The 55953-nt window shown below is 72.4% G+C and carries 49 protein-coding genes and 1 pseudogene (1 of these 50 only partly in view); 28 read left to right on the top strand and 22 right to left on the bottom strand.

Annotated features, from left to right (window positions below; all coding sequences use genetic code 11):
* The first annotated feature begins 239 nt into the window (after window positions 1-239).
* Window positions 240-1832 carry a Na+/H+ antiporter gene (locus ABZ934_RS18040; protein ID WP_361313821.1) on the top strand — a complete coding sequence of 531 codons (1593 nt, stop codon included), beginning with the start codon at window positions 240-242 and terminating at the stop codon, window positions 1830-1832.
* Here ABZ934_RS18040 and ABZ934_RS18035 read toward each other — a convergent pair.
* Window positions 1829-2881, bottom strand: coding sequence for a mechanosensitive ion channel domain-containing protein (locus tag ABZ934_RS18035; RefSeq protein WP_361313867.1), 1053 nt, complete (start codon window positions 2879-2881; stop codon window positions 1829-1831). The two genes, ABZ934_RS18040 and ABZ934_RS18035, sit on opposite strands and share 4 nt — an antisense overlap.
* Window positions 2882-2936: 55 nt before the next feature.
* Here ABZ934_RS18035 and ABZ934_RS18030 point away from each other — a divergent pair, with 55 nt between their 5' ends.
* A complete protein-coding gene (locus ABZ934_RS18030) occupies window positions 2937-3506 on the top strand; it encodes a dienelactone hydrolase family protein (RefSeq protein WP_361313819.1) in 570 nt (189 codons plus the stop codon).
* Between the two features lie 117 nt (window positions 3507-3623).
* On the opposite strand, the gene ABZ934_RS18025 is transcribed toward ABZ934_RS18030, so the two are convergent.
* The 5 genes and pseudogenes from ABZ934_RS18025 to ABZ934_RS18005 form a co-directional block, all read right to left on the bottom strand.
* A complete protein-coding gene (locus tag ABZ934_RS18025; protein ID WP_361313864.1) occupies window positions 3624-4571 on the bottom strand; it encodes a zinc metalloprotease in 948 nt (315 codons plus the stop codon).
* 223 nt (window positions 4572-4794) lie between these two features.
* Window positions 4795-6355: pseudogene (locus tag ABZ934_RS18020) on the bottom strand (alkaline phosphatase D family protein).
* Between the two features lie 119 nt (window positions 6356-6474).
* On the bottom strand, window positions 6475-7269 hold the full coding sequence (locus ABZ934_RS18015) for a DsbA family protein (protein ID WP_361313816.1): 795 nt from the start codon (window positions 7267-7269) through the stop codon (window positions 6475-6477).
* Window positions 7270-7325: 56 nt separating this feature from the next.
* Window positions 7326-8018, bottom strand: coding sequence for a hypothetical protein (locus tag ABZ934_RS18010; protein ID WP_361313813.1), 693 nt, complete (start codon window positions 8016-8018; stop codon window positions 7326-7328).
* A gap of 163 nt (window positions 8019-8181) precedes the next feature.
* A complete protein-coding gene (locus ABZ934_RS18005; RefSeq protein WP_361313810.1) occupies window positions 8182-9507 on the bottom strand; it encodes a DUF2252 domain-containing protein in 1326 nt (441 codons plus the stop codon).
* Between the two features lie 159 nt (window positions 9508-9666).
* On the opposite strand from ABZ934_RS18005, the gene dnaE reads away from it, so the two are divergent.
* Entirely contained in the window at window positions 9667-13209 is a 3543-nt protein-coding gene (gene dnaE, locus ABZ934_RS18000; RefSeq protein WP_361313808.1) for a DNA polymerase III subunit alpha, read from the top strand.
* Between the two features lie 91 nt (window positions 13210-13300).
* Here dnaE and ABZ934_RS17995 read toward each other — a convergent pair whose 3' ends face one another.
* The gene (locus ABZ934_RS17995; RefSeq protein ID WP_361313805.1) at window positions 13301-13462 is read right to left on the bottom strand and encodes a hypothetical protein; all 162 of its coding nucleotides are present in this window, start codon (window positions 13460-13462) and stop codon (window positions 13301-13303) included.
* A 213-nt stretch (window positions 13463-13675) separates the two neighbouring features.
* On the opposite strand from ABZ934_RS17995, the gene ABZ934_RS17990 reads away from it, so the two are divergent.
* From ABZ934_RS17990 to ABZ934_RS17975, 4 genes are all read left to right on the top strand, one after another.
* Window positions 13676-14989: an NYN domain-containing protein gene (locus ABZ934_RS17990; RefSeq protein WP_361313802.1), complete on the top strand. Its 1314-nt coding sequence runs from the start codon at window positions 13676-13678 to the stop codon at window positions 14987-14989.
* Window positions 14990-15062: 73 nt separating this feature from the next.
* Entirely contained in the window at window positions 15063-16067 is a 1005-nt protein-coding gene (locus ABZ934_RS17985; protein ID WP_361313862.1) for an ABC transporter ATP-binding protein, read from the top strand.
* Window positions 16064-16852 (top strand): ABC transporter permease, encoded by a 789-nt coding sequence (locus tag ABZ934_RS17980; protein ID WP_361313800.1) that lies wholly within the window; start codon window positions 16064-16066, stop codon window positions 16850-16852. Before ABZ934_RS17985 ends, ABZ934_RS17980 begins: the two co-directional genes overlap by 4 nt.
* A 34-nt stretch (window positions 16853-16886) precedes the next feature.
* A complete protein-coding gene (locus tag ABZ934_RS17975; protein WP_361313797.1) occupies window positions 16887-17513 on the top strand; it encodes a hypothetical protein in 627 nt (208 codons plus the stop codon).
* A 271-nt stretch (window positions 17514-17784) separates the two neighbouring features.
* Here the strand turns inward: ABZ934_RS17975 and ybaK are convergent, their stop codons facing one another.
* Genes ybaK through ABZ934_RS17960 form a run of 3 tightly spaced genes read right to left on the bottom strand, consistent with a single transcriptional unit; the run spans window position 17785 to window position 20655 of the window.
* A complete protein-coding gene (gene ybaK / locus ABZ934_RS17970) occupies window positions 17785-18282 on the bottom strand; it encodes a Cys-tRNA(Pro) deacylase (protein WP_361313795.1) in 498 nt (165 codons plus the stop codon).
* The gene (locus ABZ934_RS17965; protein WP_361313792.1) at window positions 18282-19022 is read right to left on the bottom strand and encodes an LON peptidase substrate-binding domain-containing protein; all 741 of its coding nucleotides are present in this window, start codon (window positions 19020-19022) and stop codon (window positions 18282-18284) included. Before ABZ934_RS17965 ends, ybaK begins: the two co-directional genes overlap by 1 nt.
* A gap of 34 nt (window positions 19023-19056) precedes the next feature.
* Window positions 19057-20655, bottom strand: a complete 1599-nt coding sequence (locus ABZ934_RS17960; RefSeq protein ID WP_361313790.1) for an oxidoreductase — start codon at window positions 20653-20655, stop codon at window positions 19057-19059.
* 140 nt (window positions 20656-20795) lie between these two features.
* On the opposite strand from ABZ934_RS17960, the gene hisD reads away from it, so the two are divergent.
* The 8 genes from hisD to hisF are packed head-to-tail and all read left to right on the top strand — an operon-like array spanning window position 20796 to window position 26536.
* The gene (gene hisD / locus ABZ934_RS17955; protein WP_361313787.1) at window positions 20796-22118 is read left to right on the top strand and encodes a histidinol dehydrogenase; all 1323 of its coding nucleotides are present in this window, start codon (window positions 20796-20798) and stop codon (window positions 22116-22118) included.
* A complete protein-coding gene (locus ABZ934_RS17950; protein ID WP_361313784.1) occupies window positions 22115-23242 on the top strand; it encodes a histidinol-phosphate transaminase in 1128 nt (375 codons plus the stop codon). Before hisD ends, ABZ934_RS17950 begins: the two co-directional genes overlap by 4 nt.
* The gene (hisB, locus tag ABZ934_RS17945) at window positions 23239-23832 is read left to right on the top strand and encodes an imidazoleglycerol-phosphate dehydratase HisB (protein ID WP_136215256.1); all 594 of its coding nucleotides are present in this window, start codon (window positions 23239-23241) and stop codon (window positions 23830-23832) included. The genes ABZ934_RS17950 and hisB overlap by 4 nt, the downstream gene beginning before the upstream one ends.
* A gap of 2 nt (window positions 23833-23834) precedes the next feature.
* On the top strand, window positions 23835-24002 hold the full coding sequence (locus ABZ934_RS17940; RefSeq protein ID WP_361313782.1) for a hypothetical protein: 168 nt from the start codon (window positions 23835-23837) through the stop codon (window positions 24000-24002).
* Window positions 23999-24649 carry an imidazole glycerol phosphate synthase subunit HisH gene (hisH, locus tag ABZ934_RS17935; RefSeq protein ID WP_361313779.1) on the top strand — a complete coding sequence of 217 codons (651 nt, stop codon included), beginning with the start codon at window positions 23999-24001 and terminating at the stop codon, window positions 24647-24649. The genes ABZ934_RS17940 and hisH overlap by 4 nt, the downstream gene beginning before the upstream one ends.
* Complete coding sequence (priA, locus tag ABZ934_RS17930; RefSeq protein ID WP_361313776.1) at window positions 24649-25380, top strand: bifunctional 1-(5-phosphoribosyl)-5-((5-phosphoribosylamino)methylideneamino)imidazole-4-carboxamide isomerase/phosphoribosylanthranilate isomerase PriA; 732 nt, start codon at window positions 24649-24651, stop codon at window positions 25378-25380. Before hisH ends, priA begins: the two co-directional genes overlap by 1 nt.
* Window positions 25377-25784 carry a RidA family protein gene (locus ABZ934_RS17925; RefSeq protein ID WP_361313773.1) on the top strand — a complete coding sequence of 136 codons (408 nt, stop codon included), beginning with the start codon at window positions 25377-25379 and terminating at the stop codon, window positions 25782-25784. The genes priA and ABZ934_RS17925 overlap by 4 nt, the downstream gene beginning before the upstream one ends.
* Window positions 25781-26536, top strand: coding sequence for an imidazole glycerol phosphate synthase subunit HisF (hisF, locus tag ABZ934_RS17920; RefSeq protein ID WP_361313771.1), 756 nt, complete (start codon window positions 25781-25783; stop codon window positions 26534-26536). The genes ABZ934_RS17925 and hisF overlap by 4 nt, the downstream gene beginning before the upstream one ends.
* Before the next feature lie 60 nt (window positions 26537-26596).
* Here the strand turns inward: hisF and ABZ934_RS17915 are convergent, their stop codons facing one another.
* Window positions 26597-27229 carry a TIGR03085 family metal-binding protein gene (locus ABZ934_RS17915; protein WP_361313768.1) on the bottom strand — a complete coding sequence of 211 codons (633 nt, stop codon included), beginning with the start codon at window positions 27227-27229 and terminating at the stop codon, window positions 26597-26599.
* 92 nt (window positions 27230-27321) lie between these two features.
* On the opposite strand from ABZ934_RS17915, the gene hisI reads away from it, so the two are divergent.
* The 10 genes from hisI (at window position 27322) to lgt (ending at window position 36513) form a co-directional block, all read left to right on the top strand.
* Window positions 27322-27678, top strand: coding sequence for a phosphoribosyl-AMP cyclohydrolase (gene hisI, locus ABZ934_RS17910; protein ID WP_136215262.1), 357 nt, complete (start codon window positions 27322-27324; stop codon window positions 27676-27678).
* Between the two features lie 19 nt (window positions 27679-27697).
* Window positions 27698-29221, top strand: a complete 1524-nt coding sequence (locus ABZ934_RS17905) for an anthranilate synthase component I (protein WP_361313764.1) — start codon at window positions 27698-27700, stop codon at window positions 29219-29221.
* 14 nt (window positions 29222-29235) lie between these two features.
* Window positions 29236-29892: a TIGR02234 family membrane protein gene (locus ABZ934_RS17900; protein WP_361313761.1), complete on the top strand. Its 657-nt coding sequence runs from the start codon at window positions 29236-29238 to the stop codon at window positions 29890-29892.
* A 96-nt stretch (window positions 29893-29988) separates the two neighbouring features.
* Window positions 29989-30240, top strand: a complete 252-nt coding sequence (locus ABZ934_RS17895; RefSeq protein ID WP_361313758.1) for an HGxxPAAW family protein — start codon at window positions 29989-29991, stop codon at window positions 30238-30240.
* Between the two features lie 109 nt (window positions 30241-30349).
* Window positions 30350-30808 carry a DUF2752 domain-containing protein gene (locus ABZ934_RS17890; protein WP_361313756.1) on the top strand — a complete coding sequence of 153 codons (459 nt, stop codon included), beginning with the start codon at window positions 30350-30352 and terminating at the stop codon, window positions 30806-30808.
* A 190-nt stretch (window positions 30809-30998) separates the two neighbouring features.
* Window positions 30999-31808, top strand: a complete 810-nt coding sequence (gene trpC / locus ABZ934_RS17885; RefSeq protein WP_361313754.1) for an indole-3-glycerol phosphate synthase TrpC — start codon at window positions 30999-31001, stop codon at window positions 31806-31808.
* Window positions 31809-32222: 414 nt separating this feature from the next.
* Entirely contained in the window at window positions 32223-33497 is a 1275-nt protein-coding gene (gene trpB, locus ABZ934_RS17880; RefSeq protein WP_361313751.1) for a tryptophan synthase subunit beta, read from the top strand.
* Window positions 33494-34312 (top strand): tryptophan synthase subunit alpha, encoded by an 819-nt coding sequence (gene trpA, locus ABZ934_RS17875; RefSeq protein ID WP_361313749.1) that lies wholly within the window; start codon window positions 33494-33496, stop codon window positions 34310-34312. The genes trpB and trpA overlap by 4 nt, the downstream gene beginning before the upstream one ends.
* A gap of 95 nt (window positions 34313-34407) precedes the next feature.
* Window positions 34408-35376 carry a thioredoxin domain-containing protein gene (locus ABZ934_RS17870; RefSeq protein ID WP_361313747.1) on the top strand — a complete coding sequence of 323 codons (969 nt, stop codon included), beginning with the start codon at window positions 34408-34410 and terminating at the stop codon, window positions 35374-35376.
* 72 nt (window positions 35377-35448) lie between these two features.
* On the top strand, window positions 35449-36513 hold the full coding sequence (gene lgt, locus ABZ934_RS17865; protein ID WP_361313745.1) for a prolipoprotein diacylglyceryl transferase: 1065 nt from the start codon (window positions 35449-35451) through the stop codon (window positions 36511-36513).
* 79 nt (window positions 36514-36592) lie between these two features.
* On the opposite strand, the gene ABZ934_RS17860 is transcribed toward lgt, so the two are convergent.
* The 7 genes from ABZ934_RS17860 to ABZ934_RS17830 form a co-directional block, all read right to left on the bottom strand.
* A complete protein-coding gene (locus ABZ934_RS17860; protein WP_361313742.1) occupies window positions 36593-37414 on the bottom strand; it encodes a CoA ester lyase in 822 nt (273 codons plus the stop codon).
* Entirely contained in the window at window positions 37411-38676 is a 1266-nt protein-coding gene (locus ABZ934_RS17855) for a CoA transferase (RefSeq protein ID WP_361313740.1), read from the bottom strand. Before ABZ934_RS17855 ends, ABZ934_RS17860 begins: the two co-directional genes overlap by 4 nt.
* Complete coding sequence (gene rbsK / locus ABZ934_RS17850; protein WP_361313737.1) at window positions 38673-39572, bottom strand: ribokinase; 900 nt, start codon at window positions 39570-39572, stop codon at window positions 38673-38675. Before rbsK ends, ABZ934_RS17855 begins: the two co-directional genes overlap by 4 nt.
* Entirely contained in the window at window positions 39569-41257 is a 1689-nt protein-coding gene (locus ABZ934_RS17845; protein ID WP_361313859.1) for an ADP-ribosylglycohydrolase family protein, read from the bottom strand. Before ABZ934_RS17845 ends, rbsK begins: the two co-directional genes overlap by 4 nt.
* A 256-nt stretch (window positions 41258-41513) precedes the next feature.
* Window positions 41514-42668 carry an ADP-ribosylglycohydrolase family protein gene (locus ABZ934_RS17840; RefSeq protein WP_361313734.1) on the bottom strand — a complete coding sequence of 385 codons (1155 nt, stop codon included), beginning with the start codon at window positions 42666-42668 and terminating at the stop codon, window positions 41514-41516.
* Window positions 42665-44125, bottom strand: a complete 1461-nt coding sequence (locus ABZ934_RS17835; protein ID WP_361313731.1) for an ADP-ribosylglycohydrolase family protein — start codon at window positions 44123-44125, stop codon at window positions 42665-42667. Before ABZ934_RS17835 ends, ABZ934_RS17840 begins: the two co-directional genes overlap by 4 nt.
* A 347-nt stretch (window positions 44126-44472) precedes the next feature.
* Window positions 44473-45459, bottom strand: a complete 987-nt coding sequence (locus tag ABZ934_RS17830) for an ADP-ribosylglycohydrolase family protein (protein ID WP_361313729.1) — start codon at window positions 45457-45459, stop codon at window positions 44473-44475.
* 319 nt (window positions 45460-45778) lie between these two features.
* Between ABZ934_RS17830 and ABZ934_RS17825 the strand changes: the two genes are divergently transcribed.
* The 3 genes from ABZ934_RS17825 to ABZ934_RS17815 all read left to right on the top strand — a co-directional run bounded on the left by ABZ934_RS17825 (window position 45779) and on the right by ABZ934_RS17815 (window position 52940).
* Entirely contained in the window at window positions 45779-46510 is a 732-nt protein-coding gene (locus ABZ934_RS17825; RefSeq protein WP_361313726.1) for a VIT1/CCC1 transporter family protein, read from the top strand.
* A 435-nt stretch (window positions 46511-46945) separates the two neighbouring features.
* Window positions 46946-51487, top strand: a complete 4542-nt coding sequence (gene gltB / locus ABZ934_RS17820; RefSeq protein ID WP_361313856.1) for a glutamate synthase large subunit — start codon at window positions 46946-46948, stop codon at window positions 51485-51487.
* Entirely contained in the window at window positions 51480-52940 is a 1461-nt protein-coding gene (locus tag ABZ934_RS17815; RefSeq protein WP_361313724.1) for a glutamate synthase subunit beta, read from the top strand. Before gltB ends, ABZ934_RS17815 begins: the two co-directional genes overlap by 8 nt.
* Before the next feature lie 206 nt (window positions 52941-53146).
* Here ABZ934_RS17815 and ABZ934_RS17810 read toward each other — a convergent pair whose 3' ends face one another.
* The 4 genes in view from ABZ934_RS17810 to ABZ934_RS17795 are tightly spaced (at most 36 nt apart) and all read right to left on the bottom strand, a layout consistent with a single transcriptional unit that may run on beyond the window.
* On the bottom strand, window positions 53147-53659 hold the full coding sequence (locus ABZ934_RS17810) for a hypothetical protein (protein WP_361313722.1): 513 nt from the start codon (window positions 53657-53659) through the stop codon (window positions 53147-53149).
* A 2-nt stretch (window positions 53660-53661) separates the two neighbouring features.
* Window positions 53662-54159: a hypothetical protein gene (locus tag ABZ934_RS17805; protein ID WP_361313719.1), complete on the bottom strand. Its 498-nt coding sequence runs from the start codon at window positions 54157-54159 to the stop codon at window positions 53662-53664.
* A 36-nt stretch (window positions 54160-54195) separates the two neighbouring features.
* A complete protein-coding gene (locus ABZ934_RS17800) occupies window positions 54196-55536 on the bottom strand; it encodes a hypothetical protein (protein WP_361313717.1) in 1341 nt (446 codons plus the stop codon).
* Window positions 55537-55545: 9 nt separating this feature from the next.
* Window positions 55546-55953, bottom strand: the 3' portion of a protein-coding gene (locus tag ABZ934_RS17795; protein ID WP_361313714.1) for a hypothetical protein. The gene runs 63 nt beyond the window's last position; only the last 408 of its 471 coding nucleotides appear in the window; its start codon lies off the right edge, out of view; its stop codon occupies window positions 55546-55548.

Raw genomic sequence — 55953 nt, 5'->3', positions numbered from 1 at the left:
CTGCCCGCCATCCGGGTGGGCCCCCGGTGCCCGGCGGAGCCGGGTTTCCTGGGGCTCGGCCCCAGACCCCGCGCCTCAAACGCCGGCGAGGCTGGAATGGCAGGCGGGGCTGAAATGCCCCCCGGCGGCGCTGAATGGGTGCGGCCTGGGGCGCCGGGGGTGGGCGCGCCAGGCCGACACGGGCGCGGCGGGAGCCCCGCCCTCGCAGGTGAGCGGCAGCGTAATGGCAGGGTGGGGGAGTGGATCAGCTCGCTCTGTTTTTCGTACTGCTGCTCGGCGCCGTGGTGACCGTGCCGCTCGGGGACCGGCTGAGGCTGCCCGCCCCCGTGCTGATGACCATCGGCGGGGTGGTGCTCGCGCTCGTGCCCGTCGTGCCGAACGTCGACTTCCCGCCCGAGTACATCCTGCCGCTGGTGTTGCCGCCGCTGCTCTACGCCTCCGCGCAGCGCACCTCCTGGCGCCAGTTCGCCGCCAACGTCCGGCCGATCCTGCTGCTGGCCGTGGCCCTCGTCTTCGTGACCACCGCGGCCGTCGCCGCCGTGGCGAACGCCGTGGTGCCGGGGCTGCCGCTCGCGGCGGCGGTGGCGCTCGGTGCGCTCGTGGCGCCACCCGACCCGGTCGCGGCCACCGCCGTCGCCGGGCAGTTGGGACTGCCGCGCCGGCTGGTGTCGATCCTGGAAGGCGAGGGACTGTTCAACGACGTCACCGCGATCGTGCTCTACCACGTGGCCGTCGGCGCCGCCGTCAGCGGCAGCTTCTCCTGGCCGGACGCCCTCGGGGAGTTCGTGCTGTCCGCCGTGGTCGCCCTGGCGGTGGGGCTGGCCCTCGGTTGGCTCACGCACCGGCTCATGGGGCGGCTCGGCGACGCCACGCTGCAGATCGGGCTGACGCTGCTGGTGCCGTTCGTCGCGTACGTGGTGGCGGAGGAACTCCGGGGCTCGGGCGTGCTGGCCGTGCTGACCACGGCCCTGTTCCTCGCCGAGTACGCGACCGACGCCGACGACGTGCTGGGGCGGCTGGCCGGACACACCTTCTGGGAGATCGTCGACACCCTGGTCACCGGGGTCGCGTTCGGGCTGATCGGACTGGAGCTGCACCACGTCTTCGGTACCGCGCGCGGCCGCGAGGAGCAGATGGCGGGCTGGGCGGCGGCCGTCGTGGCGGTGGTCGTCGGCGTACGACTGCTGTGGCTGCTGCCGGCGGGCTGGCTGGCGAAGCGGCTGCACAAGCGGCGCGACTACGCCGAGGAGATCCCGGTGAGCTGGCGGGAGAGCACGGTCATGTGGTGGGCCGGGATGCGCGGCGTGGCCTCGGTGGCGCTGGCGTTGGCGATCCCGCTGAAGACCGACGCCGGGGAGCCCTTCCCGGGCCGGGACCAGATCATCTTCATCGCCTTCGCCGTGATCATGGTGACGCTGCTCTGCCAGGGGCTGACCCTGCCCTGGCTCGTGCGCCGGCTGGGGGTCGAGGCCGACGAGGACGCGGAGCGCGAGACGGAGCGGCGGCTCGCCGTCCGTGCCGCCAAGGCCGCCAAGCGCCGGCTGCAGGAGATCGAGGGGGCCGAGGACCTCCCCGACGACCTGCTGGAGGTCCTGTACCGCCGGGCCTACGACGTGGGGGCCAGGATCAGCCCCGACATGGTGGACGAGGAACGGCGCGAGGCGTACGCGAAGCGGGTGGAGCGCATCCGCGACGTCCAACGCATCCAACGGGAGATGATGTCGGCCGCCCGGCACGAGGTGCTGGCCGCGCGCAGCGAACCCGGCGCCGATCCGGAGATCGTGGACCGGGTCCTGCGCCACTTGGACGTCCGTAGCCTGCGCAATCCTTAGGGGGCGTCGTAGGAGGGCTCGCGGACCGCCCCTGAGGTCGTCACCCGGGGGAGGGCGTACGGGTGGTGGGCCACCAGCCAGGCGATGAGGCGTTCGCGGACCGCGCAGCGGACGGTCCACAGGTCGTCGGCGTCCTTCGCCGTGACCATCGCCCGCACCTCGACGGTGCTCGGTGTGGTGTCGGTCACCACCAGGCCGCTCGCCCGGCCGTCCCACTCCGGGGTGTCCTTGAGGACGTATACGAGCTGCTCGCGCATCAGGTCGATCGGAGCCGAGTGGTCCAGGTGCAGGAAGACCGTGCCCGTCATCTGGGGGCCGCCGCGGGACCAGTTCTCGTACGGCTTGCCGGTGAAGTAGGAGACCGGCATCGTGATGCGGCGTTCGTCCCAGGTGCGGACGGTCAGGAAGGTGAGGGTGATCTCCTCGACCGTGCCCCACTCCTTGTCCACCACCACGGTGTCCCCGATCCGGACGGTGTCGCCGAAGGCGATCTGCAGGCCGGCGAAGAGGTTGCCCAGCGAGGACTGCGCGGCGATGCCTGCCACGATGCCCAGCACCCCGGCCGAGGCCAGCATCGACGTGCCGACCGTACGCATCGCCGGGAACGTCAGCAGCATGGCCGCGACGGCGACCACGGAGACCACCGCCGTCACCACCCGCTGGATCAGCGTCACCTGGGTGCGGACCCGGCGGACCCGGGCGGCGTCGCGGGAACCGGAGGCGTAGCGCGCGTAGCCGGAGTCGACTATCGCCGTGGCGATGCGGACCAGGAGCCAGGCGGTGGAGGCGATGAGGATCAGCGTCAGGGTGCGGCCGACGCCGTCCGCGTGCCGCGGCAGGATGCGCGACGAGCGGTAGGAGCCTCTGAGCAGCGCGGTGCACAGGACGATCTGGAACGGGACCCGGCAGCGGCGCAGCAGGTCCCACAGGGGTGTTTCGTGGTGTCGGGCATCGGCCCGGCGCAGCAGCACGTCGAGCACCCACCCGGCGAGCAGGGTGATGACCGACGAGCCGCCGATGACGGCGACGGGGCGAAGGACGTTCTCCATCTCCATGCTGGCAACCTAACCCGATCCCCGTTTCGGAAACTGGCACGATGGGGGAATGAACATCCTGCTCTTCCATTCGACGTACGGGCTGCGGCCCGCGGTGCACGCGGCGGCCGACCGGCTGCGCGCGGCGGGACACACGGTCCGGGTCCCCGACCTCTTCGAGGGCCGTACGTTCGCGACGGTCGAGGAGGGCATGGCCCACCGGGACGGGATCGGCCGCGACGAGCTGCTCAAGCGGGCCGTCCTGGCCGCCGCGCCCTACTCCGACCAAGGACTGGTCTACGCCGGCTTCTCCTTCGGCGCCTCCGTGGCCCAGCACCTGGCGCTGCACGACGAGAAGGCGCGGGGACTGCTGCTTCTGCACGGCACCTCGGACCTGGAGGACAGCGCCTCGGTCGACGGGTTGCCGGTGCAGTTGCACGTGGCCGATCCGGACCCGTTCGAACCGCACGACTGGTTGACGGCCTGGTACCTGCGGATGCGGCGGGCAGGGGCGGACGTGGAGGTCCACGGCTACCAGGACGCCGGGCACCTGTTCACCGACCCGGAGCTCGACGACTACGACGCGGAGGCCGCCGAGCAGACGTGGAAGGTCGCGCTGGCGTTCCTCGACACCCTTTAGGCGCGCGGCACGCGGGCAGGGGCCCGGTCCGGCTTCCGCCGGGCCGGGCCCCTGTTCACGTGGTCGCCGTCCGCCGCCGCCGCGACGGGCGCCGATCAGCCACGGGAGGTGCGCTGATCAGGCGCGGTAGGCGGTCCACATGCTCTGCATGCGCGACACCTGGCCGGCCGTGAACTGGTACATGCAGGAGTCGTACGTGTAGTCCATGAAGTTGTGGATCGGGTCGACACCGGTCTTGTTGGTGCAGCTGTCGCGACCCGTCGGGCACTCGAACGCGGCGCTCTGCTCGGCCGGGGTGTCGGCGACGGAGTCGCCGCTGCCCGAGCAGCCGCCCTGGAAGGTGTGGTAGAGGCCCATCCAGTGGCCGACCTCGTGGGTCGCAGTGTCACCCTCGTTGTAGTTGGTCGAGGACCCGCCCGGGAGCGAGCTGTTGAGGATGACAACGCCGTCCATCTTCGGCTGCGAGGCGTAGGAGCTGGGGAAGGTCGCCCAGCCGAGCAGTCCGTTGCCGAGGTTGGCGGTGTAGAGGTTGAGCGCGTTCTTGCCGCCCTTGCGCAGGGCGTTCTTCATGTCCTTCTCGGCCTGGGTGCCGTCGGAGACGTTGTACCAGGCGGCGTTGTCCGTGTAGTCCGTGCCGGCCAGGCTGAACTGGTAGCCGGAGTCCACGTTGCCGGTGCCCTTGCCGCTGTAGGCGGAGTTCAGCACCGAGATCTGGTTGTTGATGTCGGTGGCCGTCAGCTTGCCGGCGGTGCCGGAGGTGATGACGTGCACGTACACCGGGATGGTGGTCGCGGCGGTGGCGCCCGTGCGCAGGCCGTTCAGCTGCTGGGGGCCGAGCTGGGACAGCTTCTTCTTGAGGTCGGCGTCCATGGCCTTGACCTGGGCGTCCGAGACCTCGTTCGGGTCGGCCGCCTGGTGGTTCTTGGGGCGGGCGACACGGGCGTTGGCCGGGGCGGCGGCGGACTGGCCGGGCGTACAGGTCTCGCCGGACTTGGCGACGGCGACGGTCGTGGGGGCCGTCAGCGGGGCGAAGGCCAGGGTGCCGGCCAGGACGGCCGTACCCATGAGGCGGCGGCGGAGCATGGGGGATATGCGGGCGTTGGCGCGCACGTTGACTCCTCGCGAAGCGTGGTGGGGGGTGAGGGACGTCCTCACGCTGACGCGCAGCTTACGTGTGCATGTCATTAGAATGGCAAGATCTCGTAGGTTAAAGATTTGTTGCCGATGACGCCGAAAAGGCGCCTGGTATGAACCAAGCGCCTCCTTCGACCGCAAATTTGACGCTACGTCAGCGAACCGGGCGGTCGGCCCGTTCCACCATCTGCGTGCCGCTCAGGGTGCGGTACGACCGCTCCCACGCCGATGTGGCGTCCTGGCGCCGCTTGTCGGAAACGATGTAGTAGTCCATCTGCGAGCGCTCGGCCGTCACGTCCAGGACGCCGTACCCGTGGGCGTCCATGTCCAGCCACTTGACGTGCCAGTTCGCGGCCTTGATGGCCGATTCGGCGACCAGTGAGGCGGTGTCGGCCGGCACGTGCAGCAGGTCGTCGATGTTGTCGGAAGTCACCGAGGTCACCACGAACTCGGTCGCCGCCGAACCCGAGGCCGGATACGTCGCCTTGTTCACCGGGACGTCGTTCGCCCACGCCATGTGGATGTCCCCGGTCAGGAACACCGTGTTCTCGATGCCCTGGTCCTTCAAGTGGGACAGGAGTTCCCTGCGATCGTCGGTGTAGCCGTCCCACTGATCCACATTGACCGCTATGCCGCCCTCGGGCAGTCCGAGCAGCTTGGTGAGTGGCTGCAGCAGGTGCGCGGGCAGCGAGCCGAAGGCCACCGGTGAGATCATCACGGAGGTGCCGACGAGCTGCCAGGTGGCGCGCGAGGCCGACAGCCCCGACTTGAGCCAGTCCAACTGCGCGCGCCCGGTGATGGTGCGCTCGGGGTCGTCCACCGAACCGCTGCCGACCGCGGCCTGCCGGGAGCGGAAGGTGCGCAGGTCCAGCAGGTGCAGGTCGGCGAGGGTGCCGAACCGCAGCCGCCGGTAGACGGTTCCGGCGATGGAGGGGCGTACGGGCATCCACTCGAAGTACGCCTGCCTAGATCGCGATGATCACGTGCGCGGCGTGCAGCGCCTGAAGGTCGGTGTCCGTCTTGTACGTTCCGTGCCGGGTGCGGTAGTCGGCGAGGTCGAGGATCTCGTGTTTCGGCTCGTGCGGGCGTACGACGTACTTGGCCTCCGGGTAGCCCCCGCTCTCGTACTCGTAGATGTAGTCGCCGAGGTGCAGGACCGCGTCCAGGTCGGCCCGGGCGGCCAGGTGGCGGTAGGCGGAGAAGTAGCCTGCCTCCCAGTTGGCGCAGGAGACCACGCCGAAGCGCACGCCCGCCGTGCTCTTGTCGGCGGCCGGGGCGGTCAGGGTGCGGCCCACCGGGGAGACGGTGGCGCCGGCGGTGAACCGGTACCAGTACGCGGTCTTGGGCCGCAGGCCGCGCACGTCCGCCTTGACGGTGTGGTCGGCGGCGGCCGTCGCGGTGACGGACCCGCTCGCGACGACGCGGGAGAAGGACTTGTCCTCCGCGACCTCCCAGCCGACCCGGGTGTCCGGGCCGAGCCCCGAACCGGGCACCGAGTCGGCGGTCGGGGTGACACGGGTCCACAGCAGGATCCCGTCGGGCAGCGGGTCGCCGGAGGCGACGCCGTGCAGGAAGGCGGGGGCGGTTTCCGCCGCGTGGGCGGCGCCGGCGCCCAGGGTCGCGATCGGCGCCAGCGCGGCCGTGGCGGCGGCGGCCAGGACGACCGTACGGCGGCGCGGATGTGCCGAGGCGGCAGGCGGGAGATGACTGGTCACGGCCGATCATATTACTGACGGGTATGGCCTCGGGATACCCTCGGTAAGGCAACGGGCGGGCGAACTCCAGGAGTTCACCCGCCCGTTGCCCTGCGCGACGTGGCGCGGACCTACGCGGATCAGCCCGCCAGCGCCTTGTCGATCGCCGCCGTGTACGCCTCGGGCGTCGCCGGGGTGTCGATCTTCTTGCCGTCCATCTTGAGGGTCGGGGTGGCCGTCACGCCGGACTTGTTGAACGCCTTGGCCATGTCCATCGCCCACCGGTCGTAGGTGCCGTCCTCGACGGCCTTCTTGAACGCGGCGTTGCCCTTGAGAGCCGGAACCGTGTCCGCGACCTTGATCAGGTAGTCGTCCTTGGCGAAGCTGTCGACGGTCTCGTCGGGGTGCAGCTCCTTCGAGTACAGCGCGGCCTTGTAGTCGAGGAACGCCTCCGGGCTGACGTCCAGCGCCGCGCCCAGCGCGCTCAGCGCGTTCTTCGAGCCCTCGCCCTTGGCGCCGTTGTCGATGAAGGTGGCGCCGAAGTAGTGGAGCTTGTACTTGCCCGCGTCGACGTCCTTGCGCACCTGCGCGCCGACCGACTGCTCGAAGGCCGCGCACGCCGGGCAACGCGGGTCCTCGTAGAGCTCCAGGGTCTTCTTCGCGTCCGCCTTCCCGACGACGACCGTCAGGCCGTCGTCGCCGGTGGTGTTCTTCGGCTTGACCAGCTCCGCCGTGGCGGCCTTCTCCCAGTGGGAGGGCTTGGTGTTCTGCACGACCAGGTAGCCGACGCCGCCCGCGACGGCGAGGACGCCGACGACGCCGACGGCCACCAGCGCCTGGCGGCGCGCCCTGGCCTTCTTGGCCTGCTTCTCGCGTTCGATGCGCAGCCGCTCGCGGGCCGCCGCCTTGCTCGCCTGGCTGTTGCGTGCACTCATGTCGATCTCCGTGGGGTCTTCCGTGATGCGAAAGGGTCGGGGGTCTGCCGTACCGTTCAGGCGCTCGCGAGCGCCCCACGCCGTACGGGAGGTCCCCTCCGTCCCACGGAATGCGCGGGGAACCGGGTACGGGCGCCCGCGCCCTCGGGCGCCGGCCGCACCGCCCGCCGCGCCGGCCCCGCGGTCGCCACCACCGCGGCCACCGCCAGCAGCAGCGGCCGGAAGGCGAGGACGCCCACGGCCCGCAGCAACCGGCCCAGCGCGCGCTCCCCGTACCGCAGCCACGCGGCGGCCAGCAGGCCCGCCGACACGTGGGCGCCCAGCAGCAGCCAGGGCGTCCACGGTCCGGGCGTCGCGAGGAGCGCGGCCGGGTCGGGGGCCGGCCCCGCCACGCCGGTCAGCGGCCCGCCCACCGGGGCTCCGCCGCAGAGCCCGTCCAAGCCCAGCGCGTGCAACGGCCCGGCCACCGGACCGCCCGCCGGGCCGTAACAGAAGTGCTGACCGGCGGTGAAGGCGGTGTCGGCGGCCAGCTCCAGCGGCACCAGCAGCCCGGCGATCGCCCCGAAGCCCCGCTCCCGGCCGGCCACCGCGAAGGCGAGCGCGAACACGGCGGCGAAAGCCCCGCCCACCAGCGCGGGCGGCAGCGACACCCGGGAGAGCAGGACGTGGGAGCCGGTCGAGAGCAGCACGACGAGCGCGCTGAACAGCGCGGCCCGCAGCCCTCGAAGCCCTGCACCGGATATGTCCATCCCGGCGAGTCTGCCACGACTGCCTGTGAATCAGGGCCCGGGGGCCGCGCGGCCCCCGGACTCCGGCGTGAACGGGCCCGACCCCGGCGCGAACGGGCACGACCCCGGCGTGACCAGGACCGCCGCGGAGCGGGGGGGACCGGATCACGGCGCGGGCAGCCGGCTACGGCGTGAGACGGCCGTTGCGGAACAGGTCGACGAAGATCTGGTGGTCGGCGCGCGCCCGGGCCCCGTAGGCGTGGGCGAAGTCGACGAGCAGCTCGCCGAAACCCTCCTCGTCGGCGGCGATGGCCGCGTCGATGGCCCGCTCGGTGGAGAAGGGCACGAGGGAGTGGCCGCTCTCCGCCTCGTCCGCCGAGGCGTGCATGGTCGCCGTCGCCCGCCCCAGGTCCGCGACCACGGCCGCGATCTCCTCCGGGTCGTCGAGGTCCGACCAGTCCAGGTCCACCGCGTACGGGGAGACCTCCGCCACCAGTTGCCCGGCCCCGTCCAGCTCCGTCCAGCCCAGCCACGGGTCGGCGTGCGCCTGGAGGGCCCGCTGGGAGATCACCGTGCGGTGCCCCTCGTGCAGGAAGTACTCCCGCACGGCCCGCTCGGTGATGTGCCGGGACACCGCCGGGGTCTGCGCCTGCTTGAGGTAGATCACGACGTCGTTCTCCAGGGCGTCGCTGTGCCCCTCCAGCAGGATGTTGTACGAGGGCAGTCCGGCCGAGCCGATGCCGACGCCCCGCCGCCCCACCACGTCCTTGACCCGGTACGAATCCGGCCGCACGAGGGACTCCTCCGGCAGGGTCTCCAGGTACCCGTCGAAGGCGGCCAGCACCTTGTAACGGGTGGCCGCGTCCAGCTCCAGGGTGCCGGGACCGGCCGTGAAGCGGCGCTCGTAGTCCCTGATCTCGGTCATCGACGCCAGCAGCTCGAACCGGGTCCGCGACCGGGCCGCGCGCAGGGCCCCCAGCAGCGGCCCCTCGGCGGTGTCCAGGGTGAAGGAGGGGACCTCCTCGTGCTTGGCCCCCGTCGCCAGCAGGTGGATCCGCTCCCGGTAGGCGGCCGCGTAGGTCCGCACCAGATCGCTGATCTGCCCGTCGCTGAGCGCCTTGGTGTAGCCGAGCAGGGCGACGGAGGCCGCGAACCGCTTGAGGTCCCAGGTGAAGGGGCCGACGTACGCCTCGTCGAAGTCGTTGATGTTGAAGATCAGCCGGCCGTTGGAATCCATGTACGTGCCGAAGTTCTCGGCGTGCAGATCGCCGTGGATCCACACCCGGCCCGTCCGCTCGTCCAGGTACGGGCCGCCGTGCCGGTCCCGCTCCAGATCGGCGTAGAACAGGCAGGCCGTACCGCGGTAGAAGGCGAAGGCGGAGGCCGCCATCTTCCGGAATTTCACCTGGAAGGCAGCGGGGTCGGCGGCGAGCAGCTCACCGAAAGCGGTGTCGAACACGTCGAGTATCTGCTCGGCGCGCTGCTCGTTCGTCGTCTCGGGGACCGCCATGGCGGGTTCCTCCTGGTGGCGCGTGTGCCAATCGATTTTCGGACAGGTGCTCCTGGCCGGTGCAACGCCTGACCGTACCGGTGAGTGCCCCGGATGTGTCACCGGCCCGACGTAGGATTCGAAGTCGCCCCCCACTCCCGTCGCCGGAGGACCCCCACCGTGACCAAGCCGCCGTTCACGCACCTGCACGTCCACACCCAGTACTCGCTGCTGGACGGTGCCGCGCGGCTCAAGGACATGTTCAACGCGTGCAACGAGATGGGCATGACGCACATCGCGATGTCCGACCACGGGAACCTGCACGGCGCCTACGACTTCTTCCACTCCGCGCAGAAGGCCGGCGTCACGCCGATCATCGGCATCGAGGCGTACGTCGCCCCCGAGTCCCGGCGCAACAAGCGCCGCATCCAGTGGGGCCAGCCCCACCAGAAGCGTGACGACGTGTCCGGTTCCGGTGGTTACACCCACAAGACGATCTGGGCGGCGAACGCCACCGGCCTGCACAACCTCTTCCGGCTGTCCTCCGACGCGTACGCCGAGGGCTGGCTCACGAAGTGGCCGCGCATGGACAAGGAGACCATCTCCAAGTGGTCCGAGGGGCTCATCGCCTCCACCGGCTGCCCCTCCGGCGAACTCCAGACCCGACTGCGCCTCGGCCAGTTCGACGAGGCCCTCAAGGCCGCCTCCGAGTACCAGGACATCTTCGGCAAGGAGCGGTACTTCCTGGAGCTGATGGACCACGGCATCGAGATCGAGCGCCGGGTCCGCGACGGGCTGCTGGAGATCGGCAAGAAGCTCGGCGTCCCGCCGCTGGTCACGAACGACTCCCACTACACCTACGCGCACGAGGCCACGGCCCACGACGCCCTGCTGTGCATCCAGACCGGCAAGAACCTCTCCGACCCGGACCGCTTCCGCTTCGACGGCACCGGCTACTACCTGAAGTCCACGGAGGAGATGTACGCCATCGACTCCTCGGACGCCTGGCAGGAGGGCTGCGCCAACACCCGGCTGGTCGCCGAGCAGATCGACACCGAGGGCATGTTCCAGTTCCGGAACCTGATGCCGAAGTTCGACATCCCCGAGGGCCACACCGAGGTCAGCTGGTTCCGCGAGGAAACCATGCGCGGCATGCACCGCCGCTACCCGGGAGGCATCCCGGAGGACCGGATGAAGCAGGCCGAGTACGAGATGGACACGATCATCTCGATGGGCTTCCCGGGCTACTTCCTCGTCGTCGCCGACTTCATCATGTGGGCCAAGAACCAGGGCATCGCGGTCGGCCCGGGCCGAGGCTCCGCGGCCGGTTCGATCGTCGCGTACGCCATGGGCATCACCGACCTCGACCCGCTCACCCACGGCCTGATCTTCGAGCGCTTCCTGAACCCCGAGCGCGTCTCCATGCCCGATGTCGACATCGACTTCGACGAGCGCAGGCGCGTCGAGGTGATCCGGTACGTGACGGAGAAGTACGGCCAGGACAAGGTCGCCATGATCGGCACCTACGGCACCATCAAGGCCAAGAACGCGATCAAGGACTCGGCGCGCGTCCTCGGCTACCCGTACGCGATGGGCGACCGGCTCACCAAGGCCATGCCCGCCGACGTCCTCGGCAAGGGCATCCCGCTCTCCGGCATCCTCGACCCGAAGCACCCGCGCTACAGCGAGGCCGGCGAGATCCGCGGGATGTACGAGAACGAACCGGACGTGAAGAAGGTCATCGACACCGCGATGGGCGTCGAGGGCCTCGTCCGCCAGATGGGCGTGCACGCCGCCGGCGTGATCATGTCCAGCGAGACGATCACCGACCACGTACCCGTCTGGGTACGGCACACGGACCAGGTGACGATCACCCAGTGGGACTACCCGAGCTGTGAGTCGCTCGGCCTGCTCAAGATGGACTTCCTGGGCCTGCGCAACCTCACGATCATGGACGACGCCGTCAAGATGGTGAAGGCCAACAAGGGGATCGACATCGATCTCCTGGCCCTCCCGCTCGACGACCCGAAGACCTTCGAGTTGCTCGGCCGCGGCGACACCCTCGGCGTCTTCCAGTTCGACGGCGGCCCCATGCGCTCGCTGCTGCGCCTGATGAAGCCCGACAACTTCGAAGACATCTCCGCCGTGTCCGCCCTGTACCGGCCGGGCCCGATGGGCATGAACTCGCACACCAACTACGCCCTGCGCAAGAACAAGCAGCAGGAGATCACCCCGATCCACCCCGAGCTGGAAGAGCCGCTCGAAGAGGTGCTCGCGGTCACCTACGGCCTGATCGTCTACCAGGAGCAGGTCCAGAAGGCCGCCCAGATCATCGCCGGGTACTCGCTCGGCGAGGCCGACATCCTGCGCCGCGTGATGGGCAAGAAGAAGCCCGAGGAACTGGCGAAGAACTTCACCATCTTCCAGGCCGGTGCCCGCAAGAACGGCTACAGCGACCAGGCGATCCAGGCCCTGTGGGACGTGCTGGTCCCCTTCGCCGGCTACGCCTTCAACAAGGCGCACTCCGCCGCCTACGGCCTGGTCTCCTACTGGACCGCCTACCTCAAGGCGAACTTCCCGGCCGAGTACATGGCCGGCCTGCTCACCTCGGTCAAGGACGACAAGGACAAGTCCGCGATCTACCTGAACGAGTGCCGCCGCATGGGCATCAAGGTGCTCCCGCCGAACGTCAACGAGTCCGAGCCGAACTTCGCCGCGCAGGGCGACGACGTGATCCTCTTCGGCCTCACCGCCGTCCGCAACGTCGGCCAGAACGTCGTGGACTCGATCATCAAGACCAGGAAGGCCAAGGGGAAGTTCTCCTCCTTCCCCGACTTCCTGGACAAGGTCGAGGCCGTCGTCTGCAACAAGCGGACCGTCGAGTCGCTGATCAAGGCCGGCGCCTTCGACGAGATGGGCCACACCCGCAAGGGCCTGGTCGCCCACCACGAATCGATGATCGACAACGTGGTCGCGGTCAAGCGCAAGGAGGCCGAGGGCCAGTTCGACCTCTTCGGCGGAATGGGCGACGAGAACGCCGGCGACGAGCCCGGCTTCGGCCTCGACGTCGAGTTCTCCGACGTCGAGTGGGAGAAGTCCTACCTGCTCGCCCAAGAGCGCGAGATGCTCGGCCTCTACGTCTCCGACCACCCCCTCTTCGGCCTGGAGCACGTGCTGTCCGACAAGACGGACGCCGGTATCTCCCAGCTCACGGGCGGCGAGCACTCCGACGGCGCCGTGGTCACCATCGGCGGCATCATCTCCGGCCTGCAGCGCAAGATGACCAAGCAGGGCAACGCCTGGGCCATCGCCACCGTCGAGGACCTGGCCGGCTCGATCGAGTGCATGTTCTTCCCGGCGACCTACCAGCTCGTCTCCACCCAGCTCGTCGAGGACACGGTCGTCTTCGTCAAGGGCCGCCTCGACAAGCGCGAGGACGTGCCCCGCCTGGTCGCGATGGAGATGATGGTCCCCGACCTGTCCTCCGCCGGGACCAACGCCCCCGTCGTCCTGACCATCCCCACCGTCAAGGTCACCCCGCCGATGGTGACCCGTCTGGGGGAGATCCTGCGCCACCACCGGGGCAACACCGAGGTACGGATCAAGCTCCAGGGGCCGCGCACCACCACCGTCCTGCGCCTCGACAAGCACCGGGTCCAGCCCGACCCGGCGCTCTTCGGCGACCTCAAGGTGCTCCTCGGACCGTCCTGCCTGGCCGGCTAGCCTCCCGCCTGGCCGGCCGGGTCCGCCGCCCCACACGCCCGAGGGCGCGCCCGGAACACCGGGCGCGCCCTTCCCGCAGGTGCGGGTGTCGTCAGTTGTGGCCGAACTTCTTCTCCTTGCGCTTGCCCGCCATGTGCATCGGGCTCGGCGCCGACGACGGCTCGGGGGACGTCTGAACCGAGCTCTTCGCCGGATCCTGGGACTGCGCGCGGTCCGAGGTCTTGGCGGGCTGGCGGTTCTTGTTCTTGGCCATGGGAAGCCTCCGTGAGGGGTGTAGGGGCCAGGGCCGACTTCACCCTCACACAGCACCAGAAACCGCGCATTTTGGATCATCGCCGCGCGTAGTCGTCGACCCACGCCGCTTCCGGCGTGAGATACGCCACGCCGATGATCGAGTTCCGACCTTCAACACCCTTGCGGTCGGGCAGACTCGGGGAAAACCTGTCGAGAACCCCCAGGGAAGAGGGTGGAACGCGTGGACCGCTGCGTCGTCCTGGTGGACGCCGGCTATCTGCTGGGCGCCGCCGCCAGCCTTCTCGCGGGGGAGCCGTCCCGATCCCGCATCACCGTCGACCACGCCGCCCTCATCCAGGGCCTGCGCGAACGCGCCGAGGCCGACACCCAACAGCCGCTGCTGCGGATCTACTGGTTCGACGGCGCGCCGGACCGGGTGCCCCAGCCCGAACACCGGCGGCTGCGCGTGATGCCGCGGGTCACCGTCCGCCTCGGCGCCCTGACCCGAAGCGACGGACGCTGGGCGCAGAAGGGCGTCGACGCGGCCATGCACGCCGAACTCACCGAACTCGCCCGCAACCGGGCCTGCTCGGACGTCGTCCTGGTCACCGGCGACGGCGACCTGCTGCCCGGACTGATGTCCGCGAAGGAACACGGGGTCGCCGTCCACCTGTGGGCCGTCCAGGCCGCCGACGGCGACTACAACCAGTCCGAGGACCTCGTCGCCGAAGCCGACGAACGCCGGGTCCTGGACCGGGCGTGGATCACCCGCGCCGTACGGGCCAAGGACCTCACCGGACTGTGCTCCCCGGCGCCCGCCCCGCGCCCCGAGATCGCCGCCATCCTCTCCGCGCCGCTGCCCGAGGCGGCGCTCGCCGAAGCAGCCCGCAACGGCGCCCCCGCGGCAACCGCCGACAGCGCCGACACCGCCGAGCGCCCCGCGCCCGTACCGGCGCCCGCCGGTGAGGGCACCGCCGAGGGCGCCAGACCCGTACCCACGCCCAAGGACCTCGCCGCCCTGCGCGCCCCCGGCGCCGCCGCCCCGCAGAACGCGGCCGGCTCGGCGCCCGGCCCGGCCGGCAGCGCCCTGCGATGGTCCTCCGACAAGGGCTGGGTCGACCGCGCCGGACCGCTCGGCGAGCCCGCAGAGACCGCCTCCCTGCCCACGCTCGCCCAGCTCACCAGCGCCGAGCAGCGCTGGGCGGACCGGGAAGAGGACATCACCACCGTCGGCGGCGACCCCTTCGAGGTCGGCCAGGTGTTCGCCCGGCGCTGGATGGAACGGCTCCCCGAAACCGTCCACCTGCAAAAACTCGCCACCATGTACCCGCGCATCCCGCACCGCATCGACGGGGAGCTGCTGCGCTACGCCGCCCGGTTCGGCCTGCTCGCCCACAAGGACGACCAGATCGACGAGCACGACCGCTACGCCATCCGCGCCGGCTTCTGGCGCGAGATCGACGTCCGCGCCGCCGCCGAGCACGTGGCGGGCCCGGGGGCCGCCGTGCCGGGGGCGCCGGTGACCCCGGCGCCCGACCAGGGGTGAAAGCCGCGTAGGCTGCTCCCTCGTGAGCACGGGCACAGCAAGCGCGAAACAGGACACGGCACCGGCCGCGGCTGTGACCTCCGAGGCGGGTGCCGGTGACGTCGTCTGCGCGGTGCGCGACCTCGTCAAGACCTACCCGGCGGTGCGCGGCCGGCGCGGCGCCCCCGCCCTGCCCGAGACCCGCGCCAACGACGGCATCTCCCTGGACGTCCGGCGCGGCGAGATCTTCGGCCTGCTCGGCCCCAACGGCGCCGGCAAGTCCACCCTGGTACGGCAGCTCACCGGACTGATGCGGCCCGACACCGGGACCGTGACGCTGCTCGGCCACGACCTCGTACGCCACCCCGAGCGGGCCTCCCGGCTGCTGGCCTACCTGGGGCAGGAGTCCACGGCCCTGGACGAGCTGACCGTGGCGCTCGCCGCCGAGACCACCGGCCGACTGCGCGGACTCGACGCCCGCGCGGCCCGCGCCGCCCGGGACGCCGTACTGGAGGAGCTCGGGCTGACCGCGCTCGCCGGCCGGCCCCTGAAAAAGCTCTCCGGCGGCCAGCGGCGCCTCGCCTGCTTCGCCGCCGCGCTGGTCGGCGAGCGGCCCGTCCTGGTCCTCGACGAGCCCACCACCGGCATGGACCCCGTCGCCCGGCGGGCCGTGTGGAGCGCAGTCGACCGGCGCCGCGCCCGCCACGGCGCCACCGTCCTGCTCGTCACCCACAACGTCATCGAGGCCGAGACCGTCCTGGACCGGGTCGCCGTCATCGACCACGGCAAGGTCATCGCCTGCGACACCCCGGCCGGGCTCAAGACGACGGTGTCCGGCGAAGTCAGGCTGGAGCTGGTGTGGCGCACCGCCGCGCCACTGGAGGTGCCGGAGGTCGCGGAGCTGGCCCCGGCCGCCGTCGTGTCCGGGCGGCGCTGGGTGCTGCGGCTCACCCCCGACCGGGCGCGCGCCGCCGTGGCCGCGGTGACCGGCGGGCCGGCCTTCGCCGCGCTCGACGACTTCACCCTCGCCACGCCGAGCCTGGAGGACGTCTACCTGGCCCTGGGGGGCCGCGCCTCGAAGGGGCTGGTGAAGTCGTGACCACCGCCGTCACCGCGCGGGCGGCCGTCCCCGGACCGCTGGCGCCCCGGGCCCGGTTCTTCCCCGCGCTCGCCGCCGTGTACCGGGCACAGCTGTCCCGGGCGCGGGTGGCGCGGATCCCGCTGCTGTTCGTGGCCACCTTCCAGTCCGTCGGGATCATGATCCTGATGCGGGGGGTGGTGGACGGCGGCTCGGAGGCGCGGGCCGTCGTCGCCGGATCGTCGGTATTGGTCGTCGCCTTCGTCGCGCTGAACCTGCTCGCCCAGTACTTCGGCCAGCTCCGGGCCGGCGGGGGGCTCGACCACTACGCCACCCTGCCGGTGCCGCCCGCCTCCGTGGTGCTGGGCGCGGCCGCCGCCTACGCCTCCTTCACGGTGCCGGGAACGCTGGTGACGGCGGGATTCGGGTGCGTGCTGTTCGGGCTGCCGATGGGCGGGCTGTGGATCCTCGCGGCGGTGGTACCGCTGGCCGGGGCGGCGCTCGCGGGCCTGGGCGCGGCGCTCGGGCTGCTCGCGCCCCGGCAGGAACTGGCCACGCTCGCCGGGCAGCTCGGCATGTCGGCGGCGCTGCTGCTGGGGGTGCTGCCGCCGGAGCGGATGCCCGACGTGATCGTGTGGACGCGGGACCTGCTGCCCTCGACGTACGGGGTGGAGGCGTTCGCCCGGACGTTCGCGCCCGACCCGGACTGGGCGGCGGTCCTGTTCGACCTGGGCGTGTGCGGGGCGGTCGGCGTGCTGTCCCTGGCCGTCGCCACCTGGGCCTACCGGCGGGCGGCGGTCCGCTGACACCGCCGGACCGGGGACCTGGCACGATGTGCGGGTGACCGAAGCCGTGACCCCACCGCCGTCCCCGTCCCCGCTGCCGTTCGACCAGGGCGCGCCGCCGCCCGGGAAGACCACGCCGGGCGATGTCCGGGACGGGGCCGCCGTCGCGCTGGTGGTGACGGTGGCCGGGGTGCTGCTGGGGGTGCTGTGGGCGTGGCTCGCGCCGAAGGTCCAGTACGTGTCCAACGGGGAGGCCGTGTTCCTGCGGAACTCCGAGAGCGAGGCGCGGATCGGCGCCGACGGGACGTACCTGCTGCTCGCGGCCGCATTCGGGTTGCTGAGCGCGGTAGCGGTCTTCCTGTGGCGGCGCCGGGGCGGGGTTCCCCTGGTGCTCGGGCTCGGCGCGGGATCGATGTTCGCGGCGCTGGTCGGCTGGCGGCTGGGACTGCGGCTGGGCCCCTCCTCGAACCTCGCGGCGGCGGCCGCGAAGGCGGGCAAGGGCGTCCCGTTCGACGCCCCCCTGCAACTGCTGGCCCACGGCGCGCTGCTGGCCTGGCCGCTGGTCGCGATCGGCACCCACCTGGCCCTGACGGCCGTCTTCACCCGCCCGGAACCGACCTGGCCGGGGGCGGACGGCTACCCGCCGACCCACGTCCACGCCCCGGACCCGTCACACCCCTGACCCCGGGTCCCGTCGCCGTGCGAGGCCCGGGGCGAATCCAGCCTGGTCGGGGTCCCCGGGCGTCCCCCCGGACGGAGTCTGGGGGGTGGCAAATCCAGCCCCGCCGGCGATTGAGGCGCGGGGTCCGGGGCGGAGCCCCGAAAGCCCGGCGCAGCCGGGGCCGCCGGCGCCACGGCGCCGCACCCGCCCCGCAGGGACCCGGCACCCGCCCCGCAGGGACCCGGCACCCGCCCCGCAGGGAACGGCACGCGCCCCCCGCGACCGCCGGAGGCTACCGTGCGATCGGTGCCACGACGGCCGACGTCAACGCCGTCAACGTCGCCGGAGCCAGCTCGACCTCCAACCCCCGCCGCCCGGCCGACACACAGATCGTGCGGTGCCCCGACGCCGACGCGTCCACCACCGTCCGCAGCGCCCGCCGCTGCCCCAGCGGCGAAATGCCCCCCAGCACGTACCCCGTGGTCCGCTCCGCCAGCGCCGGGTCAGCCATCGCCGCCCGCTTCGCGCCCACCGCCCCGGCCAGCGCCTTGAGGTCGAGCGAGCCCGAGACCGGGACCACCGCCACCGTCAGCACGCCGTCCACGTCCGCGACCAGCGTCTTGAACACCTGCTCCGGGGAGACGCCCATCTTCTGCGCCGCCTCCTGCCCGTACGAGGGGTGCGCCGGGTCGTGCTCGTAGGCGTGCGTGGTGAACTCGGCGCCGGCCGCCGTCAGGGCCGCGATCGCCGGCGTCGCGGCCCCGGCCGCCCCCGCCTTCTTCCTCGCCATCAGTTCGGGCTCGTCGGCGCGCGCGTCAGGTCCACCGCCGGCAGCGACGGCAGGTGCCGGATCACGGCCGTCTCCGCGCGCAGCAGCTTCAGCTCCTCCGCCAGCCTGGTCGCGGTGTCGGGGGCCTGGAGCAGACGCTGCTTCGCCGGGATGTCCAGCACGGCCGCCGCGGCGACCAGGTACGACACCACCGACGGCTCGTCGGGCAGCTCGGGCGGCGCGGCCAGGGACCGCTCGCGCGCCCCCGCAAGCCGCTTCTGGTAGTTCCTGAACGCCCGCAGCACGCCCTCGGCCAGCGCTCCCGCCCCGTCGCCCGCGTCCTCCGCCAACTCCTCCAGCTCCGCGACCAGGTACGGTCCCGAGGCGTCGACCGACAGCAGGCGAACCCGGGCGGTGCCGGTGGCCAGCACCTCGAAGCTGCCGTCCTCCCGCTCCCGGATCGTCGCGGCGTCCGCGACACACCCCACCCGGTGGAACGCCTGGATCGGGTCCGCGCCGAAGCCGGCCGCCGGACCGCGCTCCGGCAGGGTCGTCTGGTCCGGCAGGCCCGGCGCGGTCGGCGCGACCTCCCAGCCGTCCCGGATGGCGACGACCGCGAAACGGCGCGGCTCGTCCTCACCCGACTTCAGCAGTTCGCGCATCATGGCGCGATAACGCTCCTCGAAGATGTTCAGCGGCAGCACGAGGCCGGGGAACAGTACCGAGTTCAGCGGGAAGAGGGGCAGGCGAACGGTGGTCACGAGGCACAGGGTAGTGGCCGGGGGCCCGCGGCCGTCACCCCCGCCTCAGCAGCCGGGAGGCGCCCGCCGCCACCGTCGTGGCCAGGATCCACCCCAGGACCACCAGGGCCGACGCACCCCACTGCCAGGCTCCGCCCGGCTTCCACTGGCCCTCCTGCCCCAGGTCGATCACCGGCAGCAGCAGGTCGAGGGCGTACAGGGCGGCGCTCCACCGCGGGTGCTCGTCCTCCTTGATCGGCGGCGGCGGGTGCTGCGAGAACAGCAGGGTGCCCGCCGCCCACAGGACCGCCATCCACAGCGCCGCCCGCCCCGGCCGGTACCCGTACACCACCGTCCAGTCCTGGAGGTAGCCCCACGCCTTGGCGGCGGGCGGCAGGGTCGCGCGCCGCCGTCGCTGCTTGGCCAGCAGTACCTCCCGGGCGTCGGCGTCCTCCCCACTGGCCCGCAGCACCGCCGCCAACCGCTCGTACGGCTCCGGCGAGTACTCCGCCGTGGCCGCCTCCACCCAGGCCAGCCGTCGCGGTAGCGGGAAGTGCCCACGCGGCGCGAGGATCTCGTACGAGAACCCCTCCATCACCAGCCGACCCGGGCCCGGCCAGCTCGTGGACAGGTCGACCAGCTTGACCACCTTCGCCCCCGACAGCACGACCCGGCCCCGCTCGGGCTGCGCCCCGACGAAGCGCAGCTCCGGCGTGCTGATCCGCCGCAACGAGAGCTCCTGCTCCTGCGACAGCAGGAACCGGGCCCCGTAGAAGTCGATCGCGTCACCGAAGCGGCCGTCGTCCAGGCGCATCCCGCCCTCGCACTCGAACGCCCGCGCGGCCTGGCCGGGCGCGGGGGTCGGGCCCACCCCGTACGGGGGAGTGCCGCCCCCCGAATCGCCCGACGAGGAGTACAGCGCGATCGACGTCAGGTACAGGGTCCGCTCGACCGTCAGCTGCGGCGCGTTCAGCGCGCGCCGCCCGCCCGGGTTGCGCAGCCGGGCCCCGCGCAGGTTCATCGACACGCCGACCTTCGCGCCGCGCAGACTGACCTCCCCGAAGGTCTCCAGCATGTCGCCCTGGAAGTCCTGGGCCACGGACATGCCGTCGGCGGTGATCGCCCGGCCCTTGTTGTCGGGCCGGACCACCGCTCGGCTGATCAGCAGATCGGTGCCGATCTGCGCGTCCGTCAACCGGATGCCCCGCGCCACCCGGGAACCGAGCAGGTGCAGGTCCCCCTCGGTGTGCAGGCGGGCCGCCTCCAGCCGGGGGATCGCACAGTTCACCAGGCGCAGCGTGCAGAGCCGGGTCTCGGACAACCGGATCTCGCTGTCGAAGCGGCACGACTGGAACTCGACGTACGGCTCCACCCTGCCCCCGGACAGTTCCAGCCGCCCCAGGATCCGCACGCCGCGCAGCTTCAGCGCCACCACCCGGCCGGGCACCGGAGGCGGCCCGTGGAGCAGCAGCAGCGCCACCACCTCGGCGCGGACGCTGCGCTCCGGGCCCCAGGGGCGGCCGGCGTGCGGGTCGTCCCGGTCCGCGACACGCGCACTGAGATCACACGTGCGGCCCGTGCGGTAGGCGTCCCACATACGGCGCTCGGCGGCGGTGAGATCCACCGGCCCCGCCTCCACGCGCGCTTCCGTCATGGCGGCCCCCCTCCGCGATCACGTACGCGGCAGTCACCTACGTGTAGGGGAACGCTAAGGGCCGGCTGTGACATCCGGGGCGTGTATCAGCCAGTGATACGGACGAACGGTGCCGGGAGCCGGTCTGAGAGAATTGGGACGTGATCTCTCGTATCGACCTGCGCGGTGACATCCTCCCCGAGGGTGGCGCCCTGCGCGATCTGCTGCCCCGTGCCGAGTTCGACGTGGAAGCCGCCCTGGAGAAGGTGCGGCCCATCTGCGAGGACGTGCATCATCGTGGCACGGCGGCGCTGATCGAGTACGCGCGGAAGTTCGACGGGGTCGAGCTGTCGCAGGTCCGGGTCCCGGCGCAGGCCCTCGCGACCGCCCTGGAGCAGCTGGATCCGGCCGTCCGCGCCGCGCTGGAGGAGTCGATCCGGCGGGCCCGGATCGTCCACCGCAACCAGCGCCGCACCGAGCACACCACCCAGGTGGTCCCCGGCGGCACCGTGACCGAGAAGTGGGTTCCCGTCGAGCGGGTGGGCCTGTACGCGCCGGGCGGTCGCTCCGTGTACCCGTCCTCCGTGGTGATGAACGTCGTGCCCGCCCAGGAGGCCGGGGTCGAGTCGATCGCGCTCGCCTCCCCGCCGCAGGTCGAGTTCGACGGCCTGCCGCACCCGACGATCCTCGCCGCCTGCGCCCTGCTGGGCGTCGACGAGGTGTACGCGGCCGGCGGCGCCCAGGCCGTCGCGATGTTCGCGTACGGCACCGAGGAGTGCGCGCCCGCGAACATGGTGACCGGCCCCGGCAACATCTGGGTCGCCGCGGCCAAGCGCTACTTCACCGGCAAGATCGGCATCGACACCGAGGCCGGCCCGACCGAGATCGCGGTCCTCGCGGACTCCACGGCCGACCCCGTGCACGTCGCCGCCGACCTGATCAGCCAGGCCGAGCACGACCCGCTCGCCGCGGCCGTCCTGGTCACGGACTCCGAGGAACTCGCGGCGGCCGTCGAGAAGGAACTGGAACCGCAGGTCGCGGCCACCAAGCACATCGAGGACCGGATCAAGCCCGCCCTCGCGGGCAAGCAGTCCGCGATCGTGCTGGTCGACACCCTGGAGGACGGCCTCAAGGTCGTCGACGCGTACGGCGCCGAGCACCTGGAGATCCAGACCGCCGACGCCGCCGCCTGGGCCGCCCGCGTACGCAACGCCGGTGCGATCTTCGTCGGCCCCTGGGCGCCGGTCTCGCTCGGCGACTACTGCGCCGGGTCCAACCACGTCCTGCCCACCGGCGGCTGCGCCTGCCACTCCTCGGGGCTGTCCGTCCAGTCCTTCCTGCGCGGCATCCACATCGTCGACTACTCGCGCGACGCCCTCGCCGAGGTCGCCCACCACGTGGTCACCCTCGCCGAGGCCGAGGACCTGCCGGCGCACGGCGCCGCCCTGAAGGCGCGCTTCGAATGGAAGGTGCCGGGACAGTGAGCACCATCGGCATCGACGACCTCCCCATCCGGGACGAACTGCGCGGCAAGTCCCCGTACGGCGCCCCGCAACTCGACGTGCCCGTCCAGCTGAACACCAACGAGAACCCGTACGAGCTGCCCGAACCGCTCGTGCGGCGCATCGCCGAGCGCGTCGCCGACGCCGCCCGCACCCTCAACCGCTACCCCGACCGGGACGCGGTGGAGCTGCGGACCGAGCTGGCCGCGTACCTGACCCGTACCGGCAAGCACCCGGTGGCGCGCGAGAACGTATGGGCCGCCAACGGCTCCAACGAGGTCATCCAGCAACTGCTGCAGACCTTCGGCGGCCCCGGCCGTACCGCGATGGGCTTCGAGCCCTCGTACTCGATGCACGCCCTCATCGCCCGCGGCACCGGCACCGGCTGGATCTCCGGCCCCCGGCGGGAGGACTTCACCATCGACGTGGAGGCCGCCGAGCGGGCGATCGCCGAGCACGCGCCCGACGTCGTGTTCATCACCTCCCCCAACAACCCCACGGGCACCGCGGTCGAGGCCGAGACGGTCCTCGCCCTCTACGAGGCCGCCCAGGCCGCGCGTGCCGAGCGGGGTTCGGCCTCCCTGGTGGTCGTGGACGAGGCGTACGTCGAGTTCTCCCACCGGGACTCCCTCCTCCCGCTCATCGAGGGCCGGCCGTGCCTGGTGGTCTCGCGGACCATGTCCAAGGCGTTCGGCGCCGCCGGCCTGCGCCTGGGCTACCTCGCCGCGCACCCCGCCGTGGTCGACGCCGTGCAGTTGGTGCGCCTGCCGTACCACCTGTCGGCCGTCACCCAGGCGACCGCGCTGGCCGCCCTGGAACACACCGACACGCTGCTCGGCTACGTCGAGCAACTCAAGGCCGAACGGGACCGCCTGGTCGACGAACTGCGGGCCGTCGGCTACGAGGTCACCGAATCCGACGCGAACTTCATCCAGTTCGGCAGGTTCGAGGACTCCCACACCGCCTGGCAGAAGATCCTCGACCGGGGTGTCCTGGTCAGGGACAACGGCGTACCGGGATGGCTGCGGGTCACCGCGGGCACCCCCGCCGAGAACGACGCGTTCCTGGAAGCGGTTCGCGCACTGAAGAAGGAGCAGCAGGCATGAGCCGCATCGGACGGGTAGAACGGACCACGAAGGAGACCTCGGTCGTCGTCGAGATAAACCTCGACGGCACCGGCAAGGTCGACGTCTCCACGGGCGTGGGCTTCTACGACCACATGCTCGACCAGCTCGGCCGGCACGGCCTCTTCGACCTCACGGTCAAGACCGACGGCGACCTGCACATCGACAGCCACCACACCATCGAGGACACCGCCCTCGCGCTGGGCGCCGCCTTCAAGCAGGCCCTCGGCGACAAGGTCGGCATCTACCGCTTCGGCAACTGCACCGTCCCGCTGGACGAGTCCCTCGCCCAGGTGACCGTCGACCTGTCGGGCCGCCCCTACCTCGTGCACACCGAGCCCGAGAACATGGCGCCGATGATCGGCGCGTACGACACGACGATGACCCGGCACATCTTGGAGTCCTTCGTCGCGCAGGCGCAGATCGCCCTGCACGTCCACGTCCCGTACGGGCGCAACGCCCACCACATCGTGGAGTGCCAGTTCAAGGCCCTCGCCCGGGCCCTGCGCTACGCCGCCGAGTTCGACCCGCGCGCGGCCGGCATCCTGCCCTCCACGAAGGGCGCCCTCTAGCCGTGACCGGCCTCAACACCATCCTGATCGTCCTCGGCCTGTTCCTGGCCGGGGGCGTCTACTCCTTCCACAAGCAGAAGATGCCCCTGTCGGTCATCGTCCTGCTCGCCATCGGCTCCGTGATGTGCCTCGCCGCCGGAGTCCTGCGGATCCAAGGAATCTGGGAATGAGCGCAGTCCGCCCCACCAAGACCGTCGTGGTCTTCGACTACGGCTTCGGCAACGTCCGGTCCGCCGAGCGGGCGCTCGCGCGCGTCGGCGCGGACGTCGAGATCACCCGCGACTACGACAAGGCCATGGACGCCGACGGGCTCCTCGTGCCCGGCGTCGGCGCCTTCTCCGCCTGCATGCAGGGCCTCAAGGACGTCCGCGGCGACTGGATCATCGGGCGCCGGCTGTCCGGCGGCCGGCCCGTCATGGGCATCTGCGTCGGCATGCAGATCCTCTTCGAGCACGGCATCGAACACGGCGTGGAGACCGAGGGCCTCGACGAGTGGCCCGGCACGGTCGGCCCGCTCAAGGCCCCGATCGTGCCCCACATGGGCTGGAACACCGTCGAGGCGCCGACCGACAGCCAAGCCTTCAAGGGCCTGGACGCCGACGCCCGGTTCTACTTCGTGCACTCCTACGCGGCGCACGACTGGAGCCTGGAGGTCACCAACCCGCTGATCCGCGCCCCCAAGGTCACCTGGGCCACCCACGGCGAACGTTTCGTCGCGGCGGTGGAGAACGGGGCCCTGTGGGCCACCCAGTTCCACCCCGAGAAGTCCGGCGACGCCGGCGCCCAGCTCCTCACCAACTGGATCGAGACCCTGTGATGCCCGCACCCACGCTTGAGCTGCTCCCCGCGGTCGACGTCCGCGACGGCCAGGCCGTACGCCTCGTGCACGGCGTGTCCGGCAGCGAGACCTCGTACGGCTCCCCGCTGGAGGCGGCCCTCGCCTGGCAGCGCGCCGGCGCCGAATGGCTGCACCTGGTCGACCTGGACGCCGCCTTCGGCACCGGCGACAACCGTGCCCTGGTCGCCGAGATCACCGGCGTCATGGACATCAAGGTCGAGCTGTCCGGCGGCATCCGCGACGACGCCTCGCTCGCCGCCGCCCTCGCGACCGGTTGCACCCGCGTCAACCTCGGCACCGCCGCCCTGGAGACCCCCGAGTGGGCCGCCAAGGCGATCGCCGAGCACGGCGACAAGATCGCGGTGGGGCTCGACGTACGCGGCACCACCCTCAAGGGCCGCGGCTGGACCAGCGAGGGCGGCGACCTGTACGAGACCCTCGCCCGCCTGGACTCCGAGGGCTGCGCCCGGTACGTCGTCACCGACATCGGCAAGGACGGCACCCTGACCGGCCCCAACCTGGAACTGCTGCGCGGCGTCTGCGCCGCGACCGACCGGCCCGTCGTCGCGTCCGGCGGCATCTCCTCGCTGGCCGACCTGCGGGCGCTGTCCGAGCTGGTGCCGCTGGGCGTCGAGGGCGCCATCGTCGGCAAGGCCCTGTACGCGAAGGCCTTCACCCTCGAAGAGGCGCTGCGGGTGGTGTCCGAGTGAGCACCCCCGACGAGGTGCGCCGCATCTCCTCCGGCGGCGCCTACGAGGACGTCATCGGCTACAGCCGGGCCGTCCGGCTCCCCAATGGCCTGGTCCTGGTCTCCGGCTGCACCGCGGCCGACGGCGGCGGCCCCTACGAGCAGGCGATCACGGCCTTCGGTGTCGCCTTCAAGGCGCTGGAGCAGGCCGGCCTCGGCCCCGAGCACGTGGTCCGCACCCGGATGTACCTCACGCACGCCCGGGACGTGGACGACGTCGGCCGCGCGCACAAGGAGCTGTTCGACGCGGTGCGCCCCGCCGCGTCCATGATCATCGTCTCCGGCTTCGTCGACCCGTCCATGGTCGTCGAGGTCGAGGTCGAGGCGTATGGGGGCCCCGATGGTCTCGAAGGAGGGACGGCATGACGCTCGCCGTACGGGTGATCCCCTGCCTGGACGTGGACAACGGCCGGGTGGTCAAGGGGGTCCACTTCCAGAACCTGCGCGACGCCGGTGACCCGGTGGAGATGGCCAAGCTCTACGACGCCGAGGGTGCGGACGAGCTGACCTTCCTCGACATCACCGCGTCCTCCGGGAACCGGGAGACCACCTACGACGTGGTGCGCCGGACCGCCGAGCAGGTCTTCATCCCGCTGACCGTGGGCGGCGGCGTCCGTACGGCCGACGACGTGGACAAGCTGCTGCGGGCGGGCGCCGACAAGGTGGGCGTGAACACGGCCGCCATCGAGCGGCCCGACCTCATCCGGGAGATCGCGGAGCGGTTCGGCCGGCAGGTGCTGGTGCTGTCGGTGGACGCGCGGCGCACCGCGTCCGGCGCGTTCGAGGTCACCACGCACGGCGGTCGCAAGAGCGCCGGCATCGACGCCGTCGAGTGGGCGCACCGGGCCGCCGAGCTGGGCGCCGGGGAGATCCTGCTGAACTCGATGGACGCCGACGGCACGAAGGACGGCTACGACACCGAGATGATCGCGGCGGTGCGCGCGCACGTCCGCGTCCCGGTGATCGCCTCGGGCGGCGCCGGCAAGCTGGAGCACTTCCCGCCGGCCATCGCCGCGGGCGCCGACGCGGTGCTCGCCGCGTCGGTGTTCCACTTCGGCGACCTGCGCATCGGTGAGGTCAAGGACACCCTCCGCGAGGCCGGCCACCCGGTCCGCTGACGGCGTCCCGTGCTCCGGCCGCCTGGCCGGAGCACAGCGGCGCGGAGCGTGGGGCAGGCGTCAGATCCCCAGCTTCGCCACCGTCAGCTTCGCGACGGCCTCCGGCGCGCCGTCCAGTTGCACGGCGGCGGACTCCTGGCGGCCGAAGCAGAACAGCGTCAGCTCGCCCGGCTCGCCCGTGACCGTCACCACCGGTGTGCCCTTGTGGGCGACCGCCGTACGGCCGTCCGGGCGGCGCAGCACCAGGCCGACCGGCGAGCGGCGGCCCGTCAGGCGGGCCAGCTTCTCCAGCCGGGACCAGAGGGCGTCGGAGAAGACCGGGTCCAGCGGGCGCGGGGACCAGTCGGGCTGCGCCCGCCGGACGTCCTCGGCGTGGACGTAGAACTCCACCGCGTTCGCCGCCTCGTCGATCTGCTTGACCGAGTACACGGACATCTTCGGCGGCCCGGTACGGATCAGCCGGATGAGTTCCTCGTACGGCTTGGCCGTGTACTCGTCCATCGCCTTGTCCAGGCGTCCCTTGAGCACGTTCAGCAGCAGACCGCCGGCCGCGTCCGGGCGGCGCTCCCGGACGACCACGTGCGCCGCCAGTTCCCGCGCGCTCCAGCCGTCGCACAGCGTCGGCGCCTCCGGTCCCGCCGCCTCCAACAGATCGGCCAGCAGCAGACGTTCACGCTTCGCATGGGTAGACATGGTGGCCAGCCTACGGCCGGAACCCGCCCCATGCCTGCCCATCAGGCGGACAGCCATCGATGATCATCGCCCTCGCCCGGCACAATGGCCCCATGAGTACGACCTCCCTCGATCCCGCCATCGCCGCCCGCCTCAAGCGCTCCGCGGACGGTCTGGTACCGGCCATCGCCCAGCAGTACGACACCGGTGAGGTGCTCATGCTCGGCTGGATGGACGACGAGGCCCTGCACCGCACCCTGACCACCGGACGCTGCACCTACTGGTCCCGCAGCCGTCAGGAGTACTGGGTCAAGGGGGATACTTCCGGCCACTTCCAGCACGTGAAGTCCGTCGCCCTCGACTGCGACGCGGACACCGTGCTCGTCAAGGTCGACCAGGTCGGGGCCGCCTGCCACACGGGTGCCCGGACGTGCTTCGACGCCGATGTCCTCCCGCTGGCCGCCGAATAGCTAGGTAGGGTCCCACGCCATGGATCTTGAGACGTTCCGCAAGCTCGCGGTCGACCGCCGCGTCATCCCCGTCAGCCGCAAACTGCTCGCCGACGGAGACACCCCGGTCGGCCTCTACCGGAAGCTCGCCGCCGAACGCCCCGGCACCTTCCTGCTGGAGTCCGCGGAGAACGGGCGGTCCTGGTCCCGCTACTCCTTCATCGGCGTGCGCTCCGACGCCACGCTGACCGTCCGCGACGGACAGGCCCACTGGATCGGCGCCGCCCCCGTCGGCGTCCCCACCGCCGGAGACCCCCTCGACGCCCTGCGCGCCACCGTCGAGGCACTGCACACCCCCCCTATGCCTGGCGGCATGGGAGGTGCCCCCACGCGCGACAACGCGACCGGGACGCCGCCCTTCACCGGCGGCATGGTCGGCTACCTCGGCTACGACATCGTGCGCCGTCTGGAGCGCATCGGCGAACACGCCCAGGACGACCTGCGGCTCCCCGAGCTGACCATGCTGCTCACCTCCGACCTGGCGGTCATGGACCACTGGGACGGCACGGTCCAGCTCATCGCCAACGCCATCAACCACAACGACCTCGACACCGGCGTGGACGAGGCGTACGCGGACGCCGTCGCCCGCCTCGACGCGATGGAGGCCGACCTCGCGCGGCCCGCGCCCTACGTGCCGACGCCGCTGCCCGTCTCCGAGCTGCCCGAGTTCTCCGCGCTGTGGGGCGGCGAGAAGTACCAGGCCGCCGTCGAGGACGTCAAGGAACGCATCCGGGCCGGCGAGGCGTTCCAGGTCGTGCCCTCGCAGCGGTTCGAGACCCCCTGCGCGGCGTCCGCGCTGGACGTCTACCGGGTCCTGCGGGCCACCAACCCCTCCCCGTACATGTACCTCTTCCGCTTCGAGAACGGCTTCGACGTCGTCGGCTCCAGCCCCGAGGCGCTGGTCAAGGTCGAGGACGGCCGGGCCATGGTGCACCCCATCGCCGGGACCCGGCACCGCGGCGCCACTCCTCAGGAGGACAACGAGCTCGCCGAGGAGCTGCTGGCCGACCCCAAGGAACGCGCCGAGCACCTGATGCTCGTCGACCTCGGCCGCAACGACCTGGGCCGGGTGTGCGAGCCGGGCTCCGTCGAGGTCGTCGACTTCATGAGCATCGAGCGCTACTCGCACGTCATGCACATCGTCTCGACCGTCACCGGCCGTGTCGCCGAGGGCAAGACCGCCTTCGACGTGCTCACCGCCTGCTTCCCGGCCGGCACCCTCTCCGGCGCGCCCAAGCCCCGCGCCATGCAGATCATCGAGGAGCTGGAACCGTCCCGGCGGGGCCTGTACGGCGGCTGCGTCGGCTACCTCGACTTCGCCGGCGACTCCGACACGGCCATCGCCATCCGTACCGCACTGCTGCGCGACGGCACCGCGTACGTGCAGGCCGGAGCGGGAGTCGTCGCGGATTCGGTGCCCGAGCTGGAGGACAACGAGTGCCGCAACAAGGCCGCCGCGGTGCTCCGCGCGGTGGGAGCGGCGAACCGCCTCCACGGCGTCTGAGCCGGTAGGGGATAGTGGGGTACGTGAGTGCCGTACCCCCGCCCCGAACCGATGCCGCGTCCGCGCCCGAGCCCGAGGCTCCCGACAGCCGTCGCGGCCGCCGCAGCGTGGGCGTCGCCCTGCTGCTCGGCGCGCTCGGCGCCACCGTCGTCCTGCTCGCCACCGGCCGCGTATGGGCCCGTGGCAGCGCCGTCGTCGCGGGGGGATCGCTCCCGCTGAGCGCGGACGGGCAGACCGTCACCGGGCTGCCCGCCGCCCTGGCCATCGTCGGGCTCGCCGCCCTGGTGGCGGTGTTCGCCGTACGCGGCAAGTCCCGACTGCTGGTGTCCGCCCTGCTGGCGCTGAGCGGCCTGGGCGCGGCGCTCGCCGCGGTGACGGCCGCCGACGACCGCCGGGCGCTGGACGAGAAGGCCGCCACCACGACCGCGGACACCGCCGCCCGGGTGGCCGGGCTGACCCACACCCCCTGGCCGTACGTCACCGCCGGCGGAGCGGTGCTGATCCTGCTCGCCGGGCTGCTGGCCCTGCGCTTCGGCAGCGGCTGGCCCGCCATGGGCGGCCGGTACGAGCGCGACGGCAGCCCCCGGACGCGCAAGCCGGCGGTCGTGGACCCGGACCGGCCCGAGGATCTGTGGAAGGCTCTGGACCGGGGCGAGGACCCGACCCACTGACAGCGGGCCGCGCCCGGTGCGGGACAATGGTCATCGAGCGTTCGACACAGACGCGTTTGATTCAGCACTGCGCGACAGAGCAACGAGGAGCAACTCATGGCGGGCACGCACCACGGACACACCCCGGCCGCCTGGACCGGTGTCATCATCGCCTTCATCGGTTTCTGCATCTCCGGCGCCTTCATGGTGCTGGCGAGCCCGCTCGGCTTCTGGGCCGGCCTGGTCGTCGTCGCGCTCGGCGGTGTCGTCGGCCTGGCGATGAAGGCGGCGGGCATGGGCGCCCCGAAGGCGGAGCACGAGGACCTCGCGCAGGTCATCGCCGCCAACAAGCTCGCCACCAAGGTCTGAGCCGGCTGCCGGTAGTCGGCCGCCGCGCCGTCGGTCCCGGAAGGCGCGGTTTCGAGAGGCGCGGCCCCGTCGGGCTGCGCCTTTTGTCATGAGCGGAGAGAATCACCGCGTGGACGCCCCTCACACCCCCTGCCCGGTGCCCGAACGGCCCAGTGCGCCGCCCCCGGTCTCCCGGGCCCGGGCCCTCGCCGCGCCCGTGCTCACGCTGGCAGGGACGGTCGCGGCGTTCACGTACGTGGGCACGGTCGACCCGAACCGGCCGGGCCACTACCCCGTCTGCCCGCTGCTGCGGCTGACCGGCATCCTGTGCCCCGGCTGCGGCGGGCTGCGCAGCGCCCACGCCTTCGCCCACGGAGATCTGGCGACCGCGCTCGGGGACAACGCCGTCGCCGTCCTCGGCTATTTCCTCTTCGCCGCGTTCCTGGCCCTGTGGCTGGTCCGGGCCGCGCGCGGCGGGCCGCCGCCCAGGATCACCCTCAAACCGGTCTACTGGTGGGGCGTGGGAGCGGTCGTGCTGACCTTCGCCGTCGTCCGCAACCTCCCCTTCGGATCGGCCCTGGCCCCCTGAGGCGGGCGGTGCGCGAGGGGAAGCCGGGATTCCGGAGGAAGCGCATATTCCGACTGTCCAGTCCATGGGACACCCGCACGCTCCGTGCGGAGGCCGTGGCGACCTGCGGATACCATTTGAGTGCTGACCTTGCAGTGGAACGTGTCTGCAAGGCGGCCGACCGTCATCGACCCGGAAGGGGGCCGCTCGCGTGAGTGTGCTCGACGAGATCATCGAAGGGGTCCGCGAAGACCTTGCCGAACGGCAGGCCCGCGTGAGCCTCGACGAGCTCAAGGAGCGTGCCGCCAAGGCGCCCCAGGCCAAGGACGGTGTCGCCGCCCTGCGTGGCGACAGCGTCAAGGTGATCTGCGAGGTGAAGCGCTCCAGTCCCTCCAAGGGCGCGCTCGCCGCGATCGCCGATCCGGCCGGGCTCGCCGCCGACTACGAGGCGGGCGGTGCGGCGGTCATCTCCGTCCTCACCGAGCAGCGTCGTTTCGGCGGCTCGCTGGCCGACCTGGAGGCCGTCCGCGCCCGCGTGGACATCCCGATCCTGCGCAAGGACTTCATCGTCACGGCGTACCAGCTGTGGGAGGCCCGCGCCTACGGCGCCGACCTCGCCCTTCTGATCGTCGCGGCCCTCGAACAGGAAGCCCTCGTCTCCCTCATCGAGCGGGCCCAGTCCATCGGGCTGACCCCGCTGGTCGAGGTCCACGACGAGGAGGAGGTCGAGCGCGCCGTCGCCGCCGGCGCCAAGATCATCGGTGTCAACGCACGCAACCTCAAGGACCTCAAGGTCGACCGCTCCACCTTCGAGCGCGTCGTCGAGGCCATCCCCGACCACATCGTCAAGGTCGCCGAGTCCGGCATCCGCGGACCGCACGACCTGATCGCGTACGCCAATGAGGGCGCCGACGCCGTCCTCGTCGGGGAGTCCCTGGTCACCGGACGCGACCCGAAGGCGGCCGTGGCCGACCTGGTGGCCGCCGGCGCCCACCCCGCCCTGCGGCACGGGCGGAGCTGACCCCTGCCGTGCCCGTCTCCCGCTCCTGCGTCCGCACCCGCCCGGGCCCCGGCCCGGCCGGCGTGCCGACGGCGCACGCGCCGCTGGCGCGCGGCTGCCGCCCCCGCGGCTGCCGTGCCCCGGCCCGGCGCGTGCACGGCCGGCGGGTGCGGTACGTGATCGGCTCCGAGCCCGGTCAGGTCAACGGCATGCGATGGCGCCCCTCGACCGCGCCGTGACGACGGCTGCCCCGCCCCTGCACCCCTGAGGTGCCGGCCGGGCACCCTCGTACGGCCCGCCGTCCCGAGCCGCCGGCTCCGGGCGCGGGCCGCTCGTTCCGTATCCCCACCACCGCTGCCGGCGGGGTGCTCGGGTCACGGACCGGCGGCGCAATACGGTGAAATCATCCCGTCGCACCCCGTAGGAGTAGTGGACATGTCCACCCACTCGTTCTTCATCCCGGACCCGCAGGGTCTGGTCCCCAACGCCGAGGGCTACTTCGGCGACTTCGGCGGCAAGTTCATCCCGGAGGCGCTCGTCGCCGCCGTGGACGAGGTCGCCGTGGAATACGAGAAGGCCAAGGGCGACCCGGCCTTCGCGGCCGAGCTCAACGAGCTCATGGTCAACTACACGGGCCGCCCCAGCGCCCTCACCGAGGTGCCCCGCTTCGCCGAGCACGCGGGCGGCGCGCGGATCTTCCTCAAGCGCGAGGACCTCAACCACACCGGCTCGCACAAGATCAACAACGTGCTGGGCCAGGCGCTGCTCACCAAGCGCATGGGCAAGACCCGCGTCATCGCCGAGACCGGCGCCGGCCAGCACGGCGTGGCCACGGCCACCGCCTGCGCCCTCTTCGGGCTCGACTGCACCATCTACATGGGCGAGATCGACACCGAGCGCCAGGCCCTCAACGTGGCCCGCATGCGCATGCTGGGCGCCGAGGTCATCGCCGTGAAGTCCGGCTCCCGCACCCTCAAGGACGCCATCAACGAGGCGTTCCGCGACTGGGTGGCCAACGTGGACCAGACCCACTACCTCTTCGGCACCGTCGCCGGACCCCACCCCTTCCCGGCCATGGTCCGCGACTTCCACCGCGTCATCGGCGTCGAGGCCCGCCGCCAGATCCTGGAGCGCGCCGGACGCCTGCCCGACGCCGTCGCGGCCTGCGTCGGCGGCGGCTCCAACGCCATCGGCCTCTTCCACGCGTTCATCCCCGACGAGGGCGTACGCCTGGTCGGCTTCGAGCCGGCGGGACACGGCGTCGAGACCGGCGAACACGCGGCCACCCTCACCGCCGGCGAGCCCGGCATCCTGCACGGCTCGCGCTCCTACGTCCTCCAGGACGAGGAGGGCCAGATCACCGAGCCCTACTCCATCTCGGCCGGCCTGGACTACCCGGGCATCGGCCCGGAGCACTCCTACCTCAAGGACAGTGGCCGCGGCGAGTACCGCGCGGTCACCGACGACGCCGCGATGCAGGCCCTGCGCCTGCTGTCCCGCACCGAGGGCATCATCCCGGCGATCGAGTCCGCGCACGCCCTCGCGGGCGCGCTGGACCTCGGCAGGGAACTCGGCCCCGACGGACTGATCGTGGTCAACCTGTCCGGCCGCGGCGACAAGGACATGGACACCGCCGCCCGCTACTTCGGCCTGTACGACACCGACGGCGAAGTGGCCGAGAACGAGTTCGCCGAGGGGGACGACAAGTGAGCGCCAACGGAAACATCGAGCTGCTGAGCGCGACCCTCGCCAAGGCGAAGTCCGAGGACCGCGCCGCCCTCGTCGCCTACCTCCCGGCCGGCTTCCCGACCGTGGACGGCGGCATCGAGGCCGTCAAGGCCGTCGTCGCCGGCGGCGCGGACGTGGTCGAGATCGGCCTGCCGCACAGCGACCCGGTCCTGGACGGTCCCGTCATCCAGACCGCCGACGACATCGCCCTGCGCGGCGGTGTGAAGATCGCCGACGTCATGCGCACCGTGCGCGAGGCGTACGAGGCCACCGGCGTCCCGATCCTGGTCATGACCTACTGGAACCCCATCGACCGCTACGGCGTCGAGCGGTTCACCACCGAACTCGCGGCGGCCGGCGGCGCGGGCTGCATCCTGCCCGACCTGCCGGTCCAGGAGTCCGCGCTGTGGCGCGAGCACGCGGTCCGGCACGGGCTGGCGACCGTCTTCGTCGTCGCCCCGAGCAGCCGGGACGCGCGCCTGGCCACCATCACCGCGGTCGGCTCGGGCTTCGTCTACGCCGCCTCCCTGATGGGCGTCACCGGCACGCGCGAGTCGGTCGGCGACCAGGCCCAGGACCTGGTGCGCCGCACCCGGGCCACCACCGACCTGCCGGTGTGCGTGGGCCTCGGCGTCTCCAACGCCGCGCAGGCGAAGCAGGTCGCCGGCTTCGCGGACGGTGTGATCGTCGGCTCGGCCTTCGTGAAGGTGCTGCTGGACGCCCCGGACGCGCAGACCGGGCTGGACGGCGTGCGGGCGCTGGCGGGCGAGCTCGCGAAAGGCGTACGCAGGTCCTGACGCCCGCCGGGCCCGATCGGGGGTTATGTAGCCCGATCGAGTGGAAGTGGGAGCGGGGAGGCACGCGAGTGCCTCCCCGCTTCGTTTGGCCGAACGTGAGCGAGAAGAACGACGGTGCGAACCGCGATGCGACGAAACGATCGGCCAGGGAGCGACTCCTCGCGGAGCGCGAGCGGCAGAAGAAGAAGGACAAGCGCCGCCGGACCCTCATCGTGTCCGCGGCGGTGGTCGGCGTACTCGGCCTGGCCGCTGTCGTCGGCCTGATCGCGGCGAACACCGGCAAGGGCGACAAGTCCGCCAACGCGGGCCCGGTGGCCGCCCCGTCCGGGGCCACCGGCAAGGACGCGCTCGCCATCCAGAGCGGCAAGCCCGAGGCCAAGTCCACCCTCACCGTGTGGGAGGACTTCCGCTGCCCGGCCTGCAAGGCGTTCGAGGACAACTACCGCAGCACGGTCCACGACCTGGAGGCCAGGGGACTGCTCAAGGTCGACTACCACCTGGTCACGCTGATCGACGGAAACATGCGCGGTACCGGGTCCCTCAACGCGGCGAACGCGGCCGCCTGCGCCCAGGACGCCGGTAAGTTCCCCGCGTACCACGACGTGCTCTTCGAGAACCAGCCGCAGGAGACCGACGACGCCTACGCCAAGAAGGCCAGGCTGCTGGAGCTGGCGGGCAAGGTGGCGGGGCTGGACACACCGGCGTTCCGCTCCTGCGTGAACGACAGCACGCACAACAGCTGGGTCGCGAAGTCGCACGAGGCCTTCCGGGCGGCGAAGTTCCGCGGCACCCCGAGCGTGCTGCTGAACGGCAAGGACATCTTCGCCGACCAGGCCAACCCGCTGACCCCGCAGAAGCTCAAGGAGGCCGTGGAGGCCGCCGGCAAGGGGAACGGCGGTGCGCAGCCGGCCCCGAAGGGGAAGGGCTCGCCGTCGCCCGCGGCCTCACCGTCGGTCTCGCCCTCGGCTTCCGCGAAGGCGTCCGCCTCCTCCGCCACCTCGTCTTCCGGGAGCAGGGCCGGCAGTGGCGCGGGCTCGTCCAAGGCAGGAGCCGCGGAGGACTGAGTATCGATTTCACGGCAGGTTGCCGGGCGGGTTGCGGTGGGTACCGCCCGGCAGGGTAGCGTCGGTCCTGCCATGACACTTGCCTATATCCCCAGCCCGTCGACCGGCGTGATCCATCTCGGACCGATCCCGCTGCGCGGCTACGCGTTCTGCATCATCATCGGCGTCTTCGTCGCCGTCTGGCTCGGCAACAAGCGCTGGATCGCACGCGGCGGTAAGCCGGGCACGGTCGCGGACATCGCCGTGTGGGCGGTGCCGTTCGGCCTGATCGGCGGCCGCCTCTACCACGTGATCACCGACTACCAGCTCTACTTCGGCGAGGGCCGCGACTGGGTCAACGCCTTCAAGATCTGGGAGGGCGGCCTCGGCATCTGGGGTGCGATCGCGCTCGGGGCGGTGGGGGCCTGGATCGGCTGTCGCCTGCGCGGGATCCCGCTGCCGGCCTGGGCGGACGCCCTCGCCCCGGGCATCGCGCTGGCCCAGGCGTGCGGTCGCTGGGGCAACTGGTTCAACCAGGAGCTGTACGGACGGCCCACCGACCTGCCCTGGGCCCTCAAGATCAGCGACGGCCCGAACCGGGTCGCGGGCCTCTACCACCCCACCTTCCTCTACGAGTCCCTGTGGTGCGTGGGCGTCGCCTTGCTGGTGATCTGGGCCGACCGCCGCTTCAAGCTCGGTCACGGGCGGGCGTTCGCGCTGTACGTCGCCGCGTACTGCCTGGGCCGCGGTTGGATCGAGTACATGCGGGTCGACGAGGCGCACCACATCTTCGGCGTGCGGCTGAACGTCTGGACGGCGATCGTCGTCTTCGTGCTCGCGGTCGTCTACCTCGTCCTGTCGCAGAAGCTGCGGCCGGGTCGCGAAGAGGTCGTGGAGCCGGACCGGGGGCCGGCGGCCTCCGACGCCGCGGCCGACGCCAAGGACGGCGCCGACGTCCCCGCGGTTTCCGACGCCGCCGTGACCTCTGATGCCGTCGTGGCGTCCGACGCCGCCGGGGCCTTGGAGGCGCGGGGCGGCGCCGAGTCGGCCGAAACCAAGGGTGGGGCCGAGGCGAACCCCGAGGCGGGGGCGGCGGCGGACGCTGCCGCCCAGGAGGAACCGGCTCCCGAGGCGGCTCCGGAGGTCAAGAAGCTCTGATCCGGCTCGGCCGGTACGGAAGGGGGCGTCGCGCGACCGCGCGGCGCCCCCTTCGTGTTCCGTGCGGCCGGGGCAACCGTCAGGAGGGGATGGGGGATTCCCGGCGCGCGAGGGCGACCACCCGTTCCGCCCCGGCCAGCATCGCCGGATCGACGAAACGGCCGTCGGGCAGGGCCACCGCGCCCGGGGTGAGGCGGGCCGCGGCCATGATCTGCTCGGCGGCGACGACCTCTTCCGGGGCGGGGAGGTAGGCCCGTTCGATCACCGGGAGCTGACGGGGGTGGATGGCCGCCCGGCCCAGGAAGCCCAGCGCACGGCCCCGGGCGCAGGAGACGGCCAACGCCTCCAGGTCCCGGATGTCGGGGAACACCGACTGCGCGGGCGGGGCCAGGCCGGCGGCCCGCGCCGCGACCACCACCCGCGAGCGCGGCCAGTCCAGGCCCGCCTCGGAGCCGATGCCCAGATCGGCCCGCAGATCCGCCTCGCCGAGGGACAGCCCGCGCAGGCAGGGGTGGGCGCGGGCGATCTCGTAGGCCCGTTCCACACCCAGCGCGGACTCCAGCAGCGCGTACAGGGGCACCCCGCCGGTGCGGTCGGCGACCGTCGTGATCTGCTCGGGCGCGGAGATCTTGGGCAGGCGCAGGCCCGCGAGACCCGGCAGGCCGGTGAGCGCGGTGAGGTCGGCGCCCGCCCAGGGGGAGTCCAGCGCGTTGACCCGGACGTGGACGGGGACCGTGGGCCGCTCGGTGAGCAGTTCGGCGGTCGCGGCGCGGGCGTACTCCTTGCGGGAGAGCGAGACCGCGTCCTCCAGGTCCACGATGACGGCGTCGGCCCCCGAGTGGAGGGCCTTCCAAACCACTTCGGGCCGGTCACCGGGTGCGTACAACCAGGTGAGGATCATAGGACCCCTTCCTTGCGGAGAGCGGTGATCTCGGCCTCGGTCAGGCCGAGTTCGGTGAGGACGGCGTCGGTGTCGGCGCCGTGCGGACGGCCCGCCCAGCGGATCGCGCCGGGCGTCCCGGACAGCCGGAAGAGGACGTTCTGCATGCGCAGCGGTCCCAGCTCCGGGTCCTCGACCTCGGTGAGGGTGCCGAGCGCCGCGTACTGCGGATCGACCATCACGTCGCGTACGTCGTTGACGGGGGCGACGGCCGCTTCGGCCTCCTCGAAGGCGGCCACCACCTCGTCGGCCTTGTGCCGGGCGATCCAGCCGCCGACCGCCTCGTCGAGCACCGGTGCGTGGGCGGCCCGGCCGGAGCCGGTCGCGAACCAGGGCTCGGCGATCAGTTCGGCCCGGCCGACCAGGCGCAGGACGCGTTCCGCGACGGACTGGGCCGAGGCGGACACTGCCAGCCAGCGGCCGTCCGCGCTGCGGTAGGTGTTGCGTGGGGCGTTGTTGGTGGAGCGGTTGCCGGTGCGGGGCTGGACGTAGCCGAGCTGGTCGTACCAGAGCGGGTGCGGACCCAGCACCGTGAGGATCGGCTCGATGATGGCCAGGTCCACGACCTGCCCCCGCCCGGTGCGGTCGCGGCCCGCGAGCGCCGTCATCACGGCGTACGCGGTGGTCAGCGCGGCGATGGAGTCGGCGAGCCCGAACGGCGGCAGCGCGGGCGGGCCGTCCGGTTCCCCGGTGATCGCGGCGAAGCCGCTCATGGCTTCCGCGAGGGTGCCGAAGCCGGGGCGGCGGGCGTACGGGCCGTGTTGGCCGAAGGCCGTCACGCGGGCCAGGACCAGGCGCGGGTTGGCGGCGGACAGCTCCGGCCACCCCAGACCCCACCGTTCCAGGGTGCCGGGACGGAAGTTCTCGATGACCACGTCGGCGGTGGCGGCCAGCCGCAGCAGGGTGTCCCGGCCGCCCGGCGTGGACAGGTCGAGGGTCATCGTCCGCTTGTTCCGCCCGAGCAGCTTCCACCAGAGGCCGATGCCGTCCTTGGCGGGGCCGTGGCCCCGGGAGGGGTCGGGGCGCACCGGGTGCTCGACCTTGACCACCTCGGCGCCGAAGTCGCCCAGCAGGGTGGCGGCGAGGGGTCCGGCGAAGAGGGTCGCCAGGTCGAGGACGCGCAGCCCGGCGAGGGGGGCGGTGGCACGGGCGGCGCTGCCGGTCGTGTCGGCGGTGGTGCCGGGCGGGGCGGTGGCGCCGGGCGGGGCGGTGGTGCCGGTCATGGCCGCGCCGCCGCGAAGGCGTCGGTCTCGGCACGGGTCGGCATCGAGTCCTGGGCGCCGGGCCGCTGCACGGACAGCGCGGCCGCCGCCGACGCCCAACGCAGGGCCTCCGGCACGGGACGGCCCTCACCGAGGGCCACCGCGAGCGCTCCGACGAACGTGTCCCCGGCGGCGGTGGTGTCCACCGCCCGGACCGGGGGCGCGGGCAGGGTCAGCGGCTCGCGGTCCCGGGCCGCGTAGAGGACTCCGGCCGCCCCGAGGGTGACCACCACCTCGGGCACGACCCGGAGCAGGGCCTCGGCCGCCGCGTACGGGTCGGTGAGCCCGGTGAGGGCGGCGGCCTCGTGCTCGTTGGGCACCAACACGTCGATGACATCCAGTAGTTCGGGCGGCAGCGGCTGGACCGGGGCGGGCGTGAGGACGGTTCGGACGCCGTGCGACCGGGCGGCCCGCGCCCCCGCGAGGACGGCCTCCAGGGGCAGTTCGAGCTGGAGGAGCAGGCAGTCGGCGGCGCCGATCCGGGAGTCGTCGCCCGTTTCCAGACCGGTGACGAGGCCGTTCGCACCCGGGATGACGATGATGCTGTTGGCGCCCTCCGCGTCGACGGTGATGTGCGCGGTGCCGCTGGGGCCCTCGACGGTGCGCAGCGAGGCCGTCTCGACCCCGGCGTCCGCGAGCGCGTCGCGCAGCCGTACACCGAACGCGTCGGCGCCCACCGCCCCGATCATCACCACCTCTCCGCCGCAACGGGCGGCGGCCACCGCCTGGTTGGCGCCCTTGCCGCCCGGGACCGTACGGAAGGCGGTCCCGGTGACGGTCTCGCCGAGCCGGGGGGCCTTGGGGACGTAGGCGACGAGGTCCATGTTCGTACTGCCGAGCACGGCGATGGCCGTCATGAGCGGGCTGCCTCCTGTGCGGTGAGGTGGGCGAGGGTGTCGAAGCCGACGCCGTCGAAACCGGCGACGGTGGTGGCGAGGCGGTTCTTCAGCGGCGCGGCCCAGCGGTGCGGGACCTCGCCCGCGACGAGCGCGGCGAGGGAGCCGGCGGTCGCGCCGTTGGAGTCGGTGTCCCAGCCGCCGGACACGGCGCGGCACACCGAGTGGGTGAAGTCGCCGTCGGCGTGGGTGAGGGCGGCGGCGATGAGCGCCGTGTTGGGGACGGCGTGGACCCAGTGGTACTGGCCGTGGCGGGCGTGGAGTTCGTCCACGACGCGGTCGAAGTCGGCGTACCGCCCGGCGGTGTCGACGGCGTGACGGACGGCGGCGGCGAGCCGTGAGCGGGGTGGCACGACGGCCAGGCCGGCACGGAGCGCGGTGTGTACGTCGGCGTGGCCGGTGGCGGCCTCGGCGATGGCGGCGGCGACGAAGAGGGCCGCGTAGACACCGTTCGCGGTGTGGCTGAGGACGGCGTCGCGGTAGGCCGAGGCCGCGGCGGCGGCCGGGTCGCCGGGGTGGGTCCAGCCGTGGACGTCGGCGCGGATGAGGGCGCCGATCCACTCGCGGAAGGGGTTGTGGTGCGTGGCGGTGGCCGGGGGTTCCAGACCGAGGAGGAGGTTGCGGTACGCGACGCGCTCGGCGGTGAAGGTGCGGCCGGCCGGGAGCTCGTCGAGCCACAGGCGGCCGACGTCGGCGGTGGTGAAGGCCTTGCCGTGGCGCTGGAGGAGGAGCAGGCCGAGGAGGGGGTAGTCGAGGTCATCGTCCTCGGGGGCGCCGTCGATGTTCTCGGCGAGGGAGGTGGGGGCGGAACGGCGGTTCCAGGGGTACGCGGCCAGCAGCCCGGCAGGCACGCCGCGGGCGGTGAACCAGTCGTCGAGGGGCCAGTTGCCGGTGGCGCGGGCCAGTGCGCGGATGCCGTCCAGGGGCAGCTTCTCGACCGGCTTCCCGAGCACGCACCCGACGGCCCGCCCGACCCAGGCGGCCTCCAGCCGCGCCACGAACCGTGCGTCCGGGACGCCGGGGCGGGGGCCGAGGTGTGCCCCGGGGTCCGCGCCGGCGGGGCGGCCCTGCGGCGCCGGCGGGTGGGCCGGAACCCCCTGACCGGGGTGGGGGCGTGCCGAGGACCCCGCCTGGGGGAAGGGGAGTGCTTCCGGCGCCGGGGCGGGTGCGGACGGGAGGATTTGCGGCCCGCGGCCGGGGTGAGGGTGTGCCTCCGGGTGGGGGGCCGGGCTCGGGTTGTTCCCGGGGTGGGGGCCCGGGAGCCGGTCCGGGTGCGTTTGGGGCCCCCGGCCGGTCAGGCGGGTCTGCGGCGCCGGCGCGTGGGCGGGGTGCGCCCCGGGCGTCGGGGCGGTCGTCGGTTCCGGCGTGGGGGTGGTGGGGGTGGGCCAGGTGGCGGTGATGGCCTGCCAGGAATCCGGCTCGTCCGGGGCCGAGGGGGAGGGGAGCGCCGCCAGCGCGGTGAGGAGGTGGTTCGCCAGGGCGCGGAGTTCGGGGTCGGCGGGGGAGGGGGAGGCGCCGGCCCGGTCCGGGGCCGGGTGCCCGCCGGCCGCGAGCCAGGCGTGCAGCAGCGGTTCCGCGTCCCGCCCGTCCTGCGCGGCCTGCCGCAGCTCGTGGCCGACCAGGTCCTCCGGCTGGACCCACGTCAGCCGTACGGTCCCGGCGAGTGCGCCGTGCGCCGGGCGCGTTGCCGGAACCGGTTCGGTCCCTCCCGGTTGGGCCGTACCGGCCGGCCCGGGCCCGGTCACCCCAGGCCCCGCTTCAGCCCCGCGGGCCCGTGACGACCGTCGCCTCGTGCGCGCCGACCGGCCGGTCGTGCCGGTCCGGGGTCGCCGGCGAGGTGGCGTTGGCCGGTCCGGGCGTGGGGCGGCCGGGCCGGCCGGGGGCGGTGGGCGGTTCGGGGCGTCATCGGGGGATTGCGATCGAGGTGAAGGCCGCTTCGTGGGCGCGGCGTCGGGAGCGGTCCCGGGCGAAGACCTCGCGGGCCACAGCCGCCAGCGCCGCCGCCGGGGCGTGGAGGTCGAGGCGGCTCGCCTCCGCGACCCGCTTCGCCCAGACCTCCGGTACGGCCGCGAGACCGTTCAGGGCCCCCGACAGCGCCCCCGCCATCGTGGCGGTCGAGTCGCAGTCCCGTCCGTAGTTCACCGCTCCGAGCACCGCGCCCTCGTACGCCCCGCCCGCGACCAGCAGCATGCCGAGGGCGATCGGGAGTTCCTCGATCGAGTGCAGCCGCGACGGCCGCCGGGCGCCCAGCGACGGCTCGCGGTAGTCGGGTCCGACCGAGTCGTACGGGGCGACCGCCTCCCGCAGCGGGACCAGCGCCGACTCGAAGTCCCGATGGCCGCGCGCGACGTCCCGGACCGCCTCGATGGCCGCCCGGGTGCCGTCCTTCGCCAGGGACACGGCCGTGTCCACCACCGAGCCCGCCGTAGCCCCCGGCACGCACGCCGCGGCCACCGCCGCCGCGAACACGCCCGCCGCCTCCCGCCCGTACGAGGACTGGTGGGCCCCGGCGACGTCCAGCGCCTCCGCGTACGCTGCTTCGGGATGGCCCGCGTTGACCAGCCCGACCGGCGCCATGTACATCGCCGCCCCGCAGTTGACGATGTTTCCGGTACCCGCCTCGCGCGGGTCGGCGTGCGCGTAGTGCAGCCGCGTCACGATCCACTTCTCCGCGAGGAAGATCCGCTGGAGGGGCAGCGCGTCGGCTTCGAGTTCCGGGATCCAGCGGGGGTTCGTCATCAGGTCCGGTACCAGGTGGTCGGCGACCGCGTAGGCGTCGAGGTGGTCGCGCACGGCCTCGTAGACCCGTACCAGGGCGTGCGTCATCAGGGTGTCGTCGGTGACGTGCCCGTCGCCCTTGTGGTACGGGGCGATGGGGCGGGCGGTGCGCCAGTCCTCGTACCAGGGGCCGACGATGCCGTGCACGCGGCCGCCGTGCCGCTCGACGATCCGGTCCGGGGACCAGCCCTCCACCGGGCCGCCGAGGGCATCGCCGACGGCCGCGCCGACCAGACAGCCGGCCGCCCGGTCGTCGAGCGAGAGGGGGGTGAGCGTCATGTCCGAATCATCCCTTGGGGTGCGGGCGCCGCGTGGGCGCGGGGCCGAGTGTCTTGGGACCGGGTGGCTTGGGGCGAGGTGAGTTCCGTGCGGGCGAGGAGCGCGGCGAGCTCGACCAGGTCGGTTCCGGCGAGGCGGGGGAGGGCGCAGCCGGAGAGGGTGCGGCAGGCTTCGCGCCAGGCGGCGGGGAGGCAGTCGCCACCGCCCAGGGCACCGGTGAGGGCCCCGGCGAGCGCGGGTGCGGAGTCCGCCACGCGCGAGAGGCAGGCGGCGGCGGGAACGGCCTCGGCGACGTTGCCCCGGGCCGCGCTGACCAGGGCGAGTGCGACGGGTACGGTCTCTGCGGCGGCGATCCCGTAGCTGTAGACGTGGTCGACGATCTGGTGCTCCAACAGCGGGACCAGGGCGAAGGCACCGCCGCCGGCGTCGGCGCGGGCGAGCTTGACGGCGTGGCGGGCGTTGCGGCCGATCTCGGTGGCTTCGGGGAGTTGCTCCAGGGCGGCGTCGACGGCGGCGTCGGTGTCCCCGCCGGCCAGGGCGGTGGCGAGGGCGGCGGCCATGGCGCGGGCGCCGTGGACGCCGTCGCCGTCCTGGGTGTAGCGGGCGTCGAACTCGGCGAGGTCCGCCGCCGCGCGGGGGTCGCCCGGGTGGACGACGGCGAGGACGCAGGCGCGGACGCAAGCGGCGTCGTCGAAGTAGTGCGGGTTGTCGTGACCGGTGGCGGGCGGGCGCAGGCCGGCGGCGAGGTTGCCGAGGCCGGCGCGGACGGAGATGCGGGCGCGCAGGGGCAGGACGGCGGACTCCACCTCGGGCGCGCGTTCGGCCGCGGCGGCGACCTCGCTGGCCAGTGCGTTCCAGGCGAGGTCGATGGCGGCGCGCATCCGGCGGGACCGGGAGAGGTCGCTGAGCAGGACACCGGCGGCGGTCAGGACGGACTCGGCGGCGAAGGCGGCCCATTCGGCGTCGTCGGAGGGGCCGAGGCGCAGGGGTTCGGGTGGCTGGTTGAGGGCGATGGGGACGGGGAGGGTGGTGGTGGCGTTCTGCTCGGCGAAGGTGTCGAGCTCGCGGGTGAGACGACGGGTCCACTCCGGCATCCGACTGGCCCGGTGCCGGGCGGCGGGCCATCCGGCGGCGTCGCCTGCGGCGAGCCCGAGCAGCAACCCCTCGATCCGCCGGGGCCCGTCCGGGGCAGCCGATACGGCACCCGCCCGCGCGGTGGCGGGTCCTGTACGGGCCTGCGCCCCGCGGGCCCGGACGCCGGCCCGGGCGCCGGGCGGGGCGGCCGTCGGGGGGACCGCCCGGGTGGCGGTCGGGGTACGGGCCTCAGGGCGCGTGGGGTCGGCGGGGCGCTCCCCCTCCGTGGGACCGGTCCGCGGACGGCCGCCCCCGGCCGGATCGGCGGAGCCGGTGGCGTACGGCCCGGTCACCCCGCCGTAGCCGGCCCCGCCCTGCCGCACCCAGCCGCCGCCGGGGCTGCCGTCTCCGGGCCGGTCGCCCGTAGGGGTTCGCGCCGGGTCAGGCCCCGCCGGTTCCGGTGCCGGACGGAGGTGGTCCGGCGGGGTTGCGGCCGGGTCCGGTTCGGTTGCCGCCGGTGCGGGACGCTGGTCGCGCGGGCTGCGGGCGGGGCTTTCCCCGCCCGCGCCGGCCGTACGGTCCCGGCCGTGGCGGGGGGCAGCCGGGTCCCGCTCGGCCGCCCCGGGGGCGCGGGGCGGCTCCGTCGGTTCCGGGGGGCGAACCGGCCGGGCGTCCGGCGCGGGGTCGGGGAGCGCCGGGCGGGGGGTCGGTTCGTAGGGAGGCGGCGGGGTCACCGGGTCGGCTCGGTTTCCGGGGTGAGGAGGTCCGCGATGTCCAGGACGTGGTAGCCCCGCATGGAGGGGAGGCAGCTACCCCGTACCGGCCCGATCGCCGACGCCCACGCCGTCGGGATCGCCCGCACCCCCGACAACGCACCCGACAGCGCCCCCGCCACCGCCGCCGTCGTGTCCGCGTCGCGCCCCATGTTGACCGCTGTCAGGACGGACTCCGCGAAGTCCCCGCGGGCAGCCGCGAACGCCCCGAACGCCAGGCCCACGGCCTCCGGGGCCAGGTCCGTCCACGGGTAGCCGCCGATCACCACCGCCGAGCGCACCGCCCGTTCCCCGCGCGGGGCCGCCGTCACGGCCCTGCGCAGGGAGCGCGCGGTCCAGGAGTCCGAGGGGATCACCGACAGGGCCGCCGAGACCACCGAGGCCGGGGAGCCGCCCGCCATCGCCGCCGCGACGCCGGCCGCGACCGCCTGGCCGCCGTAGATGCCCTCGCCGTCGTGGCTGACCGAGCCGTCGATCGCCACCAGCCGCGCGGCCTCCGCCGGCCGCCCCGCCGCGAACACCCCGAACGGGGCCGCCCGCATGGCCAACCCGTCCGACCAGGCGTGCCGGTGCTGCGCCGAGATGGGCGCGGCCAGGCCCCGGCGGAGGTTCTCCAGGGTGCCGCGCTCGGAGAAGCCCGCGCCCCGGAACGGCCCCTCGTCCAGGTCGGCGATCCAGTGGTGCCAGGCCCGTTCCACGTGGGCGACCGCGAGCGCCGACCCGTGGCGGGCGAGCAGCAGCCCGGAGAAGATCGCGTACTCCGTGTCGTCGGTCCCCGCCGGATCGTCGGAGACGAACCCCTCGATCCGGCCCCACTTCGCCCGGATCTGCGACGGCTTCATGTTCTCCGCGGGGGCGCCCAGCGCGTCACCCACCGCCAGTCCCAGAAGCGCGCCCCTGGCCCGTTCGAGGAGGATCTGCGGATCGCATGCAATCAGCTCCATCGCGCGCCTCTCCACTTGATGGGACTCATCATGAGCCCTTGGGGGATTTGTGCCACGGGATGACGTTTGTCGCTCGCCGCGAAACACCCCCCGAACGTCGCCGTCACCCGGTCGCCGACCCGCGAAACCCCAGGTAAGTACGGCCTTCCTTGCTGGCGGACGAAGGAAATCGTGCGTAGTTTCGAGATGTTCAGGGGGAGTGGCCGCCTGCGCGTCGCCTTCGCGTACCCGCTCGCACGAAAGAACTCGAAAAGGCTCGAAAAGGCTCGGCGAGGCTCGAAAGGGCTCGGCAAGGCTCGACATAGGGGAGATCCGGCGCATGTCCATCATCGACACCGAAGCACCACTGCACACCGCCCACCGCGACAACCACACCCACCGTGACGTCAACGGCGGATGGCTGCGGCCGGCCGTGTTCGGTGCCATGGACGGACTCGTCTCCAACCTCGCCTTGATGACCGGTGTGGCGGGCGGTGCGGTGGCCCCGCAGACCATCGTCATCACCGGCCTGGCCGGCCTGGCCGCCGGCGCCTTCTCGATGGCCGCCGGCGAATACACCTCGGTCGCCTCGCAGCGTGAGCTCGTCCTCGCGGAACTCGACGTCGAACGCCAGCAGTTGCGCAAGCACCCGGTCGACGAGATGGAGGAGCTGGCCGAGCTGTACGTATCGCGCGGTGTCGAGCCCGCCCTCGCTCGCGAGGTCGCGATGCAGCTCTCCCGCGACCCGGAGCAGGCGCTGGAGATACACGCCCGCGAGGAACTGGGCATCGACCCCGACGACCTGCCGTCGCCGCTGGTCGCCGCCGTCTCGTCGTTCACCTCGTTCGCGCTGGGCGCTGTGTTGCCCCTGCTGCCCTACCTGCTCGGCGCGACCGCCCTGTGGCCGGCCGTGCTGCTGGCCCTGGTGGGTCTCTTCGCCTGCGGGGCGGTCGTCGCCCGGGTCACCGCCCGGTCGTGGTGGTTCAGCGGGGTGCGCCAGCTCGTCCTGGGCGGCGCGGCCGCCGTTGTGACGTACATCCTGGGAACCTGGATCGGCGGCGTCGTAGGCTGACCGGCGCAGGAGTGAGACACTATGCAGAGCACCGCATAAATTAATCATTACCTCGCGGTTTCGAGCACATCACCGCAGGGAATCACACCAGGGCTCCCCATGGCCGCCCGGCCGCGGGGAGCTTCAGGGCAATGAAGCCCTCGCCCACGGGCGAACCCACGGGCAGTGCCCCCGGCAATGAAGCCGAGGGGTGAAGCCCGCCTCCCGGCTCCGGGACCTCTCCTTTCTGCCTGCGCCACGGCACGCGCGGTGTCCGCATGGTGGAACGTGATATCCACTTCGCGGGATCGCCGTCATCATGTAACCTGCACGAAATTTCGCAGAGGGCCAACGTCGTCCCTCGGCACGCACCTTGCCACGACGACGACGGGAGAGCCGATGCGTTCCGCATCCACGCACTCCGCGACCGGCCCCAGCACCATCGCCTGGTCGCCCATGGACGGTCGCCCCGCCCCCCAGGGCATGTACGACCCGCGCAACGAGCACGACGCCTGTGGCGTCGGCTTTGTGGCCAACCTCAGCGGCGAGGCCGGCCACGCACTGGTCGAGCAGGCGCTGACCGTACTGCGGAACCTCGAACACCGCGGCGCCACCGGATCCGAGCCGGACTCGGGCGACGGCGCCGGAATCCTCTCCCAGGTCCCCGACGCGTTCCTGCGCGCGGTGGCCGGCTTCGATCTCCCCGATGCAGGCGCCTACGCCGTCGGCATCGCCTTCCTCCCCGCCGACGGCTCCGCACAGGCCGTCGCCGTGGAGCGGATCGAGGCGATGGCGGCCGAGGAGAACCTGACGGTCCTCGGCTGGCGTGAGGTCCCGGTCACCCCGGACCTGCTCGGCAACGGCGCCCGCGCCACCATGCCCGTCTTCCGCCAGATCTTCGTGACCGACGGCGACAGCACGGGCCTCGCGCTCGACCGCAAGGCCTTCGTGCTGCGCAAGCGCGCCGAGCGGGAGGCCGGGGTCTACTTCCCCTCGCTCTCCGCCCGCACCATCGTCTACAAGGGCATGCTGACCACCGGCCAGCTGGAGCCGTTCTTCCCGGACCTCTCCGACCGCCGCTTCGCGTCGGCGCTCGCCCTGGTCCACTCCCGGTTCTCTACGAACACCTTCCCGTCCTGGCCGCTCGCCCACCCGTACCGCTTCGTCGCGCACAACGGCGAGATCAACACGGTCAAGGGCAACCGGAACTGGATGAAGGCCCGCGAGTCCCAGCTGGCCTCGGAGGTCTTCGGCGAGGGCGCGCTGGAGCGCATCTTCCCCATCTGTACGCCCGACGCCTCCGACTCGGCCTCCTTCGACGAGGTCCTGGAGCTGCTCCACCTCGGCGGCCGGTCGCTGCCCCACAGCGTGCTGATGATGATCCCGGAGGCGTGGGAGAACCACACCTCCATGGACCCGGCCCGGCGCGCCTTCTACCAGTACCACTCCACGATGATGGAGCCCTGGGACGGCCCGGCCTGCGTCACCTTCACCGACGGCACCCAGGTCGGCGCGGTCCTCGACCGCAACGGTCTGCGCCCCGGCCGTTACTGGGTCACCGACGAGGGCCTGGTCGTCCTGTCCTCCGAGGTCGGCGTGCTCGACATCGACCCGGCGAAGGTGGTCCGCAAGGGCCGCCTCCAGCCCGGCAAGATGTTCCTCGTCGACACCGCCCAGCACCGCATCGTCGAGGACGACGAGATCAAGACCGAGCTGGCCGCCGCCGCCCCGTACGCGGAGTGGTTGGAGACCGGCGAGATCGAGCTGACGGACCTGCCCGAGCGCGAGCACATCGTGCACACCCACGCCTCGGTCACCCGCCGCCAGCAGACCTTCGGCTACACCGAGGAAGAGCTGCGCGTCATCCTCGCGCCGATGGCCCGTACCGGCGGCGAACCGCTCGGCTCCATGGGCACGGACTCCCCGATCGCGGCCCTGTCCGAGCGCCCCCGGCTGCTCTTCGACTACTTCACGCAGCTGTTCGCGCAGGTCACCAACCCGCCGCTGGACGCCATCCGCGAGGAGCTCGTCACCTCGCTGCTGTCCTCGGTGGGCCCGCAGGGCAACCTGCTGGAGCCGACCGCCGCGTCCTGCCGCAGCGTGACCCTGCCCTTCCCCGTGATCGACAACGACGAGCTGGCCAAGCTCATCCACGTCAACGCCGACGGCGACATGCCGGGGATGAAGGCCGCCACCCTCTCGGGCCTCTACCGGGTCTCCGGCGGCGGCGAGGCGCTGGCCGCGCGGATCGAGGAGATCCGCGCCGAGGCCGACGCCGCCATCGAGAACGGCGCCCGTCTGATCGTCCTGTCGGACCGCCACTCGGACGCCGAGCACGCGCCGATCCCCTCGCTGCTGCTCACCTCCGCCGTGCACCACCACCTCATCGCCACCAAGCAACGCACCCAGGTGGGTCTGCTGGTCGAGGCCGGTGACGTCCGCGAGGTCCACCACGTCGCCCTGCTGATCGGCTACGGCGCGGCCGCCGTCAACCCGTACCTCGCCATGGAGTCCGTCGAGGACCTGCTGCGCGCCGGTACCTTCCTGTCCGGCCTGGAGCCGGAGCAGGCCATCAAGAACCTGATCTACGCGCTCGGCAAGGGCGTGCTGAAGGTCATGTCCAAGATGGGCATCTCCACCGTCGCCTCCTACCGCGGGGCCCAGGTCTTCGAGGCCGTCGGCCTGAACGAGGAGTTCGTCGGCACGTACTTCAGCGGCACCGCCACCAAGATCGGCGGCGCAGGCCTCGACGTCATCGCCAAGGAGGTGGCCGCGCGCCACGCCAAGGCGTACCCGGCCACCGGTATCGCGGCCACGCACCGTGCGCTGGACATCGGCGGCGAGTACCAGTGGCGTCGCGAGGGCGAGCCGCACCTGTTCGACCCGGAGACGGTCTTCCGCCTGCAGCACGCCACCCGCAACCGCCGCTACGACATCTTCAAGCAGTACACGGAGCGGGTGAACGAGCAGTCCGAGCGGCTGATGACGCTGCGCGGCCTCTTCGGCTTCAAGAGCGACCGCCCGTCCATCCCCGTGGACGAGGTCGAGTCGGTCGCGGACATCGTCAAGCGCTTCTCCACCGGCGCGATGTCGTACGGCTCCATCTCCAAGGAGGCGCACGAGACGCTCGCCGTCGCCATGAACCAGTTGGGCGCCAAGTCCAACACCGGTGAGGGCGGCGAGGACCCGGACCGCCTGTACGACCCGGCGCGCCGCTCCTCCATCAAGCAGGTCGCCTCCGGCCGCTTCGGCGTCACCAGCGAATACCTGGTCAACGCGGACGACATCCAGATCAAGATGGCGCAGGGCGCCAAGCCCGGCGAGGGTGGCCAGCTGCCCGGCCACAAGGTGTACCCGTGGGTCGCCAAGACCCGGCACTCCACCCCGGGCGTCGGTCTGATCTCCCCGCCGCCGCACCACGACATCTACTCCATCGAGGACCTGGCTCAGCTGATCCACGACCTCAAGAACGCCAACCCGGCCGCACGCATCCACGTGAAGCTGGTGTCGGAGGTCGGTGTCGGCACCGTCGCCGCCGGTGTCTCCAAGGCGCACGCGGACGTCGTCCTCATCTCCGGCCACGACGGCGGTACGGGCGCTTCCCCGCTCACCTCGCTCAAGCACGCGGGTGGCCCCTGGGAGCTCGGCCTCGCCGAGACCCAGCAGACCCTGCTGCTCAACGGGCTGCGCGACCGCATCGTGGTCCAGACGGACGGCCAGCTCAAGACCGGCCGCGACGTGATCATCGCCGCGCTGCTCGGCGCCGAGGAGTTCGGTTTCGCGACCGCGCCGCTCGTCGTCTCCGGCTGCGTCATGATGCGCGTCTGCCACCTGGACACCTGCCCGGTCGGCATCGCCACGCAGAACCCGGTCCTGCGCGACCGGTTCTCCGGCAAGCCCGAATTCGTCGTCAACTTCTTCGAGTTCATCGCGGAGGAGGTGCGCGAGCTCCTCGCCGAACTGGGCTTCCGCTCGATCGAGGAGGCCGTCGGCCACGCCGAGCTGCTCGACACCAGCAAGGCCGTCACGCACTGGAAGGCGCAGGGCCTCGACCTGGAGCCGCTCTTCCACGTGCCCGAGCTGCCCGAGGGCGCGGTCCGCCACGCCCTGATCGAGCAGGACCACGGGCTGGAGAAGGCCCTCGACAACGAGCTGATCGAGCTCGCCGCCGAGGCCCTGGGCGCGGAGAGCGCCGAGCAGGCCCAGCCGGTCCGGGCCCAGGTCGCGATCCGGAACATCAACCGGACCGTCGGCACGATGCTCGGCCACGAGGTCACCAAGAAGTTCGGCGGTGCGGGCCTGCCCGACAACACCATCGACCTGACCTTCACCGGTTCCGCGGGCCAGTCCTTCGGCGCCTTCCTGCCGAAGGGCGTCACCCTGCGCCTGGAGGGCGACGCCAACGACTACGTCGGCAAGGGCCTGTCGGGCGGCCGGGTCGTGGTCCGCCCCGACCGCGGCGCCGACCACCTCGCCGAGTTCTCGACCATCGCCGGCAACACCATCGGCTACGGGGCCACCGGCGGCGAGATGTTCCTGCGCGGCCGCACCGGCGAACGCTTCTGCGTCCGCAACTCCGGCGCCCTGGTCGTCTCGGAGGGCGTGGGCGACCACGGCTGCGAGTACATGACCGGCGGCACCGCCGTCGTCCTCGGCGAGACGGGCCGCAACTTCGCGGCCGGCATGTCGGGCGGTGTCGCTTACGTCGTCGACCTCGACCCGCGCAACGTCAACTCCGGCAACACGGAGGCCGTCGAGGCCCTCTCGGACGCCGACAAGCAGTGGCTGCACGATGTGGTGCGCCGCCACGAGGAGGAGACCGGCTCGACCGTGGCCGCGAAGCTCCTGGCTGACTGGTCCGTGTCCGCGGACCGCTTCAGCAAGATCATCCCGACCACGTACAAGGCAGTGCTCGCCGCCAAGGACGCCGCTGAGCGGGCCGGACTCTCCGAGTCCGAGACCACTGAGAAGATGATGGAGGCGGCGACCCATGGCTGACCCGAAGGGCTTCCTCACCACCCCGCGCGAGACCGCCTGTACCCGTCCCGTCGCCGAACGCGTCAAGGACTGGAACGAGGTCTACGTCCCCGGCTCCCTGCTGCCGATCATCAGCAAGCAGGCCGGCCGCTGCATGGACTGCGGCATCCCGTTCTGCCACAACGGCTGCCCGCTGGGGAACCTGATCCCGGAGTGGAACGACTTCGCGTACCGCGAGGACTGGACGGCGGCTTCGGAGCGGCTCCACGCGACGAACAACTTCCCTGAGTTCACGGGCCGCCTGTGCCCGGCGCCCTGTGAGTCGGCGTGCGTGCTCGGCATCAACCAGCCGGCCGTCACCATCAAGAACGTCGAAGTCTCGATCATCGACAAGGCGTGGGACAACGGCGACGTCACCCCGCAGCCCCCGGAGCGCCTGTCCGGCAAGACCGTCGCCGTCATCGGCTCGGGCCCGGCCGGTCTGGCCGCCGCCCAGCAGCTGACGCGGGCCGGTCACACCGTGGCGGTGTACGAGCGCGCCGACCGCATCGGCGGCCTGCTGCGCTACGGCATCCCCGAGTTCAAGATGGAGAAGGTGCACATCAACCGCCGCATCGAGCAGATGCGCGCGGAGGGCACCAAGTTCCGCACGGGCGTGGAGATCGGCCGCGACATCGACGCCGCGAAGCTGCGCAGGCGCTACGACGCGGTCGTCATCGCGGCCGGGGCCACCGTCTCGCGCGACCTGCCGGTGCCGGGGCGCGAGCTCAAGGGCATCCACTTCGCGATGGAGTACCTGCCGCTCGCCAACAAGGTGCAGGAGGGCGACTTCGTGGCGCCGCCCATCACCGCCGAGGGCAAGCACGTGGTCGTCATCGGCGGCGGCGACACGGGCGCGGACTGCGTGGGCACCGCCCACCGCCAGGGCGCGCTGTCGGTCACCCAGCTGGAGATCATGCCGAAGCCGTCCGAGGACCGCCCCGCCGGGCAGCCCTGGCCGACGTTCCCCATGCTCTACAAGGTCACGTCCGCGCACGAGGAGGGCGGCGAGCGGATCTACTCGGTCTCCACCACCCACTTCGAGGGCGACGAGGACGGCAACGTCCAGGCGCTGCACCTGATCGAGGTGGAGTTCGTGGACGGCAAGCTGGTCCAGAAGGAGGGCACCGAGCGCGTCCTCCCGGCGCAGTTGGTCACCCTCGCGATGGGCTTCACCGGCACCGACCAGGCCAACGGCCTGGTGGATCAGTTCGGCCTGGAGCTGGACGCCCGGGGCAACGTGGCGCGGGACGCCTCGTACGCGACCAACGTGGACGGCGTCTTCGTCGCCGGAGACGCGGGCCGCGGCCAGTCGCTGATCGTGTGGGCCATCGCGGAGGGCCGCTCGGCCGCCCGCGGCGTGGACCGCTTCCTGACCGGCGCCAGCACCCTCCCGTACCCGGTCAAGCCGACGGACCGCTCCCTGACCGTGTAGCCCTTTGGGATGCCGTGCTCGCGCCGTTCGGCCGTGGGCGGCCTTCCGGGCTTCGCCCGGCTGTGCCGGCCTCCGGCCGTCGGTGCGGGATCCCTCCCTCGCGGGAGACCCCTCATACGGTCCGTACAACGGTGTGCGGCACTCGACACAGCGCCCACCATGTCCCCGACCAGGGATGGTGGGCGCTGTGGCGTGCGGCAGGGGGTTCAGAGCCGGATCAGTACTCCGCGCCAGGTCCATCCCGCGCCCAGGACCGCCTTCCGCAAGGGGACCTTCAACTCCCGCGAGTCGAAGGCGAAGTCCTCGACCATGCGCCGGCGTCCATCGGGTCCCCGCTCGATCGTCCACCGCTTGGACACCGTGGTCACCTGTCCTCGGCCGTACTCGGCCGACGCGGCCAGCCGGGGCGTTTCCCCGACCCAGGTGACCTCCAGCTGCTCGTCGAGCGCCCGCACCTCGTGCTTGTCGGGGTCCAGGCGCATCCTCGTCTTGAGGGTCCGGTCCAGCCTGGTCTCCAGGAAGAAGTCGCGCCAGGCCGGTTCCAGGACCCGCCACTCGGCCACCAGGTCCGCCTTCTCCGCCGGCCGGGCGTTGCGTACCACGTACGGCTTGTCCGGGCTGTTGACCGCGAGCAGCGCCTCCCGCACCTGCGCGGCGGACAGCGGGGCGCCGTCGCCGTCCGGGTGCCGGGTGCCGGTGAGCCGGTCCCACAGACCCATCGTCAGGCCCCCGTCCCCGTGTCCGGGCGCACCGTGCGCAGGAACCGCTGGAAGTCCGGCAGGACCTCGTCGTGCTGTGCGGCGGTGGCGGTCAGGATCGAGCGGACCAGCGCCCGCTTGTGCGGGTCCGTGACGTCCGTGAGGGCCATGTAGACCTGGGACTGGACGAGGTCGCGGCGCACGCCGGCGACGACGGCCGTCAGGGCCAGCCGCTGCGTCAGGCCCGGCGAGGCAGCGGAACCGATCTCGTGGCGGGCGGCCACCGCCAAGGACTCGGCGGCTGCCCGCACCCGCTCCACCGACGCGTCGGCCAGTTCCTCCAGCGTCGTCCCGTCCGGCAGGAAGTCGCCGTCGACGGTGATGTTGGCCGTGAACCCGTCATCCGGCCGCGGACACAGGGCGATGAAGGCCACCTCCGGCGCGCCGACCTCGTCGGGCGGCGCGGCCCGCCAGCCCTCCGGCAGGCTGCATTCGATCGGCACGGGCAGTGTCGTGGGCATCCGGGGCCTTCTTTCCGTCTGGACGGGAAACGTACATCAGTCGAACCAGCCGCCGACGGTGTGCTTGATCGACCCGGCGGTGTCCCCGATCGCGTCGGCCGCGTCACCGAAGGCATCGCCGACCTTGCCGGGGTCGACCGTGAACTCGCCGCCCACGGCGCCGCCGACCCCGAGGGCCGCACCGACCTTGCCGCCGAAGTGGTACTTGCCGTCGTCGCCCTTGCCGAAGTCCCACTTCAGCTCGGCACCCGCCGCGCCGTACCAGCCCTCCGCCGTACCGCCGGCGCCGAGCCCGGCGACCTCGCCGCCTCCGGTCGCGCCGGCTTTCGCCCCGGCGAACGCCTGGAGCTTGCCCTTGATGCCGTCCTTGCCGACCCCGACACTGGCCGAAGCCTCGGCGCCGGCGAAGACCTCGGTCCGCTCGTAGCCGCCGAGGTACCCGTACTCGGCCTTCGCGCCGACCAATTCGCGGATGCCCACCGAGCCTTCGGTCTTGGCGGTGAAACCCGATTCGTTGAACCCGTAGTTCGCGGTGGCCCGGGCGCCCCCGTAGACGTCGTAGACGTCGGAGAACTTGACCCCGCCCTTGGTCGCCTCCCCTGCCTGGCTCAGGTGGAAGAGGTCGGCGTAGGCCTTGACCGAGCCTTCCTTGCCGTTCTTGACGCCGCTCACCTTGAAGCCCACGTCGGGTCCGGTCATCTTGAGGCCGTCGTCGTGCGTCTTGACGTCGGAGTCGGCGGCCTGCGCCGCCTTCGCGGCCTTCACGGCCTTGCCGAGATCGCCCTGGGCGTCCGAGTTGAACCCGGCGAGCGACATGTCGGCGCCCTTGCCGAAGGCGTCCTTGTTGCTGTCCACCACGACGGCCTCAAGGGCCAGCTTGACGTTCTGGTCGAGCTCGGTGACGGCCTTCACCCGATCGTCGACGTGCTGCTGCCACTTGGTGACGGCGGTGCGTATGGAGGTTTCGCCGTCGGGGTCGTGGTGGTAGGCGCTGCGCTCGGAGGGCGTGAGCTTGCCCCAGTCGAAGGCGACGTGGCCCTGCTCGGAGACCGTCATGCCGGCGGATATCGCGTCGGCGCGCGCGCTGTCGAGCTTGGCCTTGAGGCTGGTGAACTGCTCGTGGGCGTCCCGCAGCAGGCCGCCGATCGCCTTGGCCTGGATCTGCGCGGCCGAGTACTCGTAGCGGGTTCCCGCGAAACCCGACTGGGCGGAGCCGGCGCTGACACCGGACCAGCTGTCACCCATGGTGATCTTCTGCACGGTTTGGCCGTAGCGCGTCTCGACCTTGTTCAGCTCGCCCGCCATCGCCTCCCACTTGCCCGCGGCCGTCGTCAACAGACCCAGGTCGGTGGTCATGACCTCGTAGTAGCTCGGCACCCGAACCCCTTACAGGTTGTTCAGCTTCGAGCGCGAAGCGGTGAACTGGTTGTGTGTGGCGATGTCGTTGCCCGTGAAGAGGCCGGAGGCGCCGCGCAGGGCGCCCTTTTCCGCGTCGAGCCGGGCCATCAGGTTCTTCACCTGCTGGTCCCAGGTGTCAGCCACCTTCTTCAGGCCGACGGCGGTGTCCCACCCGTCGAAACCCTTGTGGGCGGCGTTGTGGGCTTCGTCGGCGTGCTCGGCGGCCGTCTTGGTGTTCGGCTGCAGCTCCGTCTGGATCGTGGCCGCCGCCTCCTTCTTCTGCGCGGGCGTCGAGGCGAAGTCGCCGGGACCCTTGCCCGGCGCGAACGGCCCGTACACGGGCGGCGACGAGGGGCCCGGACCTGACGGTTCCGGCGGCACGTGGTTCAGCCGCAT

The organism is Streptomyces sp. NPDC046557, from assembly GCF_040645975.1.
GTDB lineage: Bacteria > Actinomycetota > Actinomycetes > Streptomycetales > Streptomycetaceae > Streptomyces.
This window is presented reverse-complemented; position numbering and strand designations above follow the sequence as displayed.

What these genes read in the sequence shown, in the direction of transcription:
- priA (WP_361313776.1), top strand. Translation starts at nt 24,649, where the DNA reads ATGCCCGCACCCACGCTTGAGCTGCTCCCCGCGGTCGACGTCCGCGAC.
- ABZ934_RS17895 (WP_361313758.1), top strand. Translation starts at nt 29,989, where the DNA reads ATGGCGGGCACGCACCACGGACACACCCCGGCCGCCTGGACCGGTGTC.
- ABZ934_RS18030 (WP_361313819.1), top strand. Translation starts at nt 2,937, where the DNA reads ATGAACATCCTGCTCTTCCATTCGACGTACGGGCTGCGGCCCGCGGTG.
- rbsK (WP_361313737.1), bottom strand. Translation starts at nt 39,572, where the DNA reads ATGACGGCCATCGCCGTGCTCGGCAGTACGAACATGGACCTCGTCGCC.
- ABZ934_RS18015 (WP_361313816.1), bottom strand. Translation starts at nt 7,269, where the DNA reads ATGAGTGCACGCAACAGCCAGGCGAGCAAGGCGGCGGCCCGCGAGCGG.
- ABZ934_RS18005 (WP_361313810.1), bottom strand. Translation starts at nt 9,507, where the DNA reads ATGGCGGTCCCCGAGACGACGAACGAGCAGCGCGCCGAGCAGATACTC.
- hisI (WP_136215262.1), top strand. Translation starts at nt 27,322, where the DNA reads ATGAGTACGACCTCCCTCGATCCCGCCATCGCCGCCCGCCTCAAGCGC.
- hisH (WP_361313779.1), top strand. Translation starts at nt 23,999, where the DNA reads ATGAGCGCAGTCCGCCCCACCAAGACCGTCGTGGTCTTCGACTACGGC.
- ABZ934_RS17840 (WP_361313734.1), bottom strand. Translation starts at nt 42,668, where the DNA reads ATGACGCTCACCCCCCTCTCGCTCGACGACCGGGCGGCCGGCTGTCTG.
- ABZ934_RS17830 (WP_361313729.1), bottom strand. Translation starts at nt 45,459, where the DNA reads ATGGAGCTGATTGCATGCGATCCGCAGATCCTCCTCGAACGGGCCAGG.
- ABZ934_RS17855 (WP_361313740.1), bottom strand. Translation starts at nt 38,676, where the DNA reads ATGACCGGCACCACCGCCCCGCCCGGCGCCACCGCCCCGCCCGGCACC.
- ABZ934_RS17805 (WP_361313719.1), bottom strand. Translation starts at nt 54,159, where the DNA reads ATGCCCACGACACTGCCCGTGCCGATCGAATGCAGCCTGCCGGAGGGC.
- lgt (WP_361313745.1), top strand. Translation starts at nt 35,449, where the DNA reads ATGACACTTGCCTATATCCCCAGCCCGTCGACCGGCGTGATCCATCTC.
- ABZ934_RS17825 (WP_361313726.1), top strand. Translation starts at nt 45,779, where the DNA reads ATGTCCATCATCGACACCGAAGCACCACTGCACACCGCCCACCGCGAC.
- ABZ934_RS18035 (WP_361313867.1), bottom strand. Translation starts at nt 2,881, where the DNA reads ATGGAGAACGTCCTTCGCCCCGTCGCCGTCATCGGCGGCTCGTCGGTC.
- hisF (WP_361313771.1), top strand. Translation starts at nt 25,781, where the DNA reads ATGACGCTCGCCGTACGGGTGATCCCCTGCCTGGACGTGGACAACGGC.
- ABZ934_RS17860 (WP_361313742.1), bottom strand. Translation starts at nt 37,414, where the DNA reads ATGATCCTCACCTGGTTGTACGCACCCGGTGACCGGCCCGAAGTGGTT.
- ABZ934_RS18010 (WP_361313813.1), bottom strand. Translation starts at nt 8,018, where the DNA reads ATGGACATATCCGGTGCAGGGCTTCGAGGGCTGCGGGCCGCGCTGTTC.
- ABZ934_RS17960 (WP_361313790.1), bottom strand. Translation starts at nt 20,655, where the DNA reads ATGACGGAAGCGCGCGTGGAGGCGGGGCCGGTGGATCTCACCGCCGCC.
- ABZ934_RS17995 (WP_361313805.1), bottom strand. Translation starts at nt 13,462, where the DNA reads ATGGCCAAGAACAAGAACCGCCAGCCCGCCAAGACCTCGGACCGCGCG.
- trpB (WP_361313751.1), top strand. Translation starts at nt 32,223, where the DNA reads ATGTCCACCCACTCGTTCTTCATCCCGGACCCGCAGGGTCTGGTCCCC.
- ABZ934_RS17815 (WP_361313724.1), top strand. Translation starts at nt 51,480, where the DNA reads ATGGCTGACCCGAAGGGCTTCCTCACCACCCCGCGCGAGACCGCCTGT.
- ABZ934_RS17915 (WP_361313768.1), bottom strand. Translation starts at nt 27,229, where the DNA reads ATGTCTACCCATGCGAAGCGTGAACGTCTGCTGCTGGCCGATCTGTTG.
- ABZ934_RS17905 (WP_361313764.1), top strand. Translation starts at nt 27,698, where the DNA reads ATGGATCTTGAGACGTTCCGCAAGCTCGCGGTCGACCGCCGCGTCATC.
- hisB (WP_136215256.1), top strand. Translation starts at nt 23,239, where the DNA reads ATGAGCCGCATCGGACGGGTAGAACGGACCACGAAGGAGACCTCGGTC.
- ybaK (WP_361313795.1), bottom strand. Translation starts at nt 18,282, where the DNA reads ATGGCGAGGAAGAAGGCGGGGGCGGCCGGGGCCGCGACGCCGGCGATC.
- ABZ934_RS17810 (WP_361313722.1), bottom strand. Translation starts at nt 53,659, where the DNA reads ATGGGTCTGTGGGACCGGCTCACCGGCACCCGGCACCCGGACGGCGAC.
- gltB (WP_361313856.1), top strand. Translation starts at nt 46,946, where the DNA reads ATGGACGGTCGCCCCGCCCCCCAGGGCATGTACGACCCGCGCAACGAG.
- ABZ934_RS18025 (WP_361313864.1), bottom strand. Translation starts at nt 4,571, where the DNA reads ATGGGTACGGCCGTCCTGGCCGGCACCCTGGCCTTCGCCCCGCTGACG.